The following is a 57,671-nucleotide window of genomic DNA, read 5'->3' on the forward strand; positions in this document are numbered from 1 at the left end:
GACCACGACCACGACCACGACCACGACCACGACCACGACCACGACCACGACCACGTGCATCGCGGCCTGCCCGAGATCGCGGCCATCATCGATGCGGCTGCGATGAGCGATCGCGCGAAGGACATCGCTCATCGCATCTTCGTCGTTCTGGCCGAAGCGGAGGCGCAGGCTCATGGCGTGCCGGTCGACCGGGTGCATTTTCACGAAGTGGGGGCCGTCGATTCGATCGTCGACATCGTGGCGGCAGCGGTTTGTTTGGATGACCTGGCCGTCGATGGCGTGGTGGTACGCGGCCTGACCGAAGGCCGCGGAACGGTGCGCTGCCAGCACGGCGTACTTCCCGTTCCTGTTCCCGCCGTGGCGAATATCGTCGCGCGTCACTCCATTCCGCTTTCGATCGCCGACGTGCAGGGCGAGCTGGTTACGCCGACGGGCGCTGCGATTGCCGCGGCCGTTCGTACGTCATCCGAGTTGCCCGGGCGCTTCGTCGTGCGCAAGACGGGCATCGGCGCCGGCAAGCGCGCCTACGCGATTCCCGGCATGCTGCGCGCCATGCTGATCGAGGAGGCGGACGAGCGTACGAGCGCAGCCGATGCGGCGACGCCCCATGGCGGCCCGTTCGTCTGGAAGCTCGAGACCGAGGTGGACGATTGCTCCGGCGAGGCGCTCGGCTACGCTTTGGAACGCTTGTTCGCGGCCGGCGCGCGCGAGGCGCACTATGCGCCCGTGTTCATGAAGAAGAACCGTCCCGCGTATCAGGTGCAGGCGATCTGCGCCGAAGAGGCCATCCCTGCGATCGAGGCGGTGCTGTTCGAAGAGACTACGACGATCGGCATTCGCCGCACGCCGATGGAGCGCACGGTGCTGCCGCGCGCCATCGTGCAGGTTTCCACGCCGTTCGGGTCCTTGCGCGCCAAGCGCGTCGTCATGCCCGACGGCGCGCCGCGCCTCTATCCCGAATACGAAGACGTGGCCGCAACGGCGCGCGAGCGGGCGCTGCCGTACCAGGAGGTCTATCGCTGTGCGCTCGAGGCGTGCTCGAGAGGCGTCTAGCGCGTCCTCGCAGCTTGTAGGCTTGTGCTCTCCATAAGATATCGGTGTGGTTTTGCCAGGCGCCGGGAAGTTGGCCCATAATGTGGCGGTTGGAAAAAGACCGATAGGAGTGCGCTTATGCCTCGTGTGCGCCCGTGCGAGACGACGCTTGACGGCGGAAATACGAAAACCGATGCCTGCCCGCTGGCGGGGGAGAAGGGGCGCAAGGCCGCCGCTATCGCCCTGGCTGTGATCGTGGCGCTCCAGGCGGTGCTGTGTATCGGGGCCATCGTCACCAAACAGGGCCTGTTCCAGGACGAAAGCTACACGCTTTTCCTGACGAATGGCGAATTCCTCTACGACCTCCCGGCCGACGGCCAGGTGTATCACGGCGGCGAGCCGTACGAGTCGTGGGTCACGGTGCCCACGTTTCTCGGGGCCGATTACGGCCAGGTGATCCAGAACCAGATCAACGACGTGCACCCGCCGCTGCACTACATTCTTCTGGCGGCGCTGTATTCGCTGTTCCCCGGCAGCTGGGACCCGGCCATCGGGCTTTCGCTGAACGCCGCGGCCATGTGCATCGTGACCGTGCTCTCGTTTTTCACGGCGCGCTTTTTGGGGGTGCCGCGCTGGATGGCGCTTGCCGCGGCCGCCGTGTGGGCGGTGTCTCCCGCAATGGTCAACGACGCGGTCTATCTGCGCATGTACGGCCTGCTCACCCTGTGGTTCGCCGCCGCGGCCGCCCTTGCCGCGCGCATCGCGAGCCGTCGTTCGTGCAGCGTCGGCGAAGCCGTCGCTCTCTTTCTCGTGACCGCCTGCGGCGGATTGACCCAGTATTTCTTCCTGCCGTATGCGTTCGTGCTGTACCTGTGCGTCGGCATCGTGTTGCTGCTCCACCGCGAAATCGCGGCGGGCGTACGCTTCGCCATAGGTTCGATCGCGGGCGCGCTGAGCGTGTTTCTTCTGTTTCCCGCGGCATTCGACCATATCTTCTCCGGTTATCGCGGCGTCGAGGCGCTCTCGCGCGCGGCCGACGGCAGCTCGTTCGTCGATTTCTTCGTGCGCGATTGGCGCCAGCTCGATACGGGCAATACCGGCGGCGTCCTGATTTTGATCGCAATCGTGTTGATCGCGGCCGCTGCGGTCTCGTTCCTCATGTGCCGCAAGAACGCCGATGCGAAGGCGTCGTCGGGCATGTGCGGCTGGATGTCGGTCGGCGCGTATGTGTCGCTCGCCGTGGCCGCCGTGGCCTTCGTCACGATCATCGCGCGTGTGGCGCCGTATCCTTCGATCCGCTATGTGCTCAGCGTGCAGCCCGTGCTGCAGATGTGCGTGTTCCTACCGCTCGCGGGCCTGTGCCTCTGGCTTGCGAAGAACCGCGCCCGCCAGGCGCTCGTCGCCTTCGCGGTCGTCGCGGTGCTGATTACCGGCCTGGGTTATTCGCATGGTATCAAGTATTGGGACCAGGAAAACGACGACGTGGCGGCGCTCGCGCAGGAAAACGCGACGTTTATGGGGGTTTGGGAGAATCCGATGATGGTCGAGGCGTTTTTGCCCGATGCGACGGATTACGATACGGGCGTGTATTTCTCTTCGCCCGAATCGCTGGGCGCATTCGACTTTTCGCAGGTGGATGGCGGCGTGACGCTCATCGTGCAGGACGGCGTCGATTTCGCCCCGTATAAGGAGGCCTTCGAGGCCGCCGCTCCTGGCGTGCGGATGACGTACGTGGGCGACACCATCGACCATTTCGACGTGTACGACGTCGAGCTGTAGGCTCGCGTCGCCTATGCCGTCGCGCTGTTAAGGGGGAAGCGATGCGAAGCAAGGAAGTGGCGGACCTCGCGGGCGTGACGGTCCGTACGTTGCGGCATTATTACCATATGGGGCTTTTGCCAGAACCCCCTCGTTCGGCGAACGGGTATCGCGTCTATGGCGCGACCGATGTGGCGCGCGTGCTGCGCATCAAACGGCTCGCATCGCTGGGCATTTCATTGCAGCAGGTCAAAGAGATGCTCGATGAAGAAGGTTCCGATGCCGCCGCGCACTCGGGAAACGAAGCGTTGGATGCGCTCGACGCCGAACTGGCCGAGCGCATCGAGCATCTGCAGGAGCAGCGTCGCATCATCGCCGAATTGCGCGAGCGCTCGATTTCTCCCGATGCGCCCTCTGCATTCGCCGAACATCTCGCTCGCCTGAAGCAAGCGGGCGCAGGTTCCCGTTTCGTCGAAACCGAGCTCGCGGGCCTGTTCTTGGTGGACCGGTTGCTCGCTACGGGTTCGGAAGAGGCCGAATCGGTGGTGCAGTTTTTCGAGCTTCTCGGCGAGTCGGATCGGACCGACCGCTATGTGCAGCTCAACGAGCGCCTCTTCGCGCTGCCCGCCGATGCGGACGAGGCCGAGCGGCAGAACCTGGCCGATGATTTCGTCTCGTTCATGCTTCCGCTTCTCGACCGCGGATGCGAGCGTTACGGCTGGGATCTTTCACGCGCACGGATCGAAGCCATGGCGGCGCCGTCGGGCATGGATTCGGGCCATTGCGCCGCAGACCCGGGGGAGTCCGAGGGCGATGCAGGCGACGGCTCGGCCTACGACGTGTTCGACCTGTATGACATGGAAACGCTCAATGCCGCTCAGCGCGATATGAGCGAGCGGGTTTCCTCCGGCGTGTTGAGGGCGCTTATGGAGCGCGTTCCGTCGTAGGGGCGTTGCCGCGCGGTCGGCCGCATGCTTTCCAGGGGTCTAGTCTTCATTTGTGTCGGCTTTGTGTATCGCGTCGATGGGACCCGCGAATCGCGTTGACTATGACGTTGCGTCATAGTTTTTCATACGGAGCGTCATACCGATTTCATTCCGTGAAGAAAGGAACGCTCCATGACGAAGCTGCGTGCCACTTTGCCGTTCGTCATCTCGAACTCGTTTTCCCTGCTGGGCAATTCCATCGCCGGCGTCGTGCTGCCGCTCGTGCTGCTCGCCAAGACCGGCGACGCTCTTGCAGCGGGAACCCTTGCCATCGTGTGCGCCGTGCCTCAGGTTTTGGCGGGCGTGTTCGGCGGCGCACTGCTCGACCGTATGAACAGGCGCGATCTTTCCGTCGTTTCAGACATCATCTCCGCGGCATCTATCGCCGCGCTTCCGATCATCGATGCCACGGTGGGTCTGTCGTTCGGCTGGTTCGTTCTTTGCGGCATCGTCGGCGCCGTGGGCGACATTCCCGGCATGACGGCGCGCGACACGCTGCTGCCGGCCGTGGTCAAGCACGACGGCCTTGAATTGCAGAAATTCATGGGAGTCGCCCAGTCCGTCGAAAATCTCGTGGTCATCGTGGGACCTGCCGTCGCCTCGATGGGTATGGGCCTTCTGGGATCTGCCAATACCCTGTGGCTGACGGCCGCCATGTCCACGATAGCCGCGGTTGTGACGCTGTTCGTTCCCCGCGCGGTGGGCGTCCCCGGCAAGGCGGAGAAGGCCGAGGATTCCGGCAAGGGTTTGGTCAAAACGGCCGTCGCGTCGACCAAGGAAGGCGTGCGCGTTCTGTTCGCGCGCCATCCCGTGCTGCGCGCATCGGTGGTCCTCGGCATGCTGATCGTAATCGTCATGGGAAGTTACCAGGGCATGGTGCTGCCCGTGTTCTTCACGCAGGAAAACGCCCCGACGCTTCTGGGCTACGTGCTTTCGGCCATGTCGGTGGGCGCGCTTGTCGGTTCGCTCGTCTACGCGAAGTGCGCCTATGCGCTCAAGCGCCGTACGTGGTACGTGATTTCGTTCGTCGGCATGGCGTTCGGCGTGGCGGCCTTGGGCTCTCTGTGGTCTTACGAGGTGCTGTTGCTGGGCGCGGCGTTGCTCGGCCTGGCGTCGGGACCCGTGTCGGCCCTGTTCGGCTTCTTCGTGTACGGTCTGATTCCCGACGAGCATCGCGGCGCGGCCCTCGGAACGCAGAATTCGCTGCTTTTGGTGGTGACGCCGGTGGCCGTGTTCGCAACCTCGATCGTGATCGAGGTCGTGGGCGTAGGCACGACGTCGTTCGTCCTTGCGGCCGCGTGGCTCGCACTGACGGTTTACGCGCTTGCCATGAAGGCAATGCGCGAAATCTAGCGGCGAAGCGTGCCGAGAAGAGGCGCTCCTCAAGGGGCGCCTCTTCGTGTTCGGGGCGCTTTTCGCGCTGCTCGTTTTCTGTGGTCGCGGGGGTTTCGCGCCGTGCCGGGGCGCGTCGGCTTTTCGCGTGCGTTATGATTCACAACGAAAAACAGCTATGTAAGCGCATGATGCGCGAGAGGTGAAGGCATGCCGCGTTTCTTTCCCGAATCCACCCTGGTTTTTTCAGGCCTGGGGTATGGACCGGAAGGTCCTTATTTGCAGATGAACGACCTGGAGGCGCAGAAGCAGATGCGTCTGCCGGTCTTGGGCCGCACATTCACGCTCAAGAAGCTCCCGAAGCGATACTGCATCGGTCCGTTCGATTTGAAGACCTATGAGTCGAGCGCGTGCCCGCTCATGACGGAACTGCCCGATGCGGGTGCGTATAGCGACGACATGTGTCCGGCGTGCCGTGAGGCCACGGGCTTCAATCCGGCGTTCTATAACGCCGACGCCATCTCGCCGCAGCAGCGCGCCTACAACCTGACGCCGCACTTCGTGTACATGGCGTATTTCTCGCCGGCCCATTTGAAGGTGGGCATCTCGTCGGAGACGCGCGGCATCGAGCGCCTGCTCGAACAGGGCGCGCGCGTGGCGGGCATCCTCAAGCGCTATCCCAATGCCGACGAGGCCCGAGCGCTCGAGGCGAAGCTGTGCGCCCAGGACGGCATTTTGGAAACAATGCGCCTGGGAACGAAGAACAAGCTGCTCAGCGAGCCGTTCAATGCGCAGGCCGCCATGGATTGCGTGCTCGAGACGGCGCGTGCCCACGGGGTCGAGCCCGAATGCGGCGTGCTGGACCTGACGCCGTACTATTTCGGCGCGGGGGCGCAGGTGCCCGAAATGATCAAGACGCCCGATGGCTCTCCTGCCGACGCCTGTGCGGGCCGTTGCGTCGGCATGATCGGCGGCACGCTCGCGCTCGAGCAGCAGGGCAACGTGTTCGTGGTGCCGGTGAAGGATTGGGAGTCGCACGAGGTGGAAATCACCGTGGGCGAGGTGCTCGTCGAATACGATTACGAGCCTCAGCAGATGGGGCTGTGGTAATGGCGGGCGCCATGATGACGCTCGATGGGATCGCGCAGGGCCAGGACGCGATCATCGCGTCGGTCGATTGCGTCGAGCCGTCGTTGCGCAAACACATTCTGGACATGGGCCTGACGCCCGGTACCGAGGTGACGTTCGTCAAATGCGCTCCGATGGGCGATCCCATGGAGGTGCGCCTGCGCGGCTACGAACTGACGCTGCGCAAGGAGGATGCCGCGCATATCAAGGTGCGCGACGTGCATGCCGCGCACAACCTGCGTCGCGTCAATCCCGCTCAGCGCGATACCGTGCATCCCGGCAAGGGCGAGTCGAAATCGTTCCGCCCGCGCGCCGGCGAGCGTGCCAAAGCGGCCGATGCGCCGCTGACCTTCGCGTTGGCAGGCAACCAGAACTGCGGCAAGACTACGCTGTTCAACCAGCTTACGGGCTCGAACCAGCACGTGGGCAATTTCCCGGGCGTCACGGTGACGCGCAAGGACGGCACTATCCGCAAGCACGACGAGGCCACGGTGGTCGATCTGCCTGGCATCTATTCGCTTTCGCCCTACACGGGCGAAGAGGTGGTCACGCGCGAATTCCTGATCGGCGAAGCGCCCGATGCGATCATCAATATCGTCGACGCCACCAACATCGAGCGAAACCTGTATCTGACGCTGCAGCTCATGGAGCTCGACATCCCCATGGTGCTCGCGCTCAATATGATGGACGAAGTCACGGCTAACGGCGGCACAGTGGACATCAACGCGCTCGAAGCCATGCTCGGCATTCCCGTGGTGCCCATCTCGGCCGCGAAGGGCGAAGGCATCGACGAGCTGGTCGACCATGCTCTGCACGTGGCGCGTTATGTCGAACGTCCCGGGCGCCAGGATTTCTGCCGCCAGGACGGATCCGACGGCGGCGCGCTGCATCGCTGCATTCACGGCATTTCCGAATTGGTCGAAGACCATGCCGTGCGCGCCGGCGTGCCCGTGCGTTTCGCCGCCACCAAGCTCGTCGAAGGCGACGACCTGGTGCGCGAGGCCCTGCGTTTCGACGAGAACGAGAAGCGCGCCATCGAGCGCATCGTCTCGCAGATGGAAAGCGAAGGCGGCGCCGACCGCATGGCCGCGCTGGCCGACATGCGCTTCCGCTTCATCGAAGCCGTGTGCGACGCTACGGTGGTCAAGCCGTCGGAGAGCCGCGAGCATAAGCGCTCGGTGGCGATCGACCGCATCCTGACGGGCCGTTTCACCGCGCTGCCGGTGTTCGTGGCTATCATGGGCGTGGTGTTCTGGCTGACGTTCGGCGTGGTCGGCGCCGCGCTGCAGGAATGGATGGATGTCGCGGTGGGTTGGGCGACCGACCTGGTGGATGCCGGTCTTACGGCCTGGGGCGTCAACGAGGTGGTGCATTCGCTCGTGATCGACGGCGCCTTCGCGGGCGTGGGAAGCGTGCTGAGCTTCCTGCCCATCATCGTGGTGCTGTTCTTCTTCCTCTCGCTCTTGGAGGATTCGGGCTATATGGCCCGCGTGGCGTTCGTGATGGACAAGCTTCTGCGCAAGCTGGGCCTGTCGGGGCGCAGCTTCGTGCCTATGCTGATCGGCTTCGGCTGTTCGGTACCCGCCATCATGGCCACGCGCACGCTTCCTTCCGAACACGACCGCAAGATGACGGTCATGCTGACCCCGTTCATGAGCTGCTCGGCGAAGCTGCCTATATACGCCCTGTTTACGGCGGTGTTTTTCCCTGACCATGCGGTCATCGTGATGATTGCGCTCTATGTGATGGGCATGGTTGTGGGCGTGCTGGTGGCGCTCGTGCTCAAGCGTACGGCGTTCAAGGGCGACCCCGTTCCCTTCGTCATGGAGCTGCCGAACTACCGCATGCCGTCGCTTGGCAATATGGGGCGCCTGGTATGGGATAAGGCGAAGGACTTCCTGACCCGCGCATTCACGATCATCTTCCTGGCATCGGTGGTCATCTGGTTCTTGCAGACCTTCGACCTGCGCCTCAACGTGACGGCCGATTCCGCCGACAGCCTGCTCGCCATGCTGGGCGGCCTGATCGCGCCGGCGTTCGCGCCGCTCGGCTTCGGCGATTGGCAGGCTTCGACGGCGTTGGTCACGGGTTTCGTGGCCAAGGAAAGCGTGGTGAGCACCTTGACGGTGCTGCTGGGAAGCGCCTCGGCCATCACGAGCCTGTTCACGCCTCTGACCGCGTTCGTCTTCTTGACGTTCGCGCTGCTGTACACGCCCTGCGTGGCCGCCATCGCGGCCGTGAAAAACGAGCTGGGCGTCAAAAGCGCCGTGGCGGTGGTGGCGATGCAGTGCGGCGTTGCCTGGGCGGCGGCATTCATCGTGAAGATGGTCGGCGCGCTGCTCGGCCTAGCATAGCGCGGCCGTTCGGCATCGGGAATGCAACGGATGGCGTCGCGGCGCTTCGCGCGACGCCGCGCGGCTATAATGAGGCAAAACGGAAGGCCCGCGTGCTCGATGTCTCCTGCTTCCGTGCGAGAAGCGGCGGTTCGCTGCGGGCCGAGTGTGACCCCTGCAAGACGGAGCGTGTGCTATGGCCTTTGTCGAATTCCGCGATGTACGCAAGATCTACAGGATGGGCGAAGTGGAGGTGGCGGCTGCCGACGGCCTCTCGTTCGACATCGAACAGGGCGAGCTCGTGGTGGTGGTGGGCCCGTCGGGCTCCGGCAAGACCACGTTGCTCAACATGCTCGGCGGCATGGATTCGTGCACATCGGGCTCGATCAAGCTGGCCGGTCGCGAAATCAGCGCATTCGGCGATAAAGAGCTCACCGACTATCGTCGCTACGATATCGGCTTCGTGTTCCAGTTCTACAACTTGGTGCAAAATCTCACGGCGCTCGAAAACGTCGAGCTGGCCTCGCAGATCTGCCGCGACCCGCTTCCTGCGGCCGAGGTGTTGGCGCAGGTGGGCCTGGCGCACCGCATGGATAATTTTCCCGCACAGCTTTCGGGCGGCGAGCAGCAGCGCGTGGCCATCGCTCGCGCTCTTGCGAAAAACCCAAAATTGCTGCTGTGCGACGAGCCCACGGGCGCGCTTGATTACAAGACCGGCAAAGCCATCCTGAAGCTTTTGCAGGATACGTGCATCCAGACCGGTCGCACTGTCGTTTTGATCACGCACAACATGGCGTTCACGGACATCGCCGACCGTGTCATCCATATTAAAGAAGGCCGCGTCGAGGGCGTCGAGCTGAATGCGCACCACGCTGCCGCCGATACCGTGGAGTGGTAGGTCATGAAAAGCGTCTTTAATAAAGGGGTGCGGCGGTCGATCACCCATTCGCTCGGCCGTTTTCTCGCTATAGCCGTGATCGCTGCGCTCGGTACCGGTTTTTATGCGGGCCTGCGCATGACCGGGCCTGACATGCGCCTGGCTGCCGATCGGTATTTCGACGGTACGAACACGGCCGACCTGCGTGTCGTGTCCACCCTGGGCTTGAGCGACGACAATATCGACACGCTGCGCGATATAGAGGGCGTGCAGGGCGTCATGCCCGCTCACGAGGTGGACGTGCTTGCTACGGTCGACGACGTGCAATACACCATGCGCGTTCAGTCGTTCGACGCCGACGCCGCCCGTGCCTCCGATACATCCGACGGCGAGCATGCCGTTTCTTCCGACGAATCATATCTGAACAGGCCTATTTTGGTCGAAGGCACGTGGCCCGAAGGCTCCGACGAGTGCGTGCTGACCGCCGATGTAGTGATGGATAGCGACGTGTCGGTGGGCGATACCGTGAAGGTGCTCGAAGGCACGCAGGATATCGACGAGACGCTGGCCTCGCGCGAATACACGGTGACGGGTTTCGTGCGCTGCTCGTACTACGCTTCTCCGACCAATCTGGGAACGACATCTCTGGGCAGCGGAGCGCTCGAACAGGTGGCGTTCGTCGACAATGCGGGCTTCGCTTCCGATACGCCCTATACCGAAGCGTTTATTTCGGTGGCGGGGGCTTTCGATGAAATGGCGGGAAGCGAAGGATACCAGGCGAAGGTCGATGCAGTGGCGCAGCGCATCGAAGACGCCGGCATCGGGGCGGCCCGTTTGAGCGAGGTGAAAGCCGAAGCGCAATCCGAGCTTGACGAGAAGCGCGCCGAATACGAGTCCGAGCGCGCCGACGCCGAAAGCAAGTTGGCCGACGGCGCGGCCGAGCTCGATGACGCTCTCGTGCAGCTCGATGACGCCGCCGCGAAGCTCGAAAGCGGCCAGGCCGATTTGGATGCCGCTGCGGGCACCATCGCTTCGAGCGAGCGTGCCATCGCCAACGGGCAGGCGTCTTACGATGAGGGCGTGGCGGAACTGGCAGCCCGCCGTGCCGACGCACAGGCTCAGCTGGCCGACGCCCAGGCACGGATCGACGATGCCCAGGTTCAATACGACCAGGCTATGGCCACGCGATCCGAACTTTCCATGCAACTCGACCAGGCCCGCGCGGGCCTCGGGCAGATAGATGCCGCCATAGCCGAGAATATGCCTTCGATCGACGAAGGCATCGCGGCCGCCCAGGGCGCGATCGCTGCCGTGCAGGCGCAGATCGATGCGCTCGACCCGAAGGGGCCTGGATATGCGGAGCAGCTGGCGGCGTTGGAGGCGCAGCGCGCGAAGGCCCAGGGCATGCTCGATGAGCTGCAAGGGCGCAAAGACGAGCTGCTCGGCCAGCGCGCGCAGCTCGCAGGGGCCGTGGATCGGTTGACGGCGGGTATCGCGCAGATCGACGGCCAGACCGCCGGCGTGCCCGAGCAGCTTGCAGCTGCCCGAGAAGAGCTTTCCGCCCAGCGCGCCGCTGCCGAAGAAAGCTTCGCTGCGGCTCAGCGTCAGCTTGACGCCGCCGCAGCCGAGTTGGCGAGCGGCCGTGCGCAGCTGCAGTCGGGTAAGAGCGCCTATGCCGCAGGCGTCGCCGAGCTTGCCGACGGCAGGGCGGAATACGGCGAGGGTTTGACGTCCTACGAAGAGGGCAAGGTCGAATACGACGAGCAGAAGGCCGACGCCGAGGCTCAGTTCGCCGATGCCGAAAAGCAGCTCGCCGAAGCCCAGGAGGAGGTCGACGAGCTCGAGGCTCCTGAAATCCTCGTGCTCGACCGCTCGAAGAACATGGGCGCCGAAAGCTTCAAATCCGATGCGGGCCGCATCGACCGCATCGCCATGGTGTTTCCGTTCATCTTCTTCCTGGTGGCTGCCCTGGTGTCGCTGACCACCATGACGCGCATGGTGGAAGAGGAACGCGTGCTGATCGGCACGTACAAGGCGCTCGGATACAGCAACGCGCGCATCATCTCGAAGTATCTGGTGTATGCGGCGGTTGCCAGCGGCGTCGGCGCGCTCGTGGGCATCGTGGCGCTTTCGCTGTTCCTGCCGTATTTCATCATGAACGCCTATGCGATCATCTACGCGGTGCCGCCGCGTCCCGTGCCGATCGACCCCGGTATGGCGCTGCTTTCTGCGGGCTTGGGCATGGGCATCACGCTGGCGGCCACCTGGTTCGCAGCGGCTTCGACCCTGCGTGAAGCGCCGGCCGCGCTCATGCTGCCGCGCGCGCCCAAGGCCGGCAAGCGCATCCTGCTCGAGCGCATCAAGCCGCTGTGGAGCCGCATGTCGTTCTCGTGGAAGGTCACGTCGCGCAACATCTTCCGCTACAAGCGCCGTTTCTTCATGGCCATCGTGGGCATCGCGGGCTGCACGGCGTTGCTGCTGACGGGCTTGGGCCTGCAAAACGCCATCAACGACATCATCGACAAGCAGTTCGGCGAGATCTACCACTACAACATGGTGGTGCGCGAGGCCGACGACGTGTCCGACGAAGACGCCTCTCAGGTCGAAGCCGCGTTGGCGGCATCGGGCGAAGGCGCCGCGTTCACGGCGGCCCATACCGAGAATATGCTGGCCGCCCGCGTGGACGACCCCGACGGCGAGCATCAGCGCTTCGAGCTGATCGTACCCGAGGATCCGGCCGACTTCGCGACGTACGTCACCATGCGCGAGCGTCTGGGCCACGACCCGCTGAGCCTCGACGACGACGGCGTGGTGATCAGCGAGAAGCTGGCGATCGAGCTCGGCCTCGAACAGGGCGACCCGATCCTGCTCTTCGACGAAGACGCGGTGGGCAACGCCGCCGGCGCAGGCCGCGAGACGCGCGTGGCGGGCATCATGGAAAACTACGTGAGCCAGTACGCCTTCACTACGCCGAGCGGCTTCGACGCGCTGATGGGCGAAGCGCCCGCCTACACGACGGTCTATGCGAAGGCGACCGAAGACGAGATGCAGCGCTCGGAGCTTTCCGACGAGCTGTTGGCGATCGACGGCGTGAAGACCGTGGGCTTCAACGACGAGACGATCGAGTCGTATCGCACCATGCTCAAGAGCGTCGACGCGGTGGTGGTGGTTCTGGTGATCGCGGCGGCGGCCTTGGCGTTCGTGGTTTTGTACAACCTGACCAACATCAACATCACCGAGCGTCAGCGCGAGATAGCGACGCTTAAAGTGCTCGGCTTCAACGCGCGCGAGGTGAATGCGTACATCTATCGCGAGACACTGCTGCTTTCGGCGATAGGCGCGCTTGTCGGCTGCGTTCTGGGCGTGTTCATGGAGGGCTTCGTGGTGGTGACTGCCGAGGTCGACCAGGTGATGTTCGGCCGCGCCATTCATGCGATGAGTTTCGTCATCGCCTTCGCGCTCACGATGTTCTTCTCGGTGCTCGTGACGCTATTCATGCGCAAGAAGCTTTCCGGCATCGACATGGTGGAGAGCCTGAAATCGGTCGAGTAACGAAAGGCGGCCTTCGGGCCGCCTTTTTGTCGTCTGCTCCACATTGCCGTCGACGGTTCGAGCTTATGGCGGGTCGGTCTTTTCGGCGAGGCGTCGTGCTATGCTGCTTGCTGTTTTGCACGGTGCGGGCATCCGCGCGGGGAAGGGGTCGGCGTGAACATTCGGTCGCGTTATTTCGGTCAGACGGCGCAGCAGGTGGTCGCCGATTATTTCGCGTGGCTGCGCAAGATGCGTGCTCTTGCGATCGCTGCGGCCGTGGTTCTCGGCGTGGCGGCTATCGTCTTCGTGTTCATCGGGTCCATGGCGGCTTACTTCGTCTGCCTTGCTGCGATTTTGGTCATTGCGTGGCTGCTCAGGTCCAAGATAGGAAGGCGTTTTCGCAGCTTGCTCGATATTCTGGGGTCGGATTGCGATGCCGAGAAATATCGCGAGGTGATCGAAGGAATCGCGCAACGGGATGTCAAGCAGCGTTCGAAGGGCACGTGCCTGACCGAGCTCGCGCTGGCCCATTATCATGCGGGCCGTCCGATCGACGCCTTGCAGCTTCTTTCGCAGGTTTCGTTCAGGTCGCCCAAGAACATCCTTTGGATCCGCACGTTCAACGTGGAGGCCATCGCCCGCAACGCTGTGGGCGATATCGCAGGGCGTGACGTCGCTTTGGGCCGCATCGCGGCGTTTCGCGAGGGCGCGTCCGTCAATTCGCCGAAGCGAGCGGTCGTCGATGACATCCTGCTCGGGCTGAACGTTCAGTTCCGCGCGCCCGAGCAGTGGGGGCCGGCCGACCTTGATTACATGCGCAAAAGCGCAGCGACTGCCGATTCGCGTTTGACGTGGGTGTCGTGGGGAATTTGCGAGGCCGAGTATCTCATCGTGCACGGAAGCGTGCAGGAAGCGGCCGCGCTTCTTGATAAGCTGTCGGAAGGCCCCGTTACGCCGCGCGCCGCTGTGAATATCGAGCGCCTTCGTGCGGGCATGCATGCCGGCTGAAAGATCGGCACCAAGAAGGGCGGCCAAAGGCCGCCCAAAGGCCGCCCTTCTTGCATCTATGGCTTCGCTTCGTACGTAATGTACTCGCCTCTACAGTTCCGCGAGGTCTTTGCCGAGCAGATACGGCAAAGTGCAGCAGCAGGCGCCGAGGTTCTGGCCGGGAAGGCCGAAGTTGTAGGTGCCGGCAAAGAAGTCGCCGATCATGGTGCCGACGCAGTACAGGCCTTCGATGGGGGTGTCGTCTTCCTCGCAGACCTGCAGGTTCTCATTGGTCCTCAGGCCGCCCATGACGCAGAGGAACGTCGATCCGACCGTCTTGGTGCCGTAGAACGGCGGCGTGGAAATCGGGAAGAGGATGTTGGGATTCACCTGGTATTCCTCGTCGTAGCCCTGCTCAGCGTAGGTGTTGTAGCGCTCGATCGACGCCAGGGCGTTCTCTTTGTCCAGGCCGTCGAGCTGATCGATGAGCTCCTCGAGGGTATCCGCCTTGAAATACGTCCCGTCTTCGACGTTCGCATCCCAGCCTGCGACAAGCTCTTCGGGGGTGAGGGGCTTTTGCGGCGTGACGTTGCCGTAGGAGCAGCCGAGCGTCTCCCATTCTTCCTGCGTGGAGGCGTAGGCGCTGTCCCAGATGCCGTATCCCGTGGATTCGGGCTGGTTGAGCAGCGACATCGCGCCGAAGGCGAAGTTGGTGTTCTCGTTCTGGAAGCGCTTGCCGTTCTTGTTCAGGTTGATGCCCCAGAAGTTGTCGATGACGGCATGGGTGGGTCCTGCGACGCCGCCGTTGATCGCGCAGGGGTTGGGATAGACCTTCTGCCAGGCGGCGCCGATCCAAAGGCCCATCTTCTGGCCGTCGCCCGGCATGAGGCCGGAATAGTTCATCCCTGCATCGAAATCGACGCTCTCGTCGCCGAACTCGAGCTTGTCTTTGAACATCTCGTAGGCGTACGGAGCGTATTTCGCCATCATGTCGCGGTCTTTCGAGAAGTCGCCCGTTGCCAGGACGACGGCTTTGGAAGCCTCGTATTTCGCATACGATCCGTCTTCGCGCTGGCAGATGACGGCGCTGACGCGGCCCGTGTTATCGTCGTCGCGGACGAGCTGCACGGCGCGGTTTTTGAAATAGATCTTCTTACCGAAATCGTTCTCGAAGATGTCGGCGTAGGTCTTCGCGCACAGCGGAGCGCCCTGGAACACGCCGAGAGGGTTCTCGTCGTTCCAGAAGTTGTGCACCGAAGGCGGAGCGGCGAGCGTTCCGTCAGGGTCGGCGTAGGGCGGTTCAAGGTTGACCTTGAGGCCTTTGCCGGTCATCTTGTCGATCATCCAGTCCATGGATTCGCCGCTGTGCTTCAGCCAGCGCGACCACTTCATCTTGTCCATGCAGTAATAGCCTGCGAGCTGCTCGATCTTCACATGTTCGAGCGCATCTTTCGGCGTGTAATCGACGCCCATCTCTTTCTGGTACTTCGTTCCGATGGCCTGATTGGAGCCGCCGCGGGAGATGGCGGTGGTGCCGGCGCTGACGACGATCACGTCGAGGCCTTCTTCGGCGGCCGATACCGCGCAGCACATGCCCGACATGCCGGATCCTACGACGACGACTTCGGCGGAAATGGTCTCGGCGAAGTCGGTGATAGGCTCGGGCGCCACCTCGAAGCTCCACGCGCCCTTTTCCATGACGCTTTCCGCCGTCAGAGCACCGCCTTCGCTCGATGCGGACTCGGCTGCTTTCGGCTGGCTGGGAGAGCAGCCCGCCATGACCGTTCCGATCGCTCCTGCGGCACCGATGATGCCTGCCCCTTTGAGAAAATCGCGCCTATCCATGCTCATTCGAATTCCTCCTCCTTGTCTTGTGTAAGGACTTGTCGAAGAGCGAAGGCCCCGCCGAAAGGGAGGGGAGAGGGAGGCGGTACCTTCGCTGCCTGACAGGCCGATCATAGGCCTGCTGCCCTCTTTTGCATTCACTCGAAGCGTGGCTTTTGGCGCATAGGGGTTCACATGAAGCGGGTGAATTGGATAAAATCGCAGGTCGTTGCAATGCTCGCATGGCCATTCTGATGTCAGGCGTGTTCTATCATGGGCGCGGAGGGAAGCTCGCGCGTCTTACACGATCGGCGCCGATGCGAGGCCGGCATGAAGGGGGAGGCGTGCAGAGACAGGTCGTTCATGTGCTGCTCGTAAGCGTCGGTTACGCATGTTTTCTTGCGCTTAATTCGTTTTCGCTCTGGGGCTTCGGGCTGTTGCCGGCGCAGGCCCTTGGAGAGCAGGGCTCGTCTTCGTGGGGTACGTTTCTCTCGATCAGCAACGCGCTGTCTTTTTTCGTGTTCGCGGCATGCTCTGCCATGCGGCCGAAACGTTTCGCCCGCATGGTGTACCCCCTGTCCTTCGTTTTGGTGGCGGCGGCGCTTGCCGGCGTTCTGGCGTTTCTCTTCTCCGGCTCTTCGTGGCTTATCGTCGCCGGGGCCATTTGCATGGGCCTTGCGACGACGTGTTTTTTCTTTTGCTGGATTCGCGTATTGGCACACGAGGGATCCTCGTACGCACAGGTGGAAATCATCGCCGGGTCCGTTCTCTCGGCCGTGCCGTTCGTCGCGTTCCTTACCCTCGACCTGTTGGCCATAGCAATCACTCTGTGCATTCTGCTGGTTGTCGTTTTCGCGTTTTTCGCATACGAGATGAAAGATGCCTGCCCATCCGGGCCGTCCGCCGATTCTTCAACGGGTGCGTCGATCGAGGCGATTCTGCCTGCGAAGAGCCTGTGGCGTATATGTCTTTGTTGCTTCATCATCGGAATCATGGCGCCTGTCGCCTCCGCCCTTTCCGATGCGGTGTTCGTCGACATGCAGTTCGTCGACCAGGTTTTCATGACCCATTCCGAAAATATCGTGGCGGCGGCCGTCGTCGGCATATCGTGGCTCGCTTTGAAACGCAAACCCGACACCGTGCGGGCTTTCACCGTTTTATTTCCTCTCTTGGCGACGGTCTTCCTCGTGTTTCTCTTCGTCCCCGCTTTGCGCGGGCTCGTGCCTTATATCGGCGGCGTCGCTTTCGTCGTCTGCTCGATGACGGTGCTGGTCGAAAGCGCCTCCTCGGCCTCGGCGCGCGGGCTTGACGCGGGATTGATGTATGGCGTGTGCGCCGGCGTCTTGTACGCGTCGAACGCGTTCGGGAGCCTTGCTATGAATCTCGCGGGAGAAACGGTTTTCGACGAAACGTCGATGATGCTCGTCGTGGTCGTCTTGCTCTACGGCTGTTCCATCGTCATGTTCTTTATTACAAGGAAAGGGTCGGGCGTCGGAGAAGCGCCCGATGGGGCTTCCTGCGAATCGGTCGTTTCGGACAAAGCCTCGACGCTTTCCGACGAGCTTGATTTTTCGCAGCTAGGCCCTTCCGTCGTCCACGACGATGCTATCGGGGTTGCTGCCAGGAGAATCGGCCAAAGCAGCGGTCTTACCGAACGTCAAATCGAGGTTTTCGTCTTGTTGGCGCACGGTTACACGATTCCCGCCGCAGCGTCGGCGATGTATTTGTCCGAAAATACCGTCCGCACGCACGCGAAAAAGATTTACGCGGCGCTGGGGATCCATAGCAAGCAGGAGTTGATCGAACTCGTCGCCGAGGCCGCTGCCGGCGCGTGACGTGAGACGGCTATCGCCGCTGCGACGCGGGCATCATCTTTCGGTGCAGGACGCTTTCGGCCGACATAAGCGCGATGCCCGTCCATACCAGCGCGAAGCAGATGCCGTGGGCGAAGGTGAACGCCTCGCCGAAAAACGACACGGCCAGGATAAGCGCGATGGTGGGGCTGACGTACTGCAGGAAGCCGATGATCACCATGGGCACGCGGTTGGCTGCGGCCGAATACAGCAGCAGCGGGATGGCGGTGAGCACGCCCGCGAACACCATGAGAAAGCTCTCCCAGGGTTGCGATGTGACGGCCATGGGGTCGGGCGTGGCAGGCACGAGGCCCCACAGTGCAGGCATCAGGGTTCCGGCTCCGAAGATGATGCCGCCCAGGATGCCCGTGATCACCGATTCCAGCGCCATGCCGGGAAGCGCGGGGTAGCCCGCCTTCTTCTTCACGGCGCCGTAGGCTGAAAACGAAAGCGCCAGCGCGAACGAAATCCAGATCGCGCCGCCGTTCATGGCGATAAAGAACGTCACGCCCACGGCGGCCAGCCCGAAGGCCACCTTCTGCATGCGCGTCAGGCGTTCGTGGAACACGATCAAGCCGAACAGGATATTGAACAGCGGACACAGATAGTAGCCGATGCTGGTTTCCAGAAGATGGCCGCTGTTGGCCGCCCAGATATAGACGCCCCAGTTCGCCGACGTCAGGATGCCTGACGTGACGAACGTGCCCAGCGCCCGCGGGTCGCGCATCAGATACAGAAAGCGCGTTCGCTTGACGAAGGAGCATAGAAGCACGATGAACACGCACGACCATATCATGCGGCAGGTCAGCACGAGCAGCGCGGACTCCCCCGAAAGAAGGCGCCAATACAGGCACATGAAGCCCCACATGACCTGGCATCCGAGGGCTTCGAGAAAGCCTGTCCTGTCGAGTGTGTCGCGCTGTTCTGCGGTCAAGGCGGTGCTCCTTCGCGGTGGTTCGGTTCTATTTGGCGCTGTTGCGCAGCCTCGGGATGAAGTGGGTGGCGAAGCTTTTCTTGCTGCCGCGGTTTTTCACGTAGATGAAGCCGATGATGGAGAATACGGCTGCGCCGACCAGGTTCACGAACAGGTCGGCCATGGAATCATGCAGACCGATATCCAGGTATCCGTCGGGAATGACGACGGTTTCGCCCGATGCCAGCATGATTTCGGTGCTCACGATGCCGTCGACGGGGATGGCGATATTGGTGTTCGTCGGATCGAGCGTGACCGAGCTGAAAGCGGTCACGATAGCGTCTTTCTGCATGTCGAATCCGACGAAGACGTCCATCGAATACTCGAAAAGCTCCCAGACCGCGCCTGCGGTCATAGAGAAGCAGAATGCGGTGATGGCCATGTAGATCGGCGCCAGCTGCAGGCGCGATGCATGGCTTCGATTGAGGATATCGACCAGCGCGAATCCGATGCCTGCGGCCAAAAATCCCCAGGTGGTATGCAGAATAGTGTCCCAGAAGGGGATTTTGATATAGAAAGCGTCGATTTCTCCGAGGATTTCCGCGGCGAAGATGAAGCAGAGGATGATGCCTTCCAAAACGCTCGGGATCTCGACGGTGAAACGGCGTTCGAGCATGCTGGGAATCCAGAACAGGATGAACACCAGCAGGCACAGCAGCGCGTGTTCGTAGCGGCCTTCGAAGATGGAACGTACGAAGACGATGGCAACGATGACGCACAAGATCACGTACAGGGCGAAGACGCCCGGCTTCTCTTTCGCCGCCTTGCGGGAGGTTTCTAGAAAGCGGGACACGACGGGCATCGGGCATTCCTTTCGTCGTCATGGATTTCCAGTCGAATACATGCCAGTATAGCGAATGACGCCTTGCGCTGATCGACGTCTGGGCATCGGCTCCGTCCTTTCGCGAAAGGACGCGGGCCGCACCTTCGCCGCCCGTGTAACCTCACATCTTTATCGATATATACGCTTCTGGTCGCTTGTGGGCATTTTGCGCCAAGCATATAATCCTGCACCGTTTGGGGAACGAAATAAGCCGCTTGCGGTCATGCGCAAGCAACGACGATAGGGTGTCAGAGTGATTTCGGAGCGAATTCTTACCAATCTTGTAAAGACGATGACCAAAAGGACGCTGAAGCTGTCTCCTACGGGAGAAACGTTCATGCCGCCTGCGGAACCTGGCCGCAAATACATGCTGTATCTGCACGTGCCGTTTTGCGAGCGCCTGTGTCCGTATTGCAGTTTCAACCGCTATGTCTACCGTGAAGACGTGGCGCGTACCTACTTCGAGAACATGCGCAAGGAAATGCTCATGCTCAAAGACCTAGGCTACGACATCGAGAGCATTTATGTGGGCGGCGGCACGCCGACCGTGGAAATCGACGAGCTGTGCGAGACGCTCGATCTTGCACGGGATGCGTTCGACATCAAGGAAGTGGCGTCTGAGACCAATCCCAACCATCTTGTCCAGCCGTATCTGGATAAGATGAAGGGCCGCATCCAGCGCCTGTCCGTGGGTGTGCAGAGCTTCGATGACGAGCTGCTCAAGCAGATGGACCGCTACGAGAAATACGGTAGCGGCGAGCAGATCATGGAGCGCATTGCCGAAGCCATCCCGTACTTCGAATCGCTCAACGTGGACATGATTTTCAATTTTCCGTCGCAGACCGAAGATATCCTGCATGCCGACCTTGAGAAGATCGCCGCATGCGGGGCGCGTCAGACCACGTTCTCTCCTCTGTACGTGTCCAACGCCACCATGGGCAAGATGGCCTCCACTTTGGGCGCCGTCGATTACGGCCGCGAATATCGCTACTATCGCCTGCTCGACGAAGCGTTGACGGGCGGGGATTCGGCTCGCTTCCGTCGCGAGACCATCTGGACGTTCAACCGCCTTGACGAACAGGGTCATGACGACCATGCGCTGCTGATCGACGAGTATCAAACCGCCTATGTGGCGTATCCTGCGATCGGCAGCGGATCGATCACGCATCTCGGCGACAGCCTGTACGTGAACACGTTCAGCCTGCAGGAATACGACGACATGATCGGCGCGGGCCGCATGTCGATCATGGGCAAGACCACGCTGAGCAAGCATGACCTGATGCGTTATCACTTCCTGCTGAACCTGTATCGCCTGCGTCTGGATAAGCATGCGTTCAAGGAGGAGTTCGGCTGCGGCATCGAGGCAGGTCTTCCTGCGGAGATGGCGTTCATGCGCCTCAACGGCGCTTTCGCGACCGACACGCCCGACGAGCTGACGCTGACGCCGAAGGGCCGCTATCTGGTTTCGGTGATGTATCGCCAGTTCCTGAGCGGCATGAATAATCTGCGTGACCAGGCTCGTGCTGCGCTTTCGGGTCCTGAACGGCAGTTGCTTTTCGGCGACGGTACGTGCGCGTAGCGGCGTGACGGGTTCGGCGGCTTCTCTGCGGCTGTCGGACGAACGGCGCCAAGACGGCCGCACCTTTGCCGTGATTCCGGCGTGTCGAGTGTGTTTCGGCGCGCCGGTTTTGCGAAGGGCATGAAAACGCTCGTGCTTTCGCGCGCAGCGTCGGCGCGGTTCAGTTTTTGCGATCGGCCTGATCGTCGGGCTTTTCATCGGGGGAGAACCAATAAAAGGCCCCCTCTTTGTCTTCGTCGTCGGGCAGAAGGTCGCGCAGGGGAAGTCCGAGTCCTCCTGCGATGCGAAACAGCGTGCGCAGCGAGGGGTTGCTCTCGCCTTGTTCGATTGAAAGAATCTGGTTGTGATGGACGCCTACCATCATGCCGAACTCGCGCAGACTCAGCCCTGCGCGCTTTCGAAGAGTTCGAATGCGCGCGCCAAGTCGATTGCTATATTCGTCGAATGCGGCCATTGCGAAAGCGTATTGAGGCCCGATGAGAGAATGTCACTATAAAATGTGACATTTCGTAATTATGATGAGAAACGGACAGAAGTCGTCGAAGGCCTTGCGCCCTGCCGTTTTCCTGCGGAGGTCGCGAGCCGAGTGGGCGCGCGTATCGCCGCGTGATATGCTCCCGGCGACAGGCTTGTTTTCTTCAAGGAGGCGGCAGTGGTGGAAGGGATTTCTCGCGATCTCGACGTCATGCTGGTCGTGCGCGATCTTAACGACGAAGAGGCCGGAGTCGACGATGTGTTGTTCGGCTGCGCTTTGCACAAGGACGATTTGACGGCGTTTTTCGCCGATCTTGCGAAATTGGTCGAGTCCTATGGCGGGGCCGAGTTCGCGGAGCTTCTGGCACGCGACGAAAACGACGAGGTCCTTGCGGCGGCGCGCCGCCGCTGGTCCGATGACACGCCGAACGGCCCGGCTGAAAGCGTGGGCCCCGTCGTCTAGGAGGGATGCGGTTGCTGAGGGTCGAACGGGGCTTCTGCCTGCGGGCTTGGCTTATCTGAGCGCCGTCTTTCTTGCGCAGCCTACCCGTTGTCCCGATCGTCGAGCTGGGTTTTCGGCCCGGCTTTCGATTCGGCTGCCGCTTGCCTTTCCGGTCGCGCTTTTGTTTGGCGCTTTCGCCTGTGTCGACGGACATGCGGTGCCGTTTGCCCGTCATCCGTCGCGTTTTCCGTCGCTACACTGGGTTGCAGCAGATGATTGCGCTGCTTTTTCGTCGAATTGCGGGATGCGTTTCGACGAAGCGCGGCGTCGGGGCGAAAGGAGCTGCATCATGGCGGAGGAACGCGCGCACGGGTCTTCGACCGAAATCGACTATCATCGCGTGAAGGCCGATCCGACGGCGCGCATTTCGCCGTCGTGCTCGCTGGTGGGCGATGTGACGCTTGGGAAAAAGGTTGCCGTCATGGCGGGAAGCTGCCTGCGTGGCGATGATGCGCTGATCGTGGTCGAGGACGAGTGCAATATTCAGGAAGGCGTCGTCATCCACGAGGATTACGGCAAGCCCGTAGCGATCGGCCGCCATACGACGGTGGGGCATCGAGCCATGCTGCATGGCTGCGTTATCGGTGAAAACTGTCTGATCGGCATGAGCTGCACCATTATGAACGGTGCGAAAATCGGCAAGAACAGCGTCGTTGCGGCGGGGGCGCTGGTTGCCGAAGGCAAAGAATTCCCCGATGGCGTGTTGATCGTGGGCGTCCCGGCGAAGGTTCGCCGCGAGCTGACCGAAGAAGAGATCGCCGACATGTGCACGTTTCCCGGCGACGATTATCTCAAGCAGACCGAAGCCATGCTTAAAGATGGCGTATTATTCAATCCTACGCCCGATTTCGATTTCCAAGCATAGGAGCGGCCAATGAACCTCGAAGACTGGCAGACACGCGTCGATAGCATCGACCTGGGAGACATGCGTCTTTACCATGCCTATGCGTTCAACGAGAAGACCAAACAGGTCATCGAGGGCGACGCCGAGCATCCCGACGAAGAGTTCGTGCGCATGCGCTTCCAGCAGCAGCTCATGGGCACGTTGATGCAGATGGACATGGAAGAGCAGATGCGCGCTGCGCAAGAGGGGCGCGCTCAAGCCGACGAGTAGAACCCTCCGAAGCGGTGTCGGGAATCCCGCATTTTCCGTCGAGCCGATGGCCGAGGCGCGCCCTCTCTCGTTTCGGCCGCTTTTCCGCCTGCGCGCATATCGTCGATACGTTGTGGGGTAGAATGCCCGAATCCGGAAAGCACTATCGCGGTCGAAGCGCCGCATGAGGGGGGATCGTGGCTTTGGAACTGCTGGGAAAGCCTGTTATCGCCGCATTGAAAGAGGATCTGGTCGGCCGCGCGGAAGCGCTTAAGGCCGCTGGCGTCGTGCCGACGCTTGCAATCGTGCGCGTGGGCGAGCGCGAAGACGACCTGTCCTACGAGCGTACGGCACTCAAGCGAGCCGAGGGCCTGGGCATCGAGGTGCGTCGTTTCGTGCTGGCCGAAGACGCGGGCCAGGACGCGCTGATGGACATTATCGCGCAGGTCAACGACGATGCGGGCATCCACGGCTGTTTGATGTTCCGTCCGCTTCCGCACGCTTACGACGAAGAGGCCGCCTGCGAGGCGCTCGATCCCGCGAAAGACATCGACGGCATCGGCCGCGCGGCGTTGGCGCGCGTGTTCACGGGCCGCGGCGAAGGCTTCGCGCCCTGCACGGCCGCGGCATGCCTCGAGATGCTCGACGCCTATGGCATCGACGTTGCCGGCAAGCGCGTGGCGGTGGTGGGCCGCAGTCTCGTGATCGGCCGTCCTGTGGCCATGATGCTGCTCGAGCGCAACGCCACGGTGACCGTGTGCCATTCGCGCACGCAGAATCTCGAACAGACGCTCCGCGAGGCCGACGTCGTGGTGCTGGCCACCGGTCGCGCGAGGGCCTATGGCGCCGAGTGCTTCGGCGAGGGCCAGGTCGTTCTTGACGTAGGCATCAATGTCGACGCGGAGGGCGTCCTGTGCGGCGATGCCGACTACGAAGCCGCGGCTTCGGCTGTAGGCGAGACGGGCGCGATCACGCCGGTGCCTCGCGGCATCGGCGGCGTCACCACGAGCGTGCTGATGAAACATGTGGTGGAGGCGGCCGAGAAGGTCGCGTTCTAGGCCGGTCGCAACATATATACCGATGCAAGAAAAAGAGGATGCGCGCGATGCGCATCCTCTTTTTTTCGTACGGCCGAGCTGTCGCGGTGTCGGCCGCGTTCGGCCCGAGAAAGGGCAGGGGCCTACTTGTATTCCATGATGCCCCAGTTGAGATAGGGCTTTGCGGTGGTCGCATGGGCGTCGACCAGGCGGAAGCGGACCGTGCCGTCATCCATCTTCCACATCTGGGTGGTCACGGTGGCGCCGGGCATGACGGGTGCGCACATGCGGACCTTGAAACGGGTGAGGCGCTCGGGTTTGCCCGGCATGAAGGTGTCGATCATATGACGCATGGCGATGCCGCCGTAGCCGAGGCCGAAGTAGAACGGGATCGGGAAGCCGGCCTCCTTGGCGGTCGGCCAGTCGACGTGCAGCGGGTGCAGCATGCCGGTCAGGCGGAAGGCCAGGCCCGCATTCATGGCGATGGTCTCGCTCATTTCGAAGTCGGGCTCGCGGTCGGGCATCTCGACGACGTCCGCAGGAGGCTTCTCGCCGCTCCAGCCGCCGTCATAGATCAGGCAGTCCCAGGTTTCGCACTCGCAGACGAGCGTGCCGTCGTCGTCGAAGGTGTCGGAGTGCTCCTGGCACAGCAGGCCCTTGCCGGGACCGCGGTCCCACATGCCCACGACGGTGACATCGGTGGAAAGCGTGCCGCTCTTCTGAGCCAGGCGGTTCATGTCGCTCTTGATCTTGAGGTCGATGCCCCAGTGCAGGGTGCCGCGCAGGTCGGCGCCGTAGTCGATGGTGTTGGTCACTTCGCCGCACACAAGAGGCATAGCGCCGAAGATGGGGAGGACCTTAAGGCCGCCGGGCAGGTATTCGTTGTAGTACTCTTCGCCGGCCTTCATGTCGTGGCCGCAGTTGCAGCCGACGGCGAACAGGTTGAGCTTCTCCATGCTGTAGTCGAACTTGAAGGGTCCGAATTTCTTTCCGACGACGGATGCGTCGATTGTCATGGTGATTCCTCCTCTTTCGGGATATATGTGCAAAGGCCTGATTCGGCCGAGCACTCGAAGCGCGGCGGGGGCTTATAGAGAAGTCCCCGCCGCGGCCCGCGGGCATGTGCGCCTCGATCGCCCGCGGCAGGCGGCCTGCTGCAACGGAAGGCCGCGACGAATGGTCTGGGGTCGGTCCCCGCGTTAGCCGAGGCGAACGGTACCGTTGTCAGCGAGACGGGCGATCTCGTCTTCGGCATACCCGAGTTCGGCAAGAATGCTCTGGGTGTCATATCCGAGTTCGGGCATGGGGCGCCAGACCTGTCCGGGGTTGTTCTTGAATTCGGGGACGGGCTTGAATCCCTTGATGGTCTTGCCTTCGCGGTTCTCCCATTCGATGAAGCAGTTGCGCGCCTGGTAATGGGCGTCTTTTTCCATGTCTTCGATCGTGTAGACGCGATTGGCGGGGATGTTGGCCTGCGCGAGCAGGTCTTCGAGCTCGTCGAGGGTCTTGGTCCTGACCCAGTCCTCGAGGTGCTTCTGAATCTCGTCGGCATACGGGTTCGTGAGCCACAGCGCGGTCGAGCCTTCGGGGATGTCTTCGGTTCCCCAAAGATGCCCCAGGCCGATCCGGTCGAGCAGCCAATGGTTTTCCTTGGCGCCGTAGAGGACGATGGCGATGTCGCCGTCGGCGGCCTCGAAGGTGCCGATGCCGCACAGGTCCTGGCTGCGATCGGCGGGACGCGGGTAGGTGATGCCTGCGTTGAGGTAGTTGATGTTGTAGTACAGGCCCATGCGCGCCATGATTTCGAACATGGCGACGTCGATGCTTTCGCCCTTGCCCGTGGCGCGCGCGTTGATCACACTTGCGAGGGCGGCGCCCACCGTGTTCGCGGCGGTGAAGTAGTCGCCGGGGATGGGTGCGGCCGCGAAGGGCTTGTCGACGGTGCCGTTCTGGGCCATGTAGCCGCCGAAGGCCTGGATCATGTGGTCGTAAGCGGGGCGGCTGATGCGGTCGGGCGATCCGTACTGGCCGAAGCCGGAAACGTGGACGATGACGAGCTTGGGATTGACTTCCCACAGCACGTCGTCGCCGAGGCCCTTGCGCTCATAGGTCGGTCCCTTGCCCGCCTGGATGAAGATGTCGGCGTCTTTGATGAGGCGGAAGAACACCTCGCGGCCTTCTTCGCTGAAGGGATTCATGGAAATGCTTTTCTGGTTGCGCCGCGCCTGCTCCTTGATGAACATGGTGTCGCGCATGGTGTCGCCGTAGTGGGCGTTCTCCATCCAGATGACGTCGGCGCCCCAGTCTGCCATCATGGCCGCTGCGGTGGGGGCGGCTACCTCGACTGCTTGATAGACGACTTTGACGCTATCGAGAGGACCGAAGGACGGTTTGTTCTGAGCGAGTTCCATTCCGTTTCCTTTCAGCGTATGCGTGCTTTGCGCGCGGCTCGATTCTGCCGCGCAAGATCGGCAAGAGGAGCGGCCGGGCCGGTTTCGACCCCGCGTCTTCCCGACGCCTCGAACGCCCGAAGTGACGAGGAACCGCCTTTCCACGACAAATCGGAGGGTGTGCGCCCTTCGGACCGCGTTCCGTCTTGCTTGCTGTCGATGGTGAACGTTCGCCCTGTTCCTGGCATCGTCCGAAGGGGCTACTCATCGGAATAGGCACGAATTGACTATGCGTGCGATACAGTACTGGGCGTTTTGGATGCGCTTTTAAAGGGCCATGGCGCCGACCGAGGCGCTAAGCGGCTCGTTTTTCGCCGCATGGATGCGTGTCCGACTGATGGAAATCACGGCTGGAGTACGGAGTTACCATTGTCTTTTCGAATCGGCGACGCCGCCGCAGCGCGCTTGAAGGAAGTGCGTCCGTTCGTAGGCTTCGCGCCTCTTTTCGCATGGCATTTCTGCTTCTGGTTCGCCCCGACGGCCGCTCCGTTCTTTCGGCCGACACGACGGTTTCGTGGCTCGTGTATCTGGCGACGAGCGTCGGCACGTTGTTGGCCGCAGCGTTCGTCCTGGGCAACAAGCGCAGGCTTCGTTCGGACGGGCGCATGTACGCGCTGGCGCCCATGGTGCTCGGCGTCCTTTCCCTCGCGTCTTCGTATGGTTCGCTCGTGTTCGACGGGATCTTGCAGCGTTTCGTCATTCCCATGATGCTCGGCGCAGTGGAGTCGTATTGCTTTCTTCTGTGGGGAGAGCGCCTGTCGTCGTTGAGCTATCGCGGCACATCTACCGATGCGGTGTTTGCGGTGGCGGCCGTGGTCGTGGCGGCCTTCGTGGCGGCCATGGTTCTTCCCGGTCCCGTCACGGCCGTGTTCGTGGCGTTGCTGCCCGTTCTTTCCGGCTTCGCTCTGGTGCGCGAAGGGGAGGACGAGAGGGGAGGGCCGTCCGTCCTCAAGCCGCGCGCCGTGCGCAAGCGTGCCGATCGCAACATCGCGGTGGTCAGCGGCATTTCGGCCACGACGTGCGCGGCGTGCTTTTTTCTGCTGACCATCATTCCTTCGCACGACCTTATCGGCGGCGATTGGGCCTACGGCTACGGCCTGGTGGCGGGAACGCTCGCCATTCTGCTGGCCTCGGCGGTCGTGGGCATGCTTTCGAAGGCCGACAATCCTTTCCGCATCATTCCGTGGCTGCTTGTCATGGTGCTTGTGGCTTTCGCGCTGTTCCTAGGCCTTCGCGGTAAGGCCAACGGCTTTTCGTTCTTCTTCACCACGCTGGTGTATTCATCGTTCGAATTGCTGCTGATGGTGTATTTCGTGGTCGTCGCTCAGAAGGGCGCCGCATCGTCCGCCATCGCGATCGGCGTGAGCCTCGGTCTGTTCCGGCTCGGCGTGTTGGCGGGCGATTCGGTTTCGATATCGCTCGAATCGGCCGGTCTGGAGGTTTCAGCCCTGGTCGATTTCATGGCTTCTATATGTCTGTGCATCGTCGCCGTGTTGCTTTTGCCGTTCGTTTCCGAGGGTCGTTATATGGAAACGCTCACGAAGGAGACGGCCGATATCGGCGGCGAGGCGTTGGCTAAGGCGTGCGACGACACGGCGAAGGAATTCGGCCTCTCTCCGCGCGAGCGCGAGGTGCTCGAATTGATCGTGCGCGGTTACGCGGTGGACAATATGGCCGAAAAACTCGTTATTTCCCCGCATACGGTGCGCGCCCATATACGTCATGTATACGAGAAGACGCAGATGCATAAGAAGAGCGTGCTGATCGGATACGTGATGGAGCAGACTTCCCATTACGAGGGATAGGGCATCCGTAGGACGCATCGCGTCTCATGGCCGACTTTGCACCGATTTGACGTTCGTTCATCGACATTTGCACCGATTTGACGCCTCTCTTACGCTCGTTTGATAGCGCGTCCTTAGAGTTCATCGAGGCGTTTTAAGCAATGAAATCTTCGATGAAAGGAACGTCTTACCATGAAGTCTAAGAAACTCCTCGCTCTGGCGCTGTCGTGCGTCTGCGCCATCGGCGCGTTCGCGTTGGTCGGCTGCTCTTCGGGCGGCGGCGAGTCTTCCGACGGCTCCGCTCCTGCGGAAACCGCCGGCGCGATCTCGGTCATCTCTCGCGAGGACGGTTCGGGCACCCGTGGCGCATTCACCGAGCTGTTCGGCGTGCTCGACGACAACAAGAAGGACGCTACCACCTCTTCCGCCGTCGTCACCAACTCCACTTCGGTCATGATGACCACCGTCGCCGGCGATCCTGCTTCCATCGGCTATATCTCCCTCGGTTCTCTGAACGACACCGTCAAAGCCGTTAAGATCGACGGCGTGGCCCCCTCCGCCGAGGGCGTCAAGGACGGTTCCTACAAGGTCGCGCGTCCCTTCAATGTCGTCACCAACGACAACATCTCCGAGGTCGCTCAGGACTTCCTGAACTTCATCATGAGCGCCGAGGGCCAGGAAGTCGTCGACGCCGACTACGTTTCCGTCGCCGACAATGCCGAGTCTTACACGGCTTCCGGCAAGTCCGGCAAGGTGGTCGTGGCCGGCTCCTCTTCCGTCACCCCGATCATGGAGAAGCTTGCCGAGGCCTATGAGGCCCTCAATCCCGACGTCAAGGTCGAAGTCCAGCAGTCCGACTCCTCCACCGGCGTCCAGTCCACCATCGACGGCACCTGCGATCTGGGCATGGCTTCCCGCGAGTTGAAGGACTCCGAGCTCTCCCAGGGCGTCAAGCCTGTCGTGATCGCCATGGACGGCATCGCTGTCATCGTGAACACCGGCTCCTCGATCGACGACCTGACCACCGACCAGGTCAAGGGCATCTTCACCGGCGACATCACCGACTGGTCCGAAATCGCTTAACGATAGCGATACCTTATGAAAAGCATCAAAGAAACGGTAGCGAAGGTGCTTTTCACGGCTGCCGCGGGGGTTTCGATCCTCGCGGTTGCCCTGATTTGCGTCTTCCTCTTCGCAAGCGGCATCCCGGCCATCGCCGAGATCGGTCCGCTGGAGTTCCTTACCGGCACCGTCTGGAAGCCCGGTAGCGATATCTACGGCATCTTGCCGATGATCTTGGGCAGCATCTACGCCACGTTGGGCGCTCTTGTGATCGGCGTGCCGATCGGCCTGTTCTGCGCGGTGTATCTGTCCCGCTTCGCCAGCCCTCGCATCAAGCGCCTTCTGACTCCGGGCGTCGAGCTTCTGGCGGGCATCCCCTCCGTCATCTACGGCTTCTTCGGACTGGTGGTATTGGTGCCGCTGATCCGCCAGGTGTTCCACGTGCAAGGCATGAGCCTGCTCGCCGCCTCGATCATCTTGGGCGTCATGATTCTGCCCACGATCATCACGGTGGCGCGCAACTCGCTCGATGCCGTGCCCGAGAGCTATTACGAGGGCGCGCTGGCCCTTGGTGCCGACCACGAGCGTAGCGTCTTCCGTGTGCTCGTTCCCGCTGCAGGTTCGGGCATCATGGCAGGCGTCGTTTTGGGCGTCGGCCGCGCCATCGGCGAAACCATGGCCGTCGTGATGATCGCAGGCAACCAGGTTCAGATTCCCGACAGCCTGCTCGACGGCGTCCGCACCCTTACCACCAACATCGTCATGGAGATGGGCTACGCCGCCGACCTGCACAGGGACGCCTTGATCGCGACCGCGGTCGTGCTGTTCGTGTTCGTCCTGGTGATCAATCTGGTGTTCGCTGCCCTGAATGCGAGGTCGAGGAAGTAATGGAACAGAAAACCAATCCTGCGAACGCGATGCCCGGGGGCATGGCGAAAAGCGCTCCTAAAAAGCCTCGCCGCAAGGTCTCTTCGCGTATCCTGGGCGCGCTTGTGCGCATCGCCGCCCTGGCGACGGCTGCGACGCTCGTGGCGATCGTCGGCTACATCCTTGTCATGGGCATCCCCGCGTTCAACCCCGACCTGTTCGCCCTGGAGTACAACTCCCAGAACGTGTCGATGCTTCCGTCGCTGGTGAACACCCTGCTCGCCGTGGCCCTGACCTTGGTGATCGCCGTGCCTTTGGGCGTCATGGCGGCCATCTTCTTGGTCGAATACACCACGCGCGGCAATAAGTTCGTCAAGGTGGTCCGCATCACCGCCGAAACCTTGGCGGGCATTCCCTCCATCGTGTACGGCTTGTTCGGCATGCTGTTCTTCGTCACGTTCCTCGGCTGGGGCCTCTCGCTTCTGTCGGGCTGCCTGACGCTGGCGATCATGGTTTTGCCTACGATCATGCGCACCACCGAAGAGGCGCTGCGCTCCGTGCCCGACTCCTATCGCGAAGGCAGCTTCGGTCTGGGCGCGGGTCGTTTGCGCACCGTGCTTTCGGTCGTGCTTCCGCCCGCCATGCCCGGCATCCTCGGCGGCATCATCTTGTCGATCGGCCGCATCGTCGGCGAATCGGCGGCGCTCATCTTCACGGCGGGCACCGTCGCCGCTATCCCGGGCGGACTGTTCGACTCGGTGCGCACCATGTCGGTCCATATGTATGTGCTTTCCTGTGAGGGCCTGCATATCGATGCGACCTACGCCACCGCCGTCGTGTTGCTCGTCATCGTCGTCGGCATCAACGCTTTGGCGTCGTTCGCCGCCAAGCGTCTGACCAAAGTCTAGTGCGACAGGCTTTCGCGTCGGGGCGACGGTCGGGTCCGTAAGGTTTTCGACGGGCTTGGCCGCCGCTCGTCAGAGGCGTGATGCCGTTGCGGTGAATACCGGGCGCCGACCGGGCGCCTTTCAAGAAAGGAACGAACGCGTGAGCGAAATCAAACAGGCGCCTGCAGCCTGCGTCCCGACGCCTCCCGAGGGGTCGGCGGAAGAGACCAAGATCGCGGTCCAGAACCTCGATCTGTTCTACGGCGACTTCCATGCGCTGCATGGCGTGAATATGGATATCCCTGCCAATCAGATCACGGCATTCATCGGCCCCTCCGGCTGCGGCAAATCGACGCTGCTGCGCACGCTTAACCGCATGAACGACCTGGTCGAAGGCTGCCGTATCGAGGGCGTCGTGGCTCTCGACGGCGACAACATCTACGCCAAAGGAACCGACGTCAACCACCTGCGCCGCCGCGTCGGCATGGTGTTCCAGAAGCCCAATCCTTTCCCCATGAGCGTCTATGACAACGTGGCCTTCGGTCCGCGTACGCATGGCATCAAGGGTAAAGAAGAGCTCGACGCTATCGTCGAAAACGCCCTGCGCAAGGCCGCCATCTGGGACGAGCTCAAGGACCGCCTCAAGAAGAGCGCCCTGGGCCTGTCCGGCGGCCAGCAGCAGCGCCTGTGCATCGCCCGTGCTCTGGCTGTCGAGCCCGAGGTCTTGTTGATGGACGAGGCCACAAGCGCCCTCGATCCGCTTTCCACGGGCCGCATCGAGGATTTGGCTGTCGAGCTGAAGAAGGATTACACCGTCGTCATGGTGACCCACAATATGCAGCAGGCCGCGCGTATTTCCGACAAGTGCGCGTTCTTCCTGCTGGGCGATTTGGTGGAATACGGCGATACTCAGACGCTGTTCAGCCATCCGGTGGACAAGCGTACCGAAGACTACATCACAGGAAGGTTCGGCTAAGCCAATGATGAGGACTGTTTTCCAGCACGAACTGTCGCTACTCGACGCCCAGATGCTCGTCATGGCGTCATCGATGGAAGAGGCCGTGGTTTCCGCGGTCAAGGTGATCGAGGAGCGCGACGCGGAGCTTGCCGCACGGGTGATCGAAGGCGACGACGATATCGACCGTCAAGAGCGCGATGTCGAGAGCCTGTGCTTGAAGCTGCTGCTCACCCAGCAGCCCGTCGCAAGCGACTTGCGCCATGTCTCGTCCGCCCTTAAGATGGTCGGCGATATGGAGCGTATCGGCGACCAGGCGGCCGACATCTGCGATACCATGCTCGCGATCGACGGTCCGATCGACGCCCGTCTTTCGGGCCATCTGCGCGGCATGGCCGAGCGGGCTTGCGCCATGGTGCATGATGCGGTCGAAGCGTTCGTCGAAAGCGACATAGCCAAGGCGCGCGCGGTCATCGGTTCCGACGAGCAGGTGGACGAGCTGTTCGCCAAGGTCAAGGCCGATGTCATCGCGGCCATCAAAGACGATTCCGAGCCCGCCAACAGCCTGATCGAGGCATTGATGGCGGCGAAATATCTCGAACGCATCGCCGACCATGCCGAAAACGTCGCCGAATGGGTCGAGTACGGATTGACGGGCATGCACAAAGGAGACCTGATCGGATGATCTACTACCTCGAGGACGACGAACAGATTCGCAACCTGACGCTGTATACGCTGGCGCAGACTGGGCATGAGACGCGTGGATTCGCTTGTGCGAGCGAGCTGTACGAGGCGCTCGAGCAGGCCGTGCCCGACCTGTTCATCCTCGATGTGATGCTTCCGGGCGAGGACGGCATCTCGGTGCTTAAGAAGCTGCGAGGCCGCCCCGATACCGAAAACGTTCCCGTGATGATGCTCACGGCGAAATCGACCGAGTTCGATACGGTGCTCGGTTTGGATTCGGGCGCCGACGATTATCTGGCGAAGCCGTTCGGCATGATGGAGCTGCTTTCTCGCGTGAATGCGCTGCTGCGTCGCGTGCGTCGAGATGCCGAATTGGCCCGCCAGGCCTCGGATGCGGCCTCGGAGCGCTCCGAGGCCGTCGAAAAGGCCGACATCATGGATGCAGGCCCCATCCATCTGGATGCGGCGCGCTATGTGGTCGAGGTTGCGGGCGTCGAGGTGCGCTTGACGCACAAGGAGTTCGAGACTCTGCGCTTCCTTATGCATAATCGCGGCATCGTGGTGTCGCGCGGACAGCTGCTCGATCAGGTGTGGGGCTACGAGGTGGCGGGAGAGACCCGTACGGTGGACGCCCACATCCAGACGCTCCGCAAAAAACTCGGCGAAGCCGATTCCCAGGCCGCCTTGCTTATCGAGACGGTCCGCGGCGTCGGATACCGCATGAAGGGGTAGCCATGACCGCCTCTTTCGAAGGGATCGCCCCGTCTCAGGCCGGGGCAGGCGAGCGCGGCTCCGAGAAGGGGCCGCGTCGTTCGTTGTCGCGTACGATCGCGCGTACGGTCATGGCCGCCACCGCCGGCGTCGCTATCGCATGCGTCGTTCTGTTCGCGATCGCGTTCTATTATGCGGTCGACGAGCGTGCGGCAAGCGACCTCGAGGCCGAATGCGAGGCGTTCGCCGCGGTGATCGACGAGAAGGGAAGCGGCAGGGAAACCGTCCTCGCGCTGCTTCGCCACGATGCGGCGGTGGTGCCGGCCGACACGAGGGTCACGCTCATCGGCGAAGACGGTTCGGTGCTGTTCGACAACCGGGCCGACGCCGCCGTGCTCGACAATCATGCGATGCGCCCCGAGGTCATCCAGGCCATGGAAACGGGCGAGGGCAGGTCGGGCCGTTATTCCGAGACGCTGCAGAAAGAGACGCTGTACCACTGCATCAGGCTCTCCGAGGGCTCCATCCTGCGCCTGGCCGTCACGCAGGCAAGCGTATGGGGCGTGCTGCAGTCGCTGTTCGTGCCGTATGTGGGAGTCTTGATCGCGGCGGTGCTGGCCGCATTCCTGGCGGCATGGGCGATTTCGCGCAAGATAGCGTCGGAATTCTCAGCGGTCGATTTGGACCGCCCTCTCGAAAACGAAGCGCCTCAGGAGCTCGTTCCCTTGCTCGATCGCCTTGAGGCGCAGAAGAAAAGCATCGACGCCCAGGCTGCGGAACGTCGTCGGTTCACGGCGAACGTGTCGCACGAGCTGAAAACCCCGCTCACGGTCATCTCCGGCTATGCCGAAATCATCGACCGAGGCATCGCACGTCCTGAGGACGTGCAGCGTTTCGTGGGATTGATCCATGACGAGGCGCAGCGCATGAAGGTCCTGGTCGACGAGCTTTTGACGCTATCGCGCCTCGACGACGCGCAGGATTCTGCGGAAAGCATGACGATCGACATGGATCAGGAGGTGTCGCTGTTCCAGGTCGCGCGCTCCGTCGTCGGCAGGCTCGAACCGTCGGCCGCCCGCCGCCGTGTCGCGCTTCAGGTCGACGCGCCCGATGACGGGGTGTCGGAAATCGTCGTGAAGGGCAACGCCCGCATGCTCGAGGAGATGGCGCGCAATTTGGTAGAAAACGCCATCAGGTACAACGTCGAAGGCGGCAGCGTCACGGTGTCGGTGTCGCGCGACCGCCGCGGCGCCCCGATGATGCGCGTGGTCGACACCGGCGTGGGCATTCCGCCCGAGCTGCGCGAAAAGGTGTTCGAGCGATTCTTCTGCGTCGACGAAAGCCGTTCGAAGGAAACGGGAGGCACGGGTCTCGGTCTGGCCATCGTCAAGCATGCGGCCCAGCTTCACGGCGCCGCAGTGCGCGTATACGGCAACGACCCGCGCGGAAGCATTTTCGAAGTGACATTCCCGCTTGTCTAAGAAACCAGGGGCCGGCCGCACGCCGGCCCTTTTTATGCGCGGTATGCCACACTGCGCCTCCGAGCGTCGATCTTTTCGAAATGCCTTTCGCGCCGGGTGTTTGGTTTTCGGTTGTGGGATAAACTGGCGTCTAAGTCTCATCCGTCCGGGCTTTCAGCAAGAATGCCGGACGGATGCCGTTCGAATGACGAAGTTTGAGGAAAGGCGGGATAGGGTGAAGCTTCTGGAGGAACGCATCGCTCGCGACGGCGTGGTCAAGGCCGAAGGGGTTTTGAAGGTCGACGGCTTTTTGAACCATCAGATGGATATCGACCTTTTCAATGAGATGGGCGCCGAGTTCAAGAGGCTTTTCGCCGATGCACCCATCAATAAGATCCTGACGATCGAGGCGTCGGGCATCGGCATCGCCGCCATTGTGGCGCAGCATTTCGGCGTGCCTGTGGTGTTCGCCAAGAAGTCGCAGAGCATCAACCTTGACGGCGACGTGTATTCCACGCGCATTCAGAGTTTTACGCACGGCAAGGTGTTCAATGTGATCGTGTCGAAGAAATTCATCGGACCTGACGACCGCGTGCTGATCATCGACGATTTCCTGGCGAACGGTTGCGCTCTCGAAGGTCTGATCGACATCGTCGAATCGGCCGGTGCGACGGTCGAGGGCATCGGCATCGCAATCGAGAAGGGTTTCCAGCCCGGCGGCAAGAACCTGCGCGAACGAGGCTATCGCCTGGAGTCGCTGGCTATCGTGGATTCGATGGACCCCGGCACGGGAACGCTGACGTTTCGCGACCAGTGGCCGAGCGAAGGCGAAGCGCCCGTTCTCGGCGTGGTCGAGACTATCGAGGCATAGCCGCCTATGAAACAATTCAACCACGCGGAGCTTTACAAGCTCGACGGCGACGTGCCTTTGCTTCGTTCCGTTCCTTATGGCGTTCAGCATATCCTGGCGATGTTCGTGGCCAATCTCGCCCCGATTTTCATCGTGGCGGGCGTTGCGGGCCTCGATGACGGCATGACGGGTTCCCTTGTTCAAAGCGCGATGCTGATCGCGGGCATCGGCACGTTGATCCAGCTGTTTCCCGTATGGAGGCTGGGAAGCGGCCTGCCGATCGTCATGGGCATCAGCTTCACGTTCGTCACGGTGTTGTGCGGCATCGCCGCAACGTACGGCTACAACGCAGCCATCGGCGCCGTCATGGTGGGCGGCGTCATCGAGGGCGTGCTGGGCCTGTTCGCCAAATATTGGCGGCGCATCATTTCGCCGATCGTGGCCGCCGTGGTGGTGACGGCCATCGGTTTCTCGCTGCTCAACGTAGGCGCCGCGTCGTTCGGCGGCGGAAGCGGCGCGCCCGATTTCGGTTCGCCGAGAAATATCGCTTTGGGTAGCATCGCGCTGGTGTCGTGCTTGGTGTTCCAGATTGCGGCGAAGGGCAAGACCAAGCAGCTCTCGGTATTGTTCGGGCTGGTGGTCGGTTATATCGCCGCATTGCTTATGGGCGCGGTCGACCTGAGCGGATTCGCGCAGGCCGAACCTCTGGCGCTGCCGCAGTTCATGCCGTTCGCTCCCGAATTCGAGCCCTCCGCCATCATCGCGGTCACGCTGATCTTCCTCGTGTCGGCCACCGAGACCATCGGCGACACCTCGGCCATCTCGATGGTGGGTCTGCGTCGCGAAGTGCGCGAGAGGGAGCTTTCGGGATCGATCGCCTGCGACGGCTTCGTAAGCTCGCTTTCGGCCTGCTTCGGCTGCCTTCCGATCACGTCGTTCAGTCAGAACGTAGGCCTTGTGGCCATGACGAAAGTGGTCAATCGCAAGGCGATCGCCACGGGCGCCGTCATCATGATTGCGGCGGGTTTCCTGCCGATCATCGGCGTGGTGTTCTCGTCTTTGCCCGAGGCCGTGTTGGGCGGCTGCACCATCATGATGTTCGGCAACATCATCGTGAGCGGCTTTCAGATGATCGCCCGCGCCGGATTCACGCAGCGCAATATTCTGATCGCGGCGCTCTCGCTGTCGATCGGCATCGGCTTCACCCAGGTGTCCGACATCTTCGTCCTGCTGCCCGAAATGCTGCAGAACGTTTTCGCGGATAACTGCGTCGCCGTGGTGTTCTTGGTGGCCGTCGTAGTCAATCTGGCGCTTCCGAAGACCATCTCGATCGACGGCGCCGAGCTTGCCGGCGAAGCCGAGCGGCAGCTTGAGGACAGCCGCCTCGAAGGGGACGACGAAACGGACGCCGATGCGTCGGGGGACGGCCTGGGCGGTTCGAACGGGAAGCGACATGCGGCGCTAGGCTAACTGCGTTCGTTCGCTTTCTCTGACCGAGGCGACGACCTCTATCGATGATGCTTTCGTATCGACTGCGTTGCCCGGCCTCGCGACGGCTTGACGCCGAAGCGAGGCCGGGCATCTTTGTGTAATGATTGTTATACAGAAATCCTGTATCGTAAAATAATCCGTTACGTCCGAAATAGAAATTCTATCTTCACAGGAGGTAACGTATGAGTTTTATGGGCCTTGCCCGCAAAGATCTTGTTATCGTGGCGGTGCTGCTTTCGGGCACGCTTCTCGCCGTTCTTAACCAAACGCTTCTTTCTCCGGCTTTGCCTGCCATCATGAACGGACTGCAGGTCGATGCGACCACCGTGCAGTGGCTGACGTCGGGCTATTCGCTCGTCGAAGCCGTGGTCATCCCGCTCTCGGCGTTTCTTATCGGCCGTTTCACTACGAGGCAGCTGTTCATTACGGGCTTGAGCCTGTTCACCGCCGGCAGCTTTCTTGCGGCTATCGCTCCGCATTTCAGCGTGCTGCTGCTCGGCCGCGTGCTGCAGGCGGCTTGCACGGGCATGGTCATGCCTATGGTAATGACCGTCATCCTGCTGGTCATTCCGCGCGAAAAACGCGGCCAGGCCATGGGCGTCATCGGATTGATCATCGGCTTCGCGCCGGCGATCGGCCCGTCCGTCGCAGGCCTTCTGGTCGATTCGGTGGGGTGGCGTGCGCTGTTCGTCATCGTTACCGTGCTGTCGGTGGCGGTGTTGCTTCTGTCCGTCAAGGTGCTGAAGAATTACGGTAGCTTCGAGCGCTCGAAATTCGATGCGGTTTCGGTGGTCCTTTCGTCGGTGGGCCTGGTGTGCCTGCTGTACGGCTTGTCCACTTTCTCCTCGGGAGACAATCTCGTGGTCACGGGCGTGCTGGTGGCGGCCGGCGTCGTGGTTACGGGCTTGTATGTGCGCCGCCAGTTCAAGCTTCCCGAGCCTATGCTGAAAATCGACATCCTGAAGACGCGCAAATACGCCACCACGGTGGCCATCGTGATGCTCATCCAGGTATCGCTCATGGGCACGGGCGTCATCACCCCGCTGTATATTCAAGGCGTGCGCGGCTATTCGGCCACCGCATCGGGCGTCGCGATGCTGCCGGGCGCGTTGATCGGTGCGGCGCTCGGCTTGGTCGCGGGCCGTCTGTTCGACCGTTACGGCGTGCGCCGCGTGGCCATTCCCGGCTTCGCGGTCACGATAGTCGGCGCCGCCGGCTTGGTGGCTTTGGGCATCGATACCGATATCGTGGTCATCAGCCTTGTGTACACGGTGCTGACCGCCGGTCTGCAGTTCGCTATGACGCCGATCAATACCTGGGGCCTCAATTCTCTCGACAACCGCGTGCTGCAGCATGCCCAGGGCTTGTCGAACACGCTCAATCAGGTCGCCGCTTCGTTCGGCACCGCGCTGCTGGTGTCCATTTCCGCGTTCGGCCCGGCGGTTGCTCCCGGGGCCGATTCTCAGGTCCAGGCCTATACCGGATACCACCTGGCATTCTGTACCACCGCGGTCCTGCTCGTTATCGCATTCCTGGTAATCCTGGTCTTCGTGCGCGGCGATAAGAAGCAGGCGTCTGCACCTCAGGTCGCACAGGTCGCCGAGGGCGCTTCGACATGGGAGACGGCGCATGTCGGGCATGTGAAGTCGACGGCCGCATGGCGCGGCGGCGCAGCCGAGGTCGGCTACAAAGACCTGACGGTGCGTCATGCCATGACCACCGATCCCGCATACGTCACCGTCGATGCGACGATGCGCGACGTGGTTCGCTTGCTGGCCGCGACCGAAACGAGCGGCGTCCCTGTGATCGATGCGTCGCGTCGTGTTGTTGGATTCGTGTCCGATGGCGACGTGGCATCGTATCTGGGCCGCAACGAATCGTCGCTGTTCGATGCGACGCTCAATCTGTATCGCTTCGCCGACGATGACGAGCCTCAGATTCGTCTTGCCCGCATGCTCGATTTGAACGTCATGGACATGGCGACGCGGCATGTTATCGCCGTCGAGGCCGACGATTCGCTCGACGAGGCGTGCCATATGTTGGCATCCAAGCGAATCAAGAAGGTGCCTGTCGTGGAGGGCGGCGTGCTGGTCGGGTCGCTTTCTCGTCGCAATATCGTGCAGGCTGTCGCCGCAGGGTTGTAAGCGTCGTTTGCGAGCGCATTCTCGTATGGCGGTATGAAGCGAGAAACGAAAGGGCCCGCCGAGTCTTCTCGGCGGGCCTTCTTCTTCGATCGTCATTCAGCGGGCTTTTCGTTTTTGTCCGCTTTATGCCGCGTTATTCGCTCAGCGTGGTGAGGTCGATTTCCATCAGGCGCTTGAGCGTCAGGATATAGGTGCGCATGGCGCGTTTCAGGGTCTCTTCGGAGATGCCCTCGTCGGCGCCGTGCATCGGACCGACCCATGCGGGGTACTCGTCGTGCGGGTCTTCGGGGCCGAAGCTCGCCGCGCACGGGAATTCGCGGGCATAGGTGCCGCCGCCGATGGTGAAGGGCTCGCCGTCGAGGCCGGTGGCTTCGCGGTACGATTCGGCGAGGATCTTGATCGCGGGGCTATCGGGCTTCATCAGGAAAGGCTCCATGAGCAGGACGTTTTCGATCGTCGCTTCGCCTTCTTCGGCGACAGGCGTGAGTTTCGCCATGAGGTCGTCGCGATTGGTGGAGGTGGGGAAGCGGATGTCGATCGTCAGCTTCAGGCGTCCTTCTTCGAAGTGGATAGTGCCTGCGATGCAGGTCAGCGGATCGAAGAATCCGTCGCAGGTGTCGATGCCGACCGAGCTGCCGTCGGTGGAGTCCATGATGCGGCCTATCATGCGCAGGAAGACGTTTTCGTCCTCGGTGCACAGGTCATTGGCCAGGGCGTATTTCACGAGCATGTCGATGGCGTTCACGGTGCCTTCGGGCATGGAGGCGTGGCCGCCGCGGCCGGTGGATACCAGTCGCGCGTATTCGCCTTCGGAGGAGATGTCGATGCCGGGGGCCGCGGGCAGCTCGGCGGCATCGGCGCGCACGACGAGCGTGGCCTGGCTGGGAACGGCGTTGGTGGAAGCGTCGCCGGTGGTGAAGTCGATGATGTTGCCGCCGACGAACTGCTTCGAAGTGATCAGGCCGTCGAAGCCGCCCTTTTCGCCATAGCAGACGGGGAACATGTCGTCGGGAGTGAACAGGAAGGCCGGCGCCGGGTAGTTCTCAAGGTAGTAGGCCACGTCTTTCATCGTGCCCGTTTCCTCGTTGGTGCCGATCAGCATGCGCAGCGTGTAGGGGAGCTTCCAGTTCTTGTCTTTGAAGAACTTCATGCAGTACAGGGAAACGACGAGCGGGCCCTTGTCGTCGAGGGTGCCGCGGCCGAGCAGGAATCCGTCTTTGCGCAGAAGCGTCCACGGATCGAGCGTCCAGCCGACGCCCGGCGAGACCACGTCGGAGTGGCAGATCATGGCGAGCAGCGTGTCGCTTTCGCCCTTCAGGTCGGCGATGCCGATTTCGCCCTTGTCGTCGAATGCGTCGAAGCCCAGGCGCGACGCCAGATCGACGGCGGCGCGAAGGCCGTCGTGCGCCTCGGGGCCGCTGGGGTCTTCGGGCGTGGCGCGATCGAAGTCGACTACACTGGGAATGGCGATGAGCTTGCCGATCTCGTCGACGATTTCCTCCCAGTTTTCGTCGATGAACTCATCGACCTCTTTCAGAAATTCGGTATTAGGCATGCGATCCCCTATCCTCTCTCTTGCATCGGGGATGGTACGGGCCTATTCTACTACAGCGTTTCCGCAGGAAAAGAGCTGTTGCCCGTTCGGCATGTCCGTCGAGGCGGATGCGGAGTGCATGCGCCGTTTCGGCGAAAACGTCGCGAACGCATTCTTGGCAGGACGGCTCCATTCGTTTATAATGCACCTCTGCGCCCGAGTGACGGAATGGCAGACGTGGCGGTCTCAAAAACCGTTGTTGAAAGACGTGCGAGTTCGAATCTCGCCTCGGGCACCATTTCGATTGATCGAAGGCGCGCAAGCGCCTTTCTTTATATGCGAATACTTTTTAGAATCTCATTGACCGCAATGCCTTTCGCAGGTAAAATACTTACCTGCGCAATCGCGCATATCATGAAGTGGGCCGTTAGCTCAGCTGGTAGAGCAGGGGACTTTTAATCCCAAGGCCGCGGGTTCGACTCCCTCACGGCCCACCATGCATGATTCACGGAAGGTCGGGCATTGCCCGCCTTTTTTGTAGCGGCGCATTGGGCCATGGTGTAATGGCAGCACAAGGGTTTTTGGTGCCTTTAGTCTAGGTTCGAGTCCTGGTGGCCCAGCCAGTCCCGTCATGCAGCTTGTTTCGGAGCTTCGATTTCTTTATGAATGAGAGTTTCTCTAGACGAAACGGCAATGACCCGCTATAATTCTCACTCGCATTTAAAAAAATGCAGTGTGCCGATGTGGCTCAGTTGGTAGAGCAACGCACTCGTAATGCGTAGGTCAGCGGTTCGAGTCCGCTCATCGGCTCCACGAAATGTCAGGTCGTCGCCTTCGGGCGGCGGCCTTTTTCGTTTTTTCAGGGCGCTCGAGGTCATTTTTTCGAGGCTTTGGCAGGAATTCGGCGATATGCACGGCCGAATGCTTGGGTCGTGGGCGCATGTCCTTGCGTTTTCCCAGGTGGGCGCTGCGCGTCTTGCCCTCTGGCCGCGTGAGCCGTGCCAAACCGGCAAAAAATCGGCACGCCAAGGCCTTAAAATACAAGGATGTTTTTACGAGTGCATAATCGTTGGATACTTTCGTTCATATTTGCAAATAAATGCATATATGAAGAAAACGAGGAGTACGGGCGCCTTAGGGGCCGTGTGAAGGAGGGGCTGTGTGCCATCGGTTCACCATGCTGATGCACGATGAGACGCAGGGTGTCGTTCGGGCGCTTTTCTACGGCACGGCTCCGGTTTGGGAGCCCGATTGGCCGGCGGGTGCGCCTCGCGCCGATGCGTTTCCAGGCTCTTGTGTCGGCATTATCGTGCCGACTGCATCGGGCGGCGTCGAGGCGGTCGAAGCGACCTGGGGATTCGCAGCGCCTTGGGCGAAGCGTCCTGTATTCAACACGCGTATCGAGACGGCGCTGTCGTCCGAAGGCGGCATGTGGAGCCGCGCCATAGCGCAGGGTCGCTGCATCGTGCCGGCCGTGCGCTTTTTCGAAACGCAGAATCAACCCGCCGCTTCGGACGGCGTTGCGAAGAAACGTCGTCGCAGCCTGTATTCGTTCGGCACGCCCGACGGCGGTCCGATGTTATTGGCAGGCGTGCAGCAAGACGGGTGCTTCTCGGTGGTCACCACGCAGCCCAATGCAAGCGTCGCCCCTGTTCACGACCGCATGCCGATCGTGCTTTCATGGCACGAGGCATGGCGCTGGCTCGGCGACGGGTTCGCGTCGCTGGCCGACCGAGGCTCCATCGTCTTGGAATCGCGCTTCGAGCAGCGGTCCGAGTCGTGCTCCAGCATCCCTGCCGACGGTCAGATGAGCCTGTTCTGAGTTTTCGTCATCGGTGTTTTCCGTCTTCCGAAATGCGAAAAGGACGCCAAGGCGTCCTTTTCGTTCATCTGCTTCGCGCGGCGTATTGAAGCGTTAGTCCTTCTTGATCCAGCTGAACATGGAGCGGATCTTCTCGCCCGTCTGCTCGATTTCGTGCGTGTTGATGGCTTCGCGCTGTTCGAGCAGCCACTTGTGGTCGTTCTCGCAGTCGGCCACGAACTCGCGAGCGAACTCGCCGTTCTGGATGCGCTCCAGGATGAGCTTCATGGCCTCGCGGCTCTGCTCGTTGATGACCTTGGGGCCGGCGTAGTACTCGCCGTACTCGGCGGTGTTGGAGATGGAGTAGTTCATGAAGTGGATGCCGCTCTCGTACATGAGGTCGACGATCATCTTCATCTCGTGGTAGCACTCGAAGTAGGCAAGCTCCGGCGGATAGCCCGCCTCGGTCAGGGTCTCGAAGCCGGCCTTCACCAGCTCGACCAGGCCGCCGCAGAGCACGGCCTGCTCGCCGAACAGGTCTTCTTCGGTCTCTTCCTTGAAGGTCGCCTTGATGATGCCGGAGCGGGCGCCGCCCACGCCCCAGGCGTAGGACAGGGCCAGATCCCATGCGGTGCCGGTGGCATCCTGGGCGACGCAGGCCAGGCAGGGAACGCCGGAGCCTTCGGTGTACTGGCGACGCACGATGTGGCCGGGGCCCTTCGGCGCGCACATGATCACGTTGACGCCTTCGGGGGCGACGATATAGCCGTAATGGATGTTGAAGCCGTGCGCGAATGCGAGCGTGTTGCCAGGCTTCAGATGGGCTTCGATATGCTCCTTGTAGATCTTGGGCTGCAGCTCGTCGGGAACGAGCATCATGATAAGGTCCGCTTCCTCGGCGGCCTCGTCCATCGTGGTCACCTTGAGGCCCGCTTCTTCGGCCTTGGCCCACGACGACGACCCTTCGCGCAGGCCGACGCGTACGTCGACGCCTGAATCCATGAGGTTCAGTGCATGGGCATGGCCCTGGGAGCCGTAGCCGATGACGGCGACCTTGGTGTCCTGGATGATCGAGGAATCGCAATCCTGCTCATAATAGATAGTGACGGCCATCTTGAAATCTCCTTCTCTTCTATCTTCGGCGCCTGGTCAAGCGTCAAAAGTCTTGATTGTTTCGCGGCGATGCGGCTTTCTTGCCGCGTATCGTGCGCCTACGCCCCGCGCGACATGGCGATCTTGCCGGTGCGCGTGAGCTGCTTGATGCCATAGGCGCGGAACAGGTCCTCGAGCGCGCCTAGCTTGTTCTCGTCGCCGGTGGCTTCGATCGTCAACGTGGTCTTGCCGACATCGACGATTTTGGCGCGGAATAGGTTCGCGACTTCGATCACCTCGTGCCGCTTTTCGGCGGGCGCGCATACCTTGAACAGCGCGAGCTCGCGTTCGAGCGCGTCCTCGTCGGTGAGGTCGCTGATCTTGTAGACGCTCACCAGCTTGTGCAGTTGCTTGGTGATCTGCTCGAAGCCCATTTCATCCGCGTTGACGATGATGGTCATGCGCGACATGGTGACGTCTTCGGTCGGCGCCACGGTGAGCGACTCGATGTTGAAGCCGCGTCGAGAAATGAGCCCGGTGACGCGCGAGAGCACGCCCGGCTTGTTTTCCACCAAGACGGAGAGGATGTGCTTCATTACTCTTCGCCTCCTTCGGCATCGGCATCGGCGTCTTCGGCGGCCGCGCCCTTCCGGGTCACGCGCACGCCGCCGACGGTCAGGTCGATCGCGCCGATGATGTCGTCGAGCGCAGCGCCCGGAGCGACCATGGGGTAGACGTTCTGCTCGGCCGAAATGGCCACGTCGAGCAGGTAGGGGCCCTCGCTTGCGAGCATGCGGTCGATCGCCGCATCCACTTCGGCGGGGTTTTCGACGCGCTCGGCCTGCCAGCCGTAGGCATCGGCCAGTTTCACGAAATCGGGGTTCGCATCGAGCAGCGTGGAGGAGTAGCGCTCGTGGTAGAAGAGCTTCTGCCACTGATGCACCATGCCCAACGCGCGGTTGTCCAGGATGAGCACCTTCACGGGAGCGCCGTTGATGGCGGCCGTGGCCATTTCCTGGCTGTTCATCTGGAAGCTTCCGTCGCCGGCGACGCAGACGACCTGCGCGTCAGGGCAGGCGATCTGCGCGCCCACTGCCGCGGGGAAGCCGAAGCCCATCGTGCCCAAGCCGCCGCTCGAAAGGAACGAGCGCGGGTGGTTGCGCTTGATGTGCTGGTGAGCCCACATCTGGTGTTGGCCGACTTCGGTGGTGACGATGGAGTTGTCGGGGTCGAGCTTTTCCGAAAGGGTGTCGAGCACGATTTCGGGGATGATCTGGCCTGGGAAGTCTTCGAAATCATCGTGATAGAACGGCCAGCGGCGGCGCCATTCGTCGCACTGGGCGAACCATTCCGTGCCGACGGGGGCCAGCTGCGTCTTCTCGATCAGCGCGTTCATGCCGGCCAAGATTCCCTGCGCGTCGCCGACGATCGGCACCTTAGGGTCGCGAATCTTGCCGATTTCGGCCGGATCGATGTCGATGTGGATGACCGTGGCGTGCGGAGCGAACTCGGACAGCTTGCCGGTCACGCGGTCGGAGAAGCGCGCGCCAACGCAGATAAGCAGGTCGCATTCGGTCATGGCCATGTTGGCGTACTTGGATCCGTGCATGCCTACGGGGCCCAGGTTGAGCTCGTCGTCGGCGGGGAAGGCGCCTTTCGCCATAAGCGTGGTGACCACGGGAATCCGCATGGAGCGCGCGAGCTGCGCCAGCTCGGCGCAGGCATGCGATGCCACGACGCCGCCGCCCACGTACAGCAGCGGGCGATTCGACTGCTCGATGAGCGAGACGGCCTGCTTGACCTGCTTGACGTTGCCGCGGTAGGTGGGGCGGTAGCTGGGCAGGTTCACGCTGTCGGGGTATTCGAACACCATTTCGGCGCTGGCCAAATCGCTTGGGATGTCGATGAGCACGGGGCCCGGGCGTCCGGTTGAGGCGATATAGAAGGCCTCGCGGAAGGTGCGGGTGAGGTCGTCGGTGGACTGCAAAAGGAAGCTGTGCTTGACCACGGGCATGGTGATGCCCACGATGTCGGATTCCTGGAACGCGTCGGTGCCGATCACGCCGCGGGTCACCTGGCCCGTGATGATCACCATGGGGACGCTGTCCATGCAGGCGGTGGCGATGCCCGTGACCGTGTTCGTGGCGCCGGGACCGCTGGTCACCAGCACGACGCCCACCTTGCCCGTGGCGCGCGCATAGCCATCGGCCATGTGGGTGGCGCCCTGTTCGTGGCGCGCCAGCACGTGGCGGATCTTCTTGGAGCCGTACAGCGCGTCGTAGATCTTGATCGCCTGTCCGCCCGGGTAGCCGAAAATGGTATCGACGCCTTCGGCCTCAAGCGATGCGATGACGGCCTGCGCGCCCGTCATGGTTTTGCCTTGTTTTTCCGTTGCGCTGCCCGGGCCGAAGGGCTTCCCCTCCACGGCGCGCTCTTTGCGGGCAAGCTGCGTGTCTCGGTTGTCGATCATGCCAGATACGCCCCCTTGTCTGCGCTCGTCACGAGTTTTGCATAGCGGGAAAGCACGCCGGTCGTGTACTTCGGCGCCGGCGGCTGCCAGGCTGCGCGACGGCGTGCGAGCTCCTCTTCTTCTACCTTCAAATCGAGGGTTCCTGCCTCGATGTCGATAGCGATGACGTCGCCCTCTTGCACGAGGGCGATCGGTCCGCCCGCGGCCGCTTCGGGGCTCACATGCCCGATGGCGGGGCCTTTCGTCGCGCCGCTGAAACGGCCGTCGGTGATCAGCGCGACCGACTTCGCCAGGCCCATGCCGCAGATGGCGCTGGTGGGCGTGAGCATTTCGCGCATGCCCGGTCCGCCTGCTGGGCCTTCGTAGCGGATGACCACTACGTCGCCCGGCTTGATGGCGCCGCCGAAGATCGCCTCGCAGGCCTCTTCCTCGCTTTCGAAGACGCGGGCGGGGCCGACATGGCGGTACATGTCCGGATCGACGGCGCTCTTCTTCACGACGCCGCAATCGGGGGCCAGGTTGCCGCGCAGCACCTTCAGGCCGCCCGTGGCGCTGTAGGCGTCTTCGACGCGGCGCACCACCGTACCGTCGACGGCGGGGCATTCCTCGAGCCATTCGGCCATGGTGCCGTGGCAGGTGAGGGCCTGCGTGTCGAGCAGGCCGGCGCGGCCCAGCTCGCCGAGGATCGCGGGGATGCCGCCTGCGGCGTCGAGGTCTTCGATGTGCAGCGGGCCCGCGGGCGCGATGCGGGTGAGGTTGGGGGTCTTCGCGGAGACGTCGTCCCAGTCGTCCATGCTCACGGGACAGTCCGCCGCCTGGGCGATGGCCGTCAGGTGCAGCATGGTGTTGGTGGAGCCGCCGAAGGCCATGTCGAGCGCCATGCCGTTGCGAATGGAGTGCTCGTTGATGATGTCGAGGGCCGTGGTGCCCGCTTCGAGCAGCTCCATGACCTTCATTCCCGTGCGCTTTGCCAGGCGGATGCGCTCGGAGTACACGGCCGGAACGGTGCCGTTGCCGGGCAGCGCGATGCCGAGGGCTTCGGCCAGGCAGCAGATGGAGTTGGCGGTGAACATGCCCGAGCAGCTGCCGCAGGTGGGGCAGGCGGTGTTCTCGAGCAAGTCGCATTCTTCCTGCGTCATGGTGCCCGCGGTCACCTGGCCCACGGCGTCGAAGAGGGTGTTGAGGTCGGTCTGGTTGCCGGACTTGTCGCGCCCGGCCAGCATGGGGCCGCCCGAGACCAGCATGGTGGGAAGGTCGAGGCGGCAGGCCGCGATCAGCATGCCGGGGACGATCTTGTCGCAGGCGGGGATCAGTACCACGGCGTCGAACTGGTGGCCTTGGACGGCGCACTCGACGCTGTCGGCGATCACTTCGCGGCTGGTGAGCGAATAATGCATGCCTTCGTGGTTCATGGCGATGCCGTCGCAGACGCCGATGGTGTTCATCTGCATCGGAGTGCCGCCCGCCATGCGGATGCCCGCCTTCACGGCATCGGCGATGGTCTGGAGATGCACGTGTCCGGGAATGACTTCGTTCTGGGCGGAAATGACCGCGACGAGCGGGCGGTCGAGTTCTTCGTCGGTAAGGCCGTCGGCCTTCAGAAGGCTGCGGTGCGGCGCACGCGCAAGGCCTTTCTTGATGGCATCGCTTCGATGGTTCATCGCATGTCTCGCTTTCCCTCGTCAGTGCAGCGGCTCAAGGTATGCGAGCGAGAAACCCTCGACGATGCCTTGTCACGGAAGGCGTCCGGCGAAGCGTACCCGGCAGATCGTGTTCGCGAGGGTCGCCCGCGCCCGCGCTCTGCGTTCGGCTTCGCTGCTCGAGGGGGTTTCAAGGCCCGTCCATCGCAGGCTCGCATGACCGCCTGCTTGCTGGGGATGGATTCGTCCTCACTCGCCCCTGTCGTCGCATTTGTTGAGTAACCCAGATTATAGGCACCGCGGCGGCGAGTTCAATACGCTATCGCGCTTTATTTCGGTAAAGTACCTGGATTTTACATTCCAGACATAATGGGCGCATTCGGGGCGCAACGCCGCGCGTGCGGTTTTCGACGGAAAAGCGAAGGCCCGCTTCTGCCGCGCGGGGCGGAAGCGGGCCTTAGGGCGTTCGGCCGAGCCGTGCGGGCTTAGGCCTGTTTGCGGGGGTATCGCAGCATTTCATCCATGGTGATGAAGCGGAACCCTTGGTCTTTGAGGTAGGGCAGGGCGCGCCGCAGCGCCTCGGCTGTCTGCGAGCGGTCGCCGCCGCCGTCGTGCATCAGGATGATGTCGCCCGGGGTGGCCGCCTTGAGCTGCGCGGCGATCTTCTCCGCGCCGGGGCGCTTCCAGTCGAGCGTATCGATATCCCAGCCGATGTCGGCATCGATGAGGTCTTCGACGTTGCGCCACACGTCCAGGGGGAAGTTGCCGCCGGGCGCGCGGATCACGCGGCTCGCCTCGGCGCCGGTGGCATCGGAGATGGCTTTGAGCCCCTGCTCGATTTCAGCGCGCTGCTCATCGACGCTCATGAACGAGAGGTTCACGCCTTGACCGCTGCCTGCGGCGTGGTCCCAGCTGTGCGTGCATATCTGATGCCCTTCGTCATGTTCGCGTTTCACCAGGTCGACGCCGGCGCCGGCGATGCGGTTGCCCACGGTGAAGAACGTCGCCGCGGCTCCGTTGTCGCGCAGGATATCCAGGATTTCGGAGGTGCTTCCCTCCCAGGGGCCGTCGTCGAAGGTGAGCGCGACCACCGCTTCGCCGCCCGTGTCGGGGTAGGAGCGCAGATAGACGCGGTCTTCGGAAGGCTGCTTCACTTCGAGCACGACTTCCTTGCCCGAGGTTTCGCCCGTCTTCACGGTGGACAGGCCCGCGGACCCCTCCGCGTCGATGGCGTGGATCGGGCCGTAGCCGCTTTCGACGGGGTTGGGCTCGACGGATTTGTCCTCGGTGACGGAGGGCTCTTCGACGTCGGCGCCGTCGGCGAACGCGAGCACGTCGCCGTCGGCCACTTCCGCATCGCCGCCGGCTTCCTGGCCGTTGATCGTGGCGCGATAGGGGCTGCCGCCGCCTTCGGTGATGACCTGGCCTTCTACATCGACAAGATTGCCAGGGGTCATCTGCAGGCCGCTTTTTTCGTAGGCGGCCTGCAAGGTCTTTTTGCCGGAAAGATCGAGTTTCTGCCCGTTCGCGGTGATCGAGATGGGCATGAGCGCACGTACGGCGGGGACGCCGAATACGAGCAGCGCGGCCGCTGCCGCCGCTCCGCCCGCGATGAAGAGGCGGCGCGTGAGGCGGGGGTTCAAAAGGGGCCTGTCGTCCCAAAGCGGCACGAACGATTGCCCGGTTTCGTCTCGTGCCGGTTCGGCGGCTTTCGGCGCGACGGGATTGTGTCGGGCGGCCGGCTTGTCTTTGCGCGGATGGGGGAGGCGGGTCGCGGGCCGATCGCCTTCGCCGCCGCGGACGCGGGGCGCTTCGGCGCCTGCTTGGACGGACGGACGGCCCGTATCGCCCTGCGCGACGGGGCGCATGGAGCCTGTGGGCTGCGCGATACGGGGACCGCGATCGGCTGTTCCGTGCACGCGGCGGCTGCCCGCCACGGACGGGCGGGTTGCGGGTCGGGCGTCGATATGGGGGAATGAAGACGACGGGCCCTCGCGACCGTCGTTGCGGCGGTCGGGCGCGTTGCCGTTGTTCTGGGTTGCCATGGATGCCTCTCGTGTGCGTTTCAGGTGGTCGGACATCGTTATGCGGAAGTCTAACCCGCAGGCCGATATCTGAAAACCGTTTTAAGGAATCTCAAGGAATCGATACATCATCGGCGGGCTTGCGCGCCTGCGACATGCCCGGTAGGACGTTTTTCCCGAAGTCGGCGGCGGATAAAGCGGCCGGTTGTTACGAATTGGGGCGTTTTTCCCTGAAAGCGCGGGGTTTTTCTTTTCAAGCGCGGTGAATCGGGCATAATGCCTTGTATGAAAAATCGCAAGAAGAATACCCATAACAACGAAGAAGCCCCGCGGTCGAACGAGGGAGGCCTCCTCGCGCCCCAGGGGTTCGCCCCCACCGTTCCTGCCAAGGCGTCGGTACGCGCCTATTCCCGCGACGCCTATGTTTCGCGCAGGCCGAAGAAGCATCGTGGCGCAAAAATAGCGCTGGTCGTAGTGCTGGTGCTGCTGCTCGCGGTAGGCGGCGTCGCATTCGGCGGCGTGATGTATGTGAACTCCATTTCCGATAAACTGCATAAAAACGTCGACCAGAATCTCATGCAGGCCCTTTCCGTGGAGAAGGCTGCGCCTGGAGAGCCGTTCTACATGCTGGTGATGGGCGTCGATCGCTCCGAAGAGCGCGTGGCGGCGGGCGACATGGACACTTTCCGCAGCGACTCGATGATTCTTACGCGCGTCGATCCCCAGCAGAAAAACGTCTCCCTCGTGTCGATCGAGCGCGATACGTATGTTTCCATCGAAGGCTACGGGCCTGACAAGATCAACGCCTCGGCCGCTTTGGGCGGTTCGGCGCTCGTTGTCGACACCATTTCCAAATTCGCAGGCGTGCCTATCGATCATTACGTCGAAATAGATTTCGACGGCTTCAAGGCCGCGGTCGACGCGCTGGGCGGCATCGAGGTGGACGTCCCCATCACGATCGACGACGAGATGGCGGGCGGCCGCGTGGAGGCCGGGTTGCAGACGCTCAACGGCGACCAGGCGCTCATCTTGTGCCGCAGCCGCCATTCCTATGACGATTACGGAAGCGGCGACTATTACCGCATGGCCAACCAGCGTATGGTCATGGGAGCGATCGCCAAGAAGATCCTGTCGTCCGACGTGGTCACTATGGCTAACACCATCAATGCCATGGCCGACTACATCACTACCGATATGGACGTGCAGACCATTGTCGAGGTGGCCACCGAAATGCGCGGGATGAATGCCGACGAAGACATCTATTCGGCCATGAATCCCACCATTCCCACATACGTCAACGATGTTTGGTACGAATACTGCGATTTGGACGCATGGCGCATGATGATGGGGCGCGTCGATGCGGGATTGCCGCCTTATGCCGACGACCGTCGCAACCTCAACGACGGCGGCACGCTCGACGGCACGATCACGGGCATTCAGGAGCCGGGCGCCGAGGAGGCGACATCCGCCGACCCTGCGGCGGCGGGCGCCGGTCCCGATGCGACCGCGCTCTATTAGTCGTCTTCGACGACGGAGCGGCCCCCCCAGGCGGGGCCGCTTCTTTCGTTTCGGAGCTGATCGCGTGTCCTCTGCCGAGGCGTATTGCCTGGGTTCCTGATGTAGATTCGCCGCCCACGTCCTGCTCATTCGCTCGGCAAGATAGGATGACGCATATTCAAATGCGTCGGATGGGCGTTTTCGCGGCGGCCGGCATTTTCGGTGCTGCATCGCATTCGACGAACAGAGCCGCTGCGCCGCAAGGAACCGCGGCGTGTGCCGGATAGCAAGGAGACTTCCTTATGGCTTCTCGTAGACCGAGTTCTTACGATTCGTTTCCTACGGGCGACCCCTCGCAGCAGCCCCCCTCGTCATACCGCAACGGCGCGCCGCGTGCTCGCAACAGCCGCGACGTGTCGTCGTATTCACGCAGCTCGTATGCGCGCGGCAACGACGTTCCGCGTCAGGCTGCGGCGTCTTCGTCGTATTCGCGCCAATCGACGCAGGGCGAATATGCCCGTGCACGCGCGAAGAAGAAGCGCAAGAGTAAAGTTTTGGGCGTGGCGCTGGCAGTGCTCGCCGCATTGGTGATCGGCGCAGGCGCCGCGGCGCTCGCATATGTCGGCGTGCTCAACGGCAAGCTGACTGGCGATGTCGGTGCCGACCTTAAAGGCGTTCTGGCCGACGCGAAGGCTCCGACCGAGCCTTTCTACATTCTGCTGATGGGCGTCGATAAATCGCAGGAGCGCGCCGAAAGCGCCGAATACGAAGGCGATAATTTCCGCAGCGACTCGATGATTCTCGCGCGCGTCGACCCTAAAGACAAGAAGCTCACGCTCATCTCGATCGTGCGCGATACCTATGTGGACATCGAAGGATACGGCAAGAACAAGATCAATGCGGCGCATGCGCTCGGCGGCCCGGCTCTCACGGTGAAGACCGTTTCGAAGTTCGCAGGCGTTCCCATCTCGCATTATGCTGAAATCGACTTCGACGGCTTCAAAGCCGCGGTCGACGCATTGGGCGGTATCGACGTGAACGTCCCTGTCGAAATAGACGACGACATGGCCGGCGGCTACGTGCCCGCCGGCGAACAGACGCTCAACGGCGACCAGGCGCTCATTCTGTGCCGCGCCCGTCACGCTTACGATGAAATCGGCGCCGGCGACTTCTATCGCGCCGCGAATCAGCGCATGGTCATGGGAGCGGTGGCCAAGAAGCTGCTCGCGTCCGATGTCGGCACGATCGCCTCGACGGTCACTTCGCTGTGCGATTACATCGACACCGACATGAATGTGACCGATATCATCGCCGTCGCCTCTGCCATGCGCGGCATGGACACTTCTACCAATATTTACTCCAGCATGAATCCGACCATCTCGACGTACGAGAACGGCGTTTGGTACGAGTACAGCAATAACGAGGCCTGGAAGGCCATGATGAAGCGTGTCGACGCGGGCGAGACGCCGACGGTCGATGCGGCCGATTCTGCAAACGACGGCGGCGTCATCGACGGTTCGATTAGCGGAGAATACGTCGCGCAAAGCGTTTTGAGCGGCGGAGGCTCGGAGTCGTTGGCCGACGTGGAAATCGAGGTGCGCAATGGCAGCGGCGTCGGAGGCGTGGCGGCCGACGCGTCGAGCGTGCTTACCAATAGCGGCTACAACGTGACGACCGTCGGCGATGCCGAATCGTATAACTATGCCACTACGCTCGTCGTGTACGATGCCGACGGCAACGAAGAAACCGCCCAGGCGATCGCGAAGGCGATCGGCGGTGCGAAAGTCATTCGCAATGACGGAACGTACAGCGTCGACGGCACCTATCTCGTCGTCGTGGGTTCGGATTACTAGGCCGCGCCCGCCGCATTCGAAAGCGACGCCATGCGGCGGCCGCACCTGCGAAGAGGTGCGGCCGCCGTTCTACGTTATAGGGCGTATTCTTCGTAATCGTCGTGCCGGATTGCTGTTGCGCAAGCGTTACCAGGTGCGATGCGATGACGGCGGGTATAATGGGCGAAACGTCAACCTCTTCGAATCGAGGACGAAATGAGCGATACGATCAATCCTTCGGGCGCACCGCAGACTCCCGGCGGTCCGTCTGCGAACAACCAGGTTCCGCCCGCTTCCGCGCCTGCGGCCCCCGTGCCTCCCGCGCCTCAGCCTGTGCAGGCGCCCCCCGCCGACTTCGATCCTTCGGCTTATCCGCCGCCTGCGGGCGCCGTGCCTCCGACGGGGCAGATGCCTCCGACGGGTCACGTTCCACCGATGGGCCAGATGCCCCCGTTCCAGGGGCAGCCTGAAATGCCGCAGAACATTCCCGGCATGCCGCTGTTCCACCTTACGGGCGGCATGAAGTTCGGCTGGGCCGCTCTTGGCTTGCTTATGGGTCCCGTGGCCATCCTGATCGCGTGGCTGACGAATGCGCATAATTTTCCCGAGGCGAAAAACGCCGCCGTGAAATTCGCGCTGTTCGGCTTTTTGGCCCAGCTGCTCATGGGCGTCGCCCTTGCGGCTCTCGTGGGATGCGCCACATGCACGGCCATGACGGGCATGGCGGGTTACTGCTACTATTAAGCTGTAAACATAGCCGGGCGCTTGCGTTTGGCGAAACGGCCTCGAGGACGCGTCCGAATATCGGGCGCGTCTGCCTATATCGGGGCGGAGGCGGCGCGCGCCGCATCGGGGCCGTTCGAACGGGCGGCAATCGTGTTTTTCAGGGGCGCGTTGCCGTCTCGTTGAGCGGCCGTTCGCTCGGAGTGTTAAACTGCATCCCCGATACGCGAATCGAAGAAGGGCCATTATGACCGAGCAGAACATCGTTCTCGCCGCCGGCGAACGCGACCGCTATTTCGGCGACGACGACATCAAGGAAATCCTTTATATGCAGGAAGAGCTGAGCCGCCGCGTGCGCCAGATCGGCCGTAGCATCACCGAAGATTATCGCGACCTCGCCGCCGAGCGTATGAGCGACGGTGCTCCGGCCCTGGTCGTCATCAGCGTCTTGCGCGGGGCCGCGATTTATATGAGCGACCTGGTGCGCGAAATCGACCTTCCCTTGGAGATGGACTATATGGCCGTCTCTTCGTACGGGTCCGGAACGAAAAGCTCGGGCGTCGTGCGCATCCTGAAGGACCTTTCGTCGCAGATCGAAGGCCGCCATGTGATCATCGCCGAAGATATCCTGGATTCCGGCCTGACGTTGAAGTACCTGATGGGCGTGCTCGAATCGCGCAATCCCGCTTCGATCGAAATCGCGACGCTGCTGCGCAAGCGCACCGACCGTCAGGTCGACATCGATTGCAGGTACGTCGGTTTCGAGTGCCCCGACGAGTTCATCGTCGGTTACGGCCTCGATTACGCCGAAAACTACCGCAACCTTCCCTATATCGGCATTCTGAAACCTGAGATTTATCAAGGAAAGTAATGAGCGACACTTCCAAAACTAACGATCGCCCGATCGAGGAGCCTCAGGCGCCTGCGCCCGAGGTCTCGCCTGAGCCTGCGCCTGAGCTGCAGGTTCAGGAGCCCGTTGCCTCCCCTCGCTCCGGCGATGCCCCCAAAGCGCCCGAGGCTCCTGAAGCCCCGGCGGCTCCGAAGGCCCCGAAGACGCCTGCGGGCGAAGAGCCTCGCGGCTTCCGTCTGCCGTACGCCCCGAAGGCGCCTCGCGGATCCGACCCGTCGGCCTACGAGGTCGACCCCAAGACCGGCAAGCCGGCCATGCCTAAGCCGCCGCAGCGCATCAGCGTTATTTCGGCCATCCTGCTTCTGCTGGTCGCATTCTTCGTCGGCAGCCAGATGCTCAGCATGATGAATGCGAAGGAAACCGATGCGCTCATCACGTCCGAGTTCGTGCAGGCCGTCGAGCAGGACCGCGTGGTCGATGTGGTCTACGATGCCGGCGAGTACACCGTCACGGGCACGTATTACCCTGCCGCCACTGCGGGATCCACTGCAGGCGACGCCTATAATTCCGCGTTCGAAGCCCTCGACGCCAAGGCCGAATCGGTCATCGGAACCGGCGCTCCGCAGGTTTCGACCACCGAAATCGACGAGCAGACGATCGGCACCGAGCGCAAATACACCTCCACCTACGTGGGGCAGGATTCGCTCATGCAGCTGCTCTCCGAGCACCCCGATATCCAGTATCAGGTGAAGCTGCCCGATTCGTTCTTCCAGGCGCTCATCAGCCTGCTGCCCATGCTGCTGCTGGCCGGCCTTATGATCTTCTTCTTCGTTCAGATGAACAAGGCCAATAATTCTCAGATGTCGTTCGGCAAGGCGAAGGCGAAGAAGACGTCCGAAGAGCGCCCTGACGTGCGTTTCGACGATGTGGCGGGCGAGGACGAAGCCGTCGAAGAGCTGCAGGAAATCAAGGACTTCCTGGTCAACCCCGAGAAGTATCGCACGCTCGGCGCCAAGATCCCGCGCGGCTGCCTGCTGGTCGGCCCTCCGGGCACCGGTAAGACGCTGCTTGCTCGTGCTGTCGCGGGCGAGGCGAACGTTCCGTTCTTCAGCATTTCCGGCTCCGAGTTCGTCGAGATGTTCGTCGGCGTCGGCGCAAGCCGCGTGCGCAGCCTGTTCGAGCAGGCCAAGGAGTCGGCCCCGTCGATCATTTTCATCGACGAGATCGACGCCGTGGGCCGTCAGCGCGGAACAGGCCTGGGCGGCGGCCATGACGAGCGCGAGCAGACGCTCAACCAGCTGCTCGTCGAGATGGACGGCTTCGAGAAAAACGACGCCGTCGTGCTGATCGCCGCCACCAACCGCGTCGACGTGCTCGACCCGGCGCTGCTGCGCCCCGGCCGCTTCGACCGTCAGATCGTAGTGGACGCGCCCGACGTGCGCGGTCGCGAGAAGATCTTGGAGGTGCATGCCAAGAACAAGCCGATCGGTCCCGATGTCGATCTGCCTCGCATCGCGAAGCTCACGAGCGGCATGACCGGCGCCGACCTCATGAACCTCATGAACGAAGCCGCCCTGCTGACCGCGCGCCGCAACAAGCCCCAGATCGGCATGGCCGAGGTGAACGAGTCCATGGAGCGCCTTATGGCGGGCCCCGAACGCAAGAATCGCGTGATGAACGAGAAGACGCGCCGTATCATCGCCTACCATGAGTCGGGTCATGCTCTTGTCGGGCACTTGCTGCCTAACGCCGATCCCGTGCATAAGATCACGATCGTGCCGCGCGGTATGGCTCTCGGCTATACGATGTCTATTCCTGACGAAGACAAGTTCCTCGTCAGCCGCAACGAAATGTACGACGATCTTGCCGTGTTCATGGGCGGACGCGTCGCGGAGGAAATCTTCTGCGGCGATATCACCACGGGCGCGAGCAACGACCTCGAGCGCGCCACCAAGCAGGCTCGCAAGATGGTCACGAGCTACGGCATGTCCGACGCTTTGGGCCAGCAGACTTTCGGCCAGCCCAATCACGAGGTGTTCTTGGGCCGCGACATGGGCAACACGCAGGACTATTCTCCTGAGACCGCCCAGCGTATCGACGAGGAAGTCGCTCGCCTGATGAAGCAGGCGCATGACCTGGCGTACATGATCTTGTCCGAACGCCAGGAGCAGATGCATCTGATGGCCAGCGTTCTGCTCGAGCGCGAGACGGTCGACGGCGAGGCTTGCGAAGCCCTGCTCAATAACGAGTGGGATGTCTATCTCGAGCGCGAGAAGGAGGCCAAGAAGGCCGACACGCGGGCCAAGGCGAAAGCCCTGCTCGTAGCGCCTTCCACGATGCCCGCATCGGGCGACGTGGTGATCAGCGGCGATTTGCCGAAAGACCCCGCCGGCGCCGACGATGCGTCGCGCGACATGGTGTCGTTCGACAATCCCACTGCGGCTTCGCGCCAACGCGAAGCGGTTTCGTTCACCGATCCGGCGGCTTGCGACATTCCGATGCCGGCCGCTGGCCATGAAACGACGGATGACTTTTCTAAGGAAAGGAAGGACCACAGCTAAATGATGTGGAACTGCTCTTCATACCGTTTCGATTCGAGGATGCCCGTTGTTATGGGCATCCTTAACGTTACGCCCGATTCTTTCTCCGACGGAGGAATGCATAACGGATACGAGGCCGCCTTGGCCCACGCTCGCGCCATGGTCGACGCTGGCGCTCGAATCATCGACGTGGGCGGCGAA

45 protein-coding genes and 4 tRNA genes (1 of these 49 running past the window's edge) are annotated in these 57,671 nt (G+C 62.2%); 37 read left to right on the top strand and 12 right to left on the bottom strand.

What is annotated here, in order from left to right:
- The 9 genes from larC to Q6E04_RS04160 form a co-directional block, all read left to right on the top strand.
- On the top strand, window positions 1-1,053 hold a 1,053-nt coding region (gene larC, locus Q6E04_RS04120; protein ID WP_303249537.1), incomplete at its 5' end, for a nickel pincer cofactor biosynthesis protein LarC.
- Between the two features lie 117 nt (window positions 1,054-1,170).
- Window positions 1,171-2,811: a hypothetical protein gene (locus Q6E04_RS04125; RefSeq protein ID WP_303249538.1), complete on the top strand. Its 1,641-nt coding sequence runs from the start codon at window positions 1,171-1,173 to the stop codon at window positions 2,809-2,811.
- Between the two features lie 41 nt (window positions 2,812-2,852).
- A complete protein-coding gene (locus Q6E04_RS04130) occupies window positions 2,853-3,737 on the top strand; it encodes a MerR family transcriptional regulator (protein ID WP_303249539.1) in 885 nt (294 codons plus the stop codon).
- A 171-nt stretch (window positions 3,738-3,908) separates the two neighbouring features.
- Complete coding sequence (locus Q6E04_RS04135) at window positions 3,909-5,129, top strand: MFS transporter (RefSeq protein ID WP_303249540.1); 1,221 nt, start codon at window positions 3,909-3,911, stop codon at window positions 5,127-5,129.
- Between the two features lie 189 nt (window positions 5,130-5,318).
- Window positions 5,319-6,218 carry a DUF2797 domain-containing protein gene (locus tag Q6E04_RS04140; protein WP_303249541.1) on the top strand — a complete coding sequence of 300 codons (900 nt, stop codon included), beginning with the start codon at window positions 5,319-5,321 and terminating at the stop codon, window positions 6,216-6,218.
- The gene (gene feoB, locus Q6E04_RS04145) at window positions 6,218-8,590 is read left to right on the top strand and encodes a ferrous iron transport protein B (RefSeq protein WP_303249542.1); all 2,373 of its coding nucleotides are present in this window, start codon (window positions 6,218-6,220) and stop codon (window positions 8,588-8,590) included. Before Q6E04_RS04140 ends, feoB begins: the two co-directional genes overlap by 1 nt.
- A gap of 175 nt (window positions 8,591-8,765) precedes the next feature.
- Window positions 8,766-9,467 carry an ABC transporter ATP-binding protein gene (locus Q6E04_RS04150; RefSeq protein WP_303249543.1) on the top strand — a complete coding sequence of 234 codons (702 nt, stop codon included), beginning with the start codon at window positions 8,766-8,768 and terminating at the stop codon, window positions 9,465-9,467.
- 3 nt (window positions 9,468-9,470) lie between these two features.
- A complete protein-coding gene (locus Q6E04_RS04155; protein WP_303249544.1) occupies window positions 9,471-12,998 on the top strand; it encodes an FtsX-like permease family protein in 3,528 nt (1,175 codons plus the stop codon).
- Between the two features lie 153 nt (window positions 12,999-13,151).
- Window positions 13,152-13,985: a hypothetical protein gene (locus Q6E04_RS04160; protein WP_303249545.1), complete on the top strand. Its 834-nt coding sequence runs from the start codon at window positions 13,152-13,154 to the stop codon at window positions 13,983-13,985.
- Between the two features lie 90 nt (window positions 13,986-14,075).
- Here Q6E04_RS04160 and Q6E04_RS04165 read toward each other — a convergent pair whose 3' ends face one another.
- Entirely contained in the window at window positions 14,076-15,815 is a 1,740-nt protein-coding gene (locus tag Q6E04_RS04165) for an FAD-dependent oxidoreductase (RefSeq protein WP_303249546.1), read from the bottom strand.
- Between the two features lie 317 nt (window positions 15,816-16,132).
- On the opposite strand from Q6E04_RS04165, the gene Q6E04_RS04170 reads away from it, so the two are divergent.
- On the top strand, window positions 16,133-17,623 hold the full coding sequence (locus Q6E04_RS04170) for a helix-turn-helix transcriptional regulator (protein WP_303249547.1): 1,491 nt from the start codon (window positions 16,133-16,135) through the stop codon (window positions 17,621-17,623).
- A 10-nt stretch (window positions 17,624-17,633) separates the two neighbouring features.
- Here the strand turns inward: Q6E04_RS04170 and rarD are convergent, their stop codons facing one another.
- Window positions 17,634-18,575, bottom strand: a complete 942-nt coding sequence (gene rarD / locus Q6E04_RS04175; protein WP_303249548.1) for an EamA family transporter RarD — start codon at window positions 18,573-18,575, stop codon at window positions 17,634-17,636.
- Window positions 18,576-18,603: 28 nt separating this feature from the next.
- On the bottom strand, window positions 18,604-19,416 hold the full coding sequence (locus tag Q6E04_RS04180) for a hypothetical protein (protein ID WP_303249549.1): 813 nt from the start codon (window positions 19,414-19,416) through the stop codon (window positions 18,604-18,606).
- 274 nt (window positions 19,417-19,690) lie between these two features.
- Here Q6E04_RS04180 and Q6E04_RS04185 point away from each other — a divergent pair, with 274 nt between their 5' ends.
- Window positions 19,691-21,016 (top strand): coproporphyrinogen III oxidase family protein, encoded by a 1,326-nt coding sequence (locus tag Q6E04_RS04185; protein ID WP_303249550.1) that lies wholly within the window; start codon window positions 19,691-19,693, stop codon window positions 21,014-21,016.
- Between the two features lie 160 nt (window positions 21,017-21,176).
- Here the strand turns inward: Q6E04_RS04185 and Q6E04_RS04190 are convergent, their stop codons facing one another.
- Window positions 21,177-21,470, bottom strand: coding sequence for a helix-turn-helix domain-containing protein (locus Q6E04_RS04190; protein ID WP_123198434.1), 294 nt, complete (start codon window positions 21,468-21,470; stop codon window positions 21,177-21,179).
- 201 nt (window positions 21,471-21,671) lie between these two features.
- Here Q6E04_RS04190 and Q6E04_RS04195 point away from each other — a divergent pair, with 201 nt between their 5' ends.
- From Q6E04_RS04195 to Q6E04_RS04210, 4 genes are all read left to right on the top strand, one after another.
- Entirely contained in the window at window positions 21,672-21,953 is a 282-nt protein-coding gene (locus Q6E04_RS04195) for a hypothetical protein (RefSeq protein WP_303249551.1), read from the top strand.
- Between the two features lie 328 nt (window positions 21,954-22,281).
- Window positions 22,282-22,857, top strand: coding sequence for a gamma carbonic anhydrase family protein (locus tag Q6E04_RS04200; protein ID WP_303249552.1), 576 nt, complete (start codon window positions 22,282-22,284; stop codon window positions 22,855-22,857).
- 9 nt (window positions 22,858-22,866) lie between these two features.
- Complete coding sequence (locus Q6E04_RS04205; protein WP_303249553.1) at window positions 22,867-23,106, top strand: hypothetical protein; 240 nt, start codon at window positions 22,867-22,869, stop codon at window positions 23,104-23,106.
- 176 nt (window positions 23,107-23,282) lie between these two features.
- Window positions 23,283-24,143: a bifunctional 5,10-methylenetetrahydrofolate dehydrogenase/5,10-methenyltetrahydrofolate cyclohydrolase gene (locus tag Q6E04_RS04210; protein WP_303249554.1), complete on the top strand. Its 861-nt coding sequence runs from the start codon at window positions 23,283-23,285 to the stop codon at window positions 24,141-24,143.
- A 122-nt stretch (window positions 24,144-24,265) separates the two neighbouring features.
- On the opposite strand, the gene Q6E04_RS04215 is transcribed toward Q6E04_RS04210, so the two are convergent.
- Both Q6E04_RS04215 and caiB read right to left on the bottom strand, forming a co-directional pair.
- Window positions 24,266-25,138 carry a MaoC/PaaZ C-terminal domain-containing protein gene (locus tag Q6E04_RS04215; RefSeq protein WP_303249555.1) on the bottom strand — a complete coding sequence of 291 codons (873 nt, stop codon included), beginning with the start codon at window positions 25,136-25,138 and terminating at the stop codon, window positions 24,266-24,268.
- Window positions 25,139-25,321: 183 nt separating this feature from the next.
- Entirely contained in the window at window positions 25,322-26,533 is a 1,212-nt protein-coding gene (gene caiB / locus Q6E04_RS04220; protein ID WP_303249556.1) for an L-carnitine CoA-transferase, read from the bottom strand.
- Window positions 26,534-27,021: 488 nt separating this feature from the next.
- On the opposite strand from caiB, the gene Q6E04_RS04225 reads away from it, so the two are divergent.
- The 11 genes from Q6E04_RS04225 (at window position 27,022) to Q6E04_RS04275 (ending at window position 39,467) form a co-directional block, all read left to right on the top strand.
- On the top strand, window positions 27,022-28,377 hold the full coding sequence (locus tag Q6E04_RS04225; protein ID WP_303249557.1) for a LuxR C-terminal-related transcriptional regulator: 1,356 nt from the start codon (window positions 27,022-27,024) through the stop codon (window positions 28,375-28,377).
- A 171-nt stretch (window positions 28,378-28,548) separates the two neighbouring features.
- A complete protein-coding gene (locus Q6E04_RS04230) occupies window positions 28,549-29,439 on the top strand; it encodes a substrate-binding domain-containing protein (protein WP_303249558.1) in 891 nt (296 codons plus the stop codon).
- A 15-nt stretch (window positions 29,440-29,454) separates the two neighbouring features.
- Window positions 29,455-30,306 (top strand): phosphate ABC transporter permease subunit PstC, encoded by an 852-nt coding sequence (pstC, locus tag Q6E04_RS04235; protein WP_303249559.1) that lies wholly within the window; start codon window positions 29,455-29,457, stop codon window positions 30,304-30,306.
- Complete coding sequence (gene pstA, locus Q6E04_RS04240) at window positions 30,306-31,193, top strand: phosphate ABC transporter permease PstA (protein ID WP_303249560.1); 888 nt, start codon at window positions 30,306-30,308, stop codon at window positions 31,191-31,193. Before pstC ends, pstA begins: the two co-directional genes overlap by 1 nt.
- Window positions 31,194-31,404: 211 nt before the next feature.
- Window positions 31,405-32,148 (top strand): phosphate ABC transporter ATP-binding protein PstB, encoded by a 744-nt coding sequence (gene pstB / locus Q6E04_RS04245; protein ID WP_368656402.1) that lies wholly within the window; start codon window positions 31,405-31,407, stop codon window positions 32,146-32,148.
- A 4-nt stretch (window positions 32,149-32,152) separates the two neighbouring features.
- A complete protein-coding gene (gene phoU / locus Q6E04_RS04250) occupies window positions 32,153-32,812 on the top strand; it encodes a phosphate signaling complex protein PhoU (protein ID WP_303249561.1) in 660 nt (219 codons plus the stop codon).
- Entirely contained in the window at window positions 32,809-33,543 is a 735-nt protein-coding gene (locus Q6E04_RS04255; RefSeq protein WP_303249562.1) for a response regulator transcription factor, read from the top strand. The genes phoU and Q6E04_RS04255 overlap by 4 nt, the downstream gene beginning before the upstream one ends.
- A 2-nt stretch (window positions 33,544-33,545) precedes the next feature.
- Window positions 33,546-35,003, top strand: coding sequence for a cell wall metabolism sensor histidine kinase WalK (locus Q6E04_RS04260; protein WP_303249563.1), 1,458 nt, complete (start codon window positions 33,546-33,548; stop codon window positions 35,001-35,003).
- A 214-nt stretch (window positions 35,004-35,217) separates the two neighbouring features.
- Window positions 35,218-35,853, top strand: coding sequence for a xanthine phosphoribosyltransferase (locus Q6E04_RS04265; protein ID WP_303249564.1), 636 nt, complete (start codon window positions 35,218-35,220; stop codon window positions 35,851-35,853).
- A 6-nt stretch (window positions 35,854-35,859) separates the two neighbouring features.
- Window positions 35,860-37,302, top strand: a complete 1,443-nt coding sequence (locus Q6E04_RS04270) for a uracil-xanthine permease family protein (RefSeq protein WP_303249565.1) — start codon at window positions 35,860-35,862, stop codon at window positions 37,300-37,302.
- 203 nt (window positions 37,303-37,505) lie between these two features.
- Window positions 37,506-39,467: an MDR family MFS transporter gene (locus Q6E04_RS04275; RefSeq protein ID WP_303249566.1), complete on the top strand. Its 1,962-nt coding sequence runs from the start codon at window positions 37,506-37,508 to the stop codon at window positions 39,465-39,467.
- 133 nt (window positions 39,468-39,600) lie between these two features.
- Here the strand turns inward: Q6E04_RS04275 and Q6E04_RS04280 are convergent, their stop codons facing one another.
- Window positions 39,601-41,022 carry a Sapep family Mn(2+)-dependent dipeptidase gene (locus Q6E04_RS04280; protein ID WP_303249567.1) on the bottom strand — a complete coding sequence of 474 codons (1,422 nt, stop codon included), beginning with the start codon at window positions 41,020-41,022 and terminating at the stop codon, window positions 39,601-39,603.
- A 193-nt stretch (window positions 41,023-41,215) separates the two neighbouring features.
- Here Q6E04_RS04280 and Q6E04_RS04285 point away from each other — a divergent pair.
- From Q6E04_RS04285 to Q6E04_RS04305, 5 genes are all read left to right on the top strand, one after another.
- Window positions 41,216-41,299: transfer RNA gene (locus Q6E04_RS04285), tRNA-Leu, on the top strand.
- Between the two features lie 123 nt (window positions 41,300-41,422).
- A tRNA-Lys gene (locus tag Q6E04_RS04290) sits at window positions 41,423-41,498 on the top strand.
- A gap of 52 nt (window positions 41,499-41,550) precedes the next feature.
- Window positions 41,551-41,624: transfer RNA gene (locus tag Q6E04_RS04295), tRNA-Gln, on the top strand.
- A gap of 114 nt (window positions 41,625-41,738) precedes the next feature.
- Window positions 41,739-41,814: transfer RNA gene (locus tag Q6E04_RS04300), tRNA-Thr, on the top strand.
- 346 nt (window positions 41,815-42,160) lie between these two features.
- Entirely contained in the window at window positions 42,161-42,823 is a 663-nt protein-coding gene (locus Q6E04_RS04305; RefSeq protein ID WP_303249568.1) for an SOS response-associated peptidase, read from the top strand.
- Between the two features lie 93 nt (window positions 42,824-42,916).
- On the opposite strand, the gene ilvC is transcribed toward Q6E04_RS04305, so the two are convergent.
- The 5 genes from ilvC to Q6E04_RS04330 form a co-directional block, all read right to left on the bottom strand.
- Window positions 42,917-43,915 (bottom strand): ketol-acid reductoisomerase, encoded by a 999-nt coding sequence (ilvC, locus tag Q6E04_RS04310; RefSeq protein WP_303249569.1) that lies wholly within the window; start codon window positions 43,913-43,915, stop codon window positions 42,917-42,919.
- A gap of 98 nt (window positions 43,916-44,013) precedes the next feature.
- The gene (gene ilvN, locus Q6E04_RS04315; protein ID WP_303249570.1) at window positions 44,014-44,490 is read right to left on the bottom strand and encodes an acetolactate synthase small subunit; all 477 of its coding nucleotides are present in this window, start codon (window positions 44,488-44,490) and stop codon (window positions 44,014-44,016) included.
- Window positions 44,490-46,364, bottom strand: a complete 1,875-nt coding sequence (gene ilvB, locus Q6E04_RS04320; protein WP_368656401.1) for a biosynthetic-type acetolactate synthase large subunit — start codon at window positions 46,362-46,364, stop codon at window positions 44,490-44,492. Before ilvB ends, ilvN begins: the two co-directional genes overlap by 1 nt.
- Complete coding sequence (ilvD, locus tag Q6E04_RS04325) at window positions 46,361-48,025, bottom strand: dihydroxy-acid dehydratase (RefSeq protein ID WP_303249571.1); 1,665 nt, start codon at window positions 48,023-48,025, stop codon at window positions 46,361-46,363. The genes ilvB and ilvD overlap by 4 nt, the downstream gene beginning before the upstream one ends.
- 464 nt (window positions 48,026-48,489) lie before the next feature.
- On the bottom strand, window positions 48,490-50,049 hold the full coding sequence (locus tag Q6E04_RS04330; protein ID WP_303249572.1) for a polysaccharide deacetylase family protein: 1,560 nt from the start codon (window positions 50,047-50,049) through the stop codon (window positions 48,490-48,492).
- Between the two features lie 264 nt (window positions 50,050-50,313).
- Here Q6E04_RS04330 and Q6E04_RS04335 point away from each other — a divergent pair, with 264 nt between their 5' ends.
- The 6 genes from Q6E04_RS04335 to folP form a co-directional block, all read left to right on the top strand.
- Window positions 50,314-51,546: an LCP family protein gene (locus tag Q6E04_RS04335; protein WP_303249573.1), complete on the top strand. Its 1,233-nt coding sequence runs from the start codon at window positions 50,314-50,316 to the stop codon at window positions 51,544-51,546.
- A gap of 281 nt (window positions 51,547-51,827) precedes the next feature.
- Window positions 51,828-53,378, top strand: coding sequence for an LCP family protein (locus Q6E04_RS04340; RefSeq protein ID WP_303249574.1), 1,551 nt, complete (start codon window positions 51,828-51,830; stop codon window positions 53,376-53,378).
- 195 nt (window positions 53,379-53,573) lie between these two features.
- Window positions 53,574-54,101, top strand: a complete 528-nt coding sequence (locus Q6E04_RS04345) for a spore coat protein SP96 (protein ID WP_303249575.1) — start codon at window positions 53,574-53,576, stop codon at window positions 54,099-54,101.
- Window positions 54,102-54,327: 226 nt separating this feature from the next.
- The gene (hpt, locus tag Q6E04_RS04350; protein ID WP_303249576.1) at window positions 54,328-54,951 is read left to right on the top strand and encodes a hypoxanthine phosphoribosyltransferase; all 624 of its coding nucleotides are present in this window, start codon (window positions 54,328-54,330) and stop codon (window positions 54,949-54,951) included.
- 293 nt (window positions 54,952-55,244) lie between these two features.
- Entirely contained in the window at window positions 55,245-57,491 is a 2,247-nt protein-coding gene (gene ftsH / locus Q6E04_RS04355; RefSeq protein ID WP_303249601.1) for an ATP-dependent zinc metalloprotease FtsH, read from the top strand.
- Window positions 57,492-57,671, top strand: the start of a protein-coding gene (gene folP, locus Q6E04_RS04360) for a dihydropteroate synthase (RefSeq protein WP_303249577.1). It continues 1,128 nt past the right edge of the window; 180 of the gene's 1,308 nt are visible here — the first part of the coding sequence; it begins with the start codon at window positions 57,492-57,494; its stop codon lies off the right edge, out of view.

This window comes from uncultured Slackia sp., from assembly GCF_959608125.1.
Classification (GTDB): Bacteria; Actinomycetota; Coriobacteriia; order Coriobacteriales; family Eggerthellaceae; genus Slackia.

Bases quoted from the DNA above. Each gene is read 5' to 3' on its own strand.
- Q6E04_RS04135 (WP_303249540.1), top strand. From the start codon at position 3,909: ATGACGAAGCTGCGTGCCACTTTGCCGTTCGTCATCTCGAACTCGTTT.
- Q6E04_RS04205 (WP_303249553.1), top strand. From the start codon at position 22,867: ATGAACCTCGAAGACTGGCAGACACGCGTCGATAGCATCGACCTGGGA.
- Q6E04_RS04260 (WP_303249563.1), top strand. From the start codon at position 33,546: ATGACCGCCTCTTTCGAAGGGATCGCCCCGTCTCAGGCCGGGGCAGGC.
- ilvC (WP_303249569.1), bottom strand. From the start codon at position 43,915: ATGGCCGTCACTATCTATTATGAGCAGGATTGCGATTCCTCGATCATC.
- Q6E04_RS04225 (WP_303249557.1), top strand. From the start codon at position 27,022: ATGGCATTTCTGCTTCTGGTTCGCCCCGACGGCCGCTCCGTTCTTTCG.
- caiB (WP_303249556.1), bottom strand. From the start codon at position 26,533: ATGGAACTCGCTCAGAACAAACCGTCCTTCGGTCCTCTCGATAGCGTC.
- Q6E04_RS04165 (WP_303249546.1), bottom strand. From the start codon at position 15,815: ATGAGCATGGATAGGCGCGATTTTCTCAAAGGGGCAGGCATCATCGGT.
- Q6E04_RS04200 (WP_303249552.1), top strand. From the start codon at position 22,282: ATGGCGGAGGAACGCGCGCACGGGTCTTCGACCGAAATCGACTATCAT.
- Q6E04_RS04345 (WP_303249575.1), top strand. From the start codon at position 53,574: ATGAGCGATACGATCAATCCTTCGGGCGCACCGCAGACTCCCGGCGGT.
- ilvD (WP_303249571.1), bottom strand. From the start codon at position 48,025: ATGAACCATCGAAGCGATGCCATCAAGAAAGGCCTTGCGCGTGCGCCG.
- pstA (WP_303249560.1), top strand. From the start codon at position 30,306: ATGGAACAGAAAACCAATCCTGCGAACGCGATGCCCGGGGGCATGGCG.
- Q6E04_RS04150 (WP_303249543.1), top strand. From the start codon at position 8,766: ATGGCCTTTGTCGAATTCCGCGATGTACGCAAGATCTACAGGATGGGC.
- Q6E04_RS04335 (WP_303249573.1), top strand. From the start codon at position 50,314: ATGAAAAATCGCAAGAAGAATACCCATAACAACGAAGAAGCCCCGCGG.
- ilvB (WP_368656401.1), bottom strand. From the start codon at position 46,364: ATGATCGACAACCGAGACACGCAGCTTGCCCGCAAAGAGCGCGCCGTG.
- feoB (WP_303249542.1), top strand. From the start codon at position 6,218: ATGGCGGGCGCCATGATGACGCTCGATGGGATCGCGCAGGGCCAGGAC.
- Q6E04_RS04340 (WP_303249574.1), top strand. From the start codon at position 51,828: ATGGCTTCTCGTAGACCGAGTTCTTACGATTCGTTTCCTACGGGCGAC.
- Q6E04_RS04270 (WP_303249565.1), top strand. From the start codon at position 35,860: ATGAAACAATTCAACCACGCGGAGCTTTACAAGCTCGACGGCGACGTG.
- Q6E04_RS04215 (WP_303249555.1), bottom strand. From the start codon at position 25,138: ATGACAATCGACGCATCCGTCGTCGGAAAGAAATTCGGACCCTTCAAG.
- ilvN (WP_303249570.1), bottom strand. From the start codon at position 44,490: ATGAAGCACATCCTCTCCGTCTTGGTGGAAAACAAGCCGGGCGTGCTC.
- Q6E04_RS04130 (WP_303249539.1), top strand. From the start codon at position 2,853: ATGCGAAGCAAGGAAGTGGCGGACCTCGCGGGCGTGACGGTCCGTACG.
- Q6E04_RS04190 (WP_123198434.1), bottom strand. From the start codon at position 21,470: ATGGCCGCATTCGACGAATATAGCAATCGACTTGGCGCGCGCATTCGA.
- ftsH (WP_303249601.1), top strand. From the start codon at position 55,245: ATGCCTAAGCCGCCGCAGCGCATCAGCGTTATTTCGGCCATCCTGCTT.
- Q6E04_RS04330 (WP_303249572.1), bottom strand. From the start codon at position 50,049: ATGGCAACCCAGAACAACGGCAACGCGCCCGACCGCCGCAACGACGGT.
- Q6E04_RS04155 (WP_303249544.1), top strand. From the start codon at position 9,471: ATGAAAAGCGTCTTTAATAAAGGGGTGCGGCGGTCGATCACCCATTCG.
- pstC (WP_303249559.1), top strand. From the start codon at position 29,455: ATGAAAAGCATCAAAGAAACGGTAGCGAAGGTGCTTTTCACGGCTGCC.
- Q6E04_RS04125 (WP_303249538.1), top strand. From the start codon at position 1,171: ATGCCTCGTGTGCGCCCGTGCGAGACGACGCTTGACGGCGGAAATACG.
- Q6E04_RS04255 (WP_303249562.1), top strand. From the start codon at position 32,809: ATGATCTACTACCTCGAGGACGACGAACAGATTCGCAACCTGACGCTG.
- Q6E04_RS04140 (WP_303249541.1), top strand. From the start codon at position 5,319: ATGCCGCGTTTCTTTCCCGAATCCACCCTGGTTTTTTCAGGCCTGGGG.
- Q6E04_RS04180 (WP_303249549.1), bottom strand. From the start codon at position 19,416: ATGCCCGTCGTGTCCCGCTTTCTAGAAACCTCCCGCAAGGCGGCGAAA.
- Q6E04_RS04230 (WP_303249558.1), top strand. From the start codon at position 28,549: ATGAAGTCTAAGAAACTCCTCGCTCTGGCGCTGTCGTGCGTCTGCGCC.
- phoU (WP_303249561.1), top strand. From the start codon at position 32,153: ATGATGAGGACTGTTTTCCAGCACGAACTGTCGCTACTCGACGCCCAG.
- hpt (WP_303249576.1), top strand. From the start codon at position 54,328: ATGACCGAGCAGAACATCGTTCTCGCCGCCGGCGAACGCGACCGCTAT.
- Q6E04_RS04275 (WP_303249566.1), top strand. From the start codon at position 37,506: ATGAGTTTTATGGGCCTTGCCCGCAAAGATCTTGTTATCGTGGCGGTG.
- Q6E04_RS04280 (WP_303249567.1), bottom strand. From the start codon at position 41,022: ATGCCTAATACCGAATTTCTGAAAGAGGTCGATGAGTTCATCGACGAA.